The organism is Variovorax sp. W1I1 (assembly GCF_030815625.1).
Lineage (GTDB): Bacteria > Pseudomonadota > Gammaproteobacteria > Burkholderiales > Burkholderiaceae_C > Variovorax > Variovorax paradoxus_C.
Map to the genome: position 1 here is coordinate 2241811 of NZ_JAUSWZ010000001.1, position 56416 is coordinate 2298226.

The following is a 56416-nucleotide window of genomic DNA, read 5'->3' on the forward strand; positions in this document are numbered from 1 at the left end:
CAAGGAGTTTTACCCATGGCACAGACCCGGATCGCCGTCGTTGTCGGCAGCCTTCGCAAGGATTCGTTCAACCAGAAGCTCGCGCTCGCGCTGGCCCACCTCGCGCCCTCGGACTTCACCTTCGAACACCTGCGCATCGACGACCTGCCGCTCTACAACCAGGACGACGACGGCAACCAGGCGCCCGCCGTGAAGCGCCTGAAGAGCGAGATCGCGGCCGCGCAAGGCCTCTTGTTCGTGACGCCCGAATACAACCGCTCGATCCCCGGCGTGCTGAAGAACGCCATCGACCACGCCTCGCGCCCCTACGGCCAGAGCGTCTGGGGCGGCAAGCCGGCCGGCGTGGTCGGCATCTCGGTGGGCGCCATCGGCACCGCGCTGGCACAGCAACACCTGCGCAACATCCTGGCGTACCTCGACGTGCCGACGCTGGGCTCGCCCGAAGTGTTCCTGCAGACTAAGGACGACCTGTTCGACGACAAGGGCCACATCGGCAACGAAGGCTCGAAGAAGTTCCTGCAGGGGTGGATGGACAAGTATGTGGCGTGGGTCAAGAGCCATTCGGCTGTCTGATCGACGACGAACTCATTGAATCGGGCGCCGGCAGGCGCCCATGAAAAAAGCCGCCCGAGGGCGGCTTTCGTCTTTTGGAGCCGAGGCTTGGCTCAGGCCACCTGGGCCACATCCTTCTGGTTCGCGGCTTCCGCCGTCGCCACCAGGATGTCCGAACGCGCCGACGTCAGCGCGGCAGCCTTCGGCTCGTCGCCCATCGCCACGCCCTCGGCACGCACGATGCGCACGTCGGTGATGCCGAAGAAGCCGAAGACCACCTTGAGGTAGCTCTCCTGGTGTTCGGCGCCCTGGCCCCAGTCGCTGGTCGAGTAGATGCCGCCGCGGCTGGAAGCCACGATCACGGTCTTGCCGCCGGCGAGGCCCACGGGGCCGGTCTCGGTGTACTTGAAGGTGCGGCCGACCTGGCCGAGGCGGTCGATCCAGGCCTTGAGCTGGGTCGGAATCGAGAAGTTGTAGAGCGGGGCGCCGATGACGACCACGTCCGAGGCCAGGAACTGGCTCACCAGCTTTTCGGACAGCGCGTTCTCGCGCTGCTGAGCTTCGGTCGGCTCGGCCTGCGGGCCGGTCTTGATGGCCAGGGCGTCGGCGGTGAAGTGGCCCGGGGCGTCGACGGCGAGGTCGAGGTATTCGACGGTGGTGTCGGGGTGCGCGGCCTTCCAGGCGGCGACGGTTTCCGCCGTCAGCAGGCGGGAGGTCGAGTAGGCACCGAGGATGCTGGAGTCAACATGGAGCAGCTTCATATCAATCACTTTCGAGTGGATGGTGTCGGCGCTCAAAGTGGCCGGCGTTGGGAGAATTCTATTTTTGAGTCGATTGATTGATAAGTAGCCAAAATTTGTATAGATCGTCCTGATTGCAGGACAATTGCTGCCATGCAAGACCTCAATGACATGGTTTTCTTCGCCGAAGTGGCCGAGCGGGGCGGGTTTGCCGCGGCCAGCCGGGCGCTCGGCATTCCCAAGTCGCGCCTGTCGCGCCGCGTGGCGGAACTGGAGGAGCGCCTGGGCGTGCAGCTGATGCAACGCAGCACCCGGCGCCTGTCGCTCACGCCGGCCGGCGAGATCTACCTGCGGCATGCCGCCGCCATGCGCGATGCGGCGCAGGCCGCGGCCGAATCGGTGGCGCAGGTGCAGAACGAGCCGAGCGGGCTGGTGCGGCTGAGCGTGCCGATCACGATGGCGTACAGCGGGGTGGCCCAGCTGCTGCCGCTCTTCATGGAGCGCTACCCGGCGGTACGGGTCGATGTGCGGGTCATCAACCGCCCGGTGGACCTGATCGAGGAGGGCTTCGACATCGCGTTGCGCGTGCGGCCCGTGGTCGAGGAAAGCGCCACGCTGGTGGCCAAGATCCTGGGCACCGGCCGCGGGGTGCTGGTGGCCAGCCCGGCGCTGATGCGGCGGCAGGGGCCGGTGGACACGCCAGCCGATCTCGCGCGGCTGGACACCATGGCGATGTCGGTCAACGGCGAGGGCCGCGCCGAATGGCGGCTGGCAGGCCCCAAAGGCAAGACCTATGTCCACACCCACACGCCGCGCTACGTGGCGGACGACATCGCGACGCTGCAGATCGCCGCGATCGCTGGCATCGGCGCCACGATGCTGCCGGGCTACATGTGCGCGGCCGACGTCGAGGCGGGCCGGCTGGAAAAAGTGCTGTGCGACTGGGGGCCGGAGGAGGCCATCGCGCACATGGTGTTCCCGCCGCGGCGCGCGCTGGTGCCGGCGGTGCGGCGGCTGATCGATTTCCTGTTCGAGCACCTGCAGGGCATCGAGGGTGCGCCTTTGCTCAGGCCGGACGGGGAGCCCTGCAATTCCCACCCCGATATGCGGAAACCGACATAACCAAACAAGTAGATATTCGTTTGTCATCCTTGCCGGGCTTCGCACAATCCAGGGCTCCCATCCATCCAGGAGCGACCATGGCTACTCTGCGACTCGGCGACACCGCCCCTAATTTCATCCAGGACTCCAGCGAAGGCCCCCTCGATTTCTATCAGTGGGCCGGCGATTCTTGGGTTGTGTTCTTCTCGCATCCGGCCGATTTCACGCCCGTCTGCACCACCGAACTGGGCAAGACCGCGGCGCTGTCGGGCGAATTCGCCAAGCGCGGCGTCAAGCCTATCGCGCTGAGCGTCGATCCGGCCACCAAGCACAAGGAATGGATCGGCGACATCAACGAAACGCAGAACACCACGGTCAACTTCCCGATCATTGCGGACGCCGACCGCAAGGTGGCCGACCTGTACGACCTGATCCACCCGAACGCCTCGGCCACGGCCACCGTTCGCAGCGTGTTCATCATCGATCCGAAGAAGGTGATCCGCACCACCATCACCTACCCGGCATCGACCGGCCGCAACTTCGACGAGATCCTGCGCGTGATCGACTCGCTGCAGCTCACCGACAGCCACAAGGTGGCGACCCCGGTGAACTGGAAGGACGGCGACGATGTGGTCATCGTCCCCAGCATCCAGGACCCGGCCGAGCTGGCCGAGCGCTTTCCCAAGGGCTTCAAGGCCGTCAAGCCTTACCTGCGCATCACGCCGCAGCCCAACAAGTAAGCGGCACAGGCGGCATTCGCAGATGCAGACGCGCGTCGTCATCGTCCCCGGCTGGAGGGATTCCGGTCCCGGCCACTGGCAGAGCCTTTGGGAAGAGCGCATCCCGGGCGCCGCGCGGGTGGTGCAGGACGACTGGGCCTCGCCCAAGCGCGATGCCTGGGTGCCGGCGCTTGCCAAGCTGGTGCTCGAGACGCCCGGCCCGGTGGTGATCGCGGCGCACAGCCTGGGCTGCATCGCCACGGCGCACCTGCCGCCCGAGGCCGCCGCCCGCATCCAGGGCGCGCTGCTGGTGGCCCCCGCCGACCCCGAGCGCCGCGCGGTGCTCTCCGACTTCGCGCCCGTGCCCTACGCGACGCTGCCGTACCGCAGCATCGTGGTGGCCAGCAGCAACGACCCCTACTGCCCGATCCGGCTGGCAGGTGCATATTCGCGGGCCTGGGGCAGCGAATTCGTGCGCATGCAGAATGCGGGCCACATCAACATCGATTCGGGGCACGGAGACTGGCCGCTCGGCCTGGCCTTGCTCCAATCCTTGACCGACGAGCCCGCCGCCTGGTCGGCGGGCCGTGATTTTTCAGAAACCTTGGCAATCACATGACTTCCAGAATCAAGACCTTCGTCGCCGTGCTCGCGCTGGCGTCCTCCGCACTCGCCGGCAGCAGCGCCTTCGCCCAAGGCACGACGCTGCTGAACGCCTCGTATGACGTGGCCCGCGAGTTCTACAAGGACTACAACGCAGCGTTCGTGGCGCACTACAAGAAGGCCACCGGCAAGGACGTGAAGGTCGACCAGTCGCACGGCGGCTCCAGCGCGCAGGCGCGCTCTGTGGCCGACGGCCTCGATGCCGACGTGGTGACCATGAACACCTCGACCGACATCGACTTCCTCGCCAACGCCGGCGTGGTCGCCAAGGACTGGAACAAGAAATTCCCCGAGAACGCATCGCCGACCACATCGACCATGCTGTTCCTCGTGCGCAACGGCAACCCCAAGGGCATCAAGGACTGGGACGACCTAGTCAAGCCCGGCATCCAGGTTGTGATCGTCAACCCCAAGACCGGCGGCAACGGGCGCTACGCCTACCTCGCCGCATGGGGCTACATCAAGAAGAAGGGCGGCACCGATGCACAGGCCGCCGAGTTCGTGGGCAAGCTCTTCAAGAACACCCCGGTGCTGGCACGCGGCGGCCGCGATGCCACCACCGCCTTCCTGCAACGCAACATCGGCGACGCGCTGATCACCTTCGAATCGGAAGTGGTCTCCATCGATCGCGAATTCGGCACCGGCAAGGTCGACTCGGTGTACCCGTCGATCAGCATCGTGGCCGAGAACCCGGTTGCGGTGGTCGAGCGCACGGTCAACAAGAAGGGCACCGGCGAACTCGCCAAGGCCTACCTTGACTGGCTCTATTCCGAAGAAGCGCAGGAGATCGCCGCCAAGCACGCGCTGCGTCCGCGCTCGCAAGCTGTGCTCAAGAAGCACGCCGCGACCTTCAAGCCGCTGCAGCTCTTCACCGTGCAGGAACTGTTCGGCAGCCTGACCGAAGCGCAGAAGGTGCACTTCAACGACGGCGGCCAGTTCGACAAGCTCTACACGCCTGGCGCAAAGTAAATGAGCGGCGCAGTTTCTTCGGCGCTCCCGTCCACGGGAGCGCCGCTTTCGCGTGCCAACCGGGCAGGAGGCGCCAAGCGCGTGCTGCCCGGTTTCCACATCACGCTCGGCTTCTCGGTTCTGTACCTGAGCCTGATCGTGCTGATCCCGCTGTCGGCGCTGGTCTTCAAGACCTTCACGCTGACCTGGGAGCAGTTCTGGGTGGCCGTGACCGCACCGCGCGTGTTGGCGTCCTACCGCCTGACCTTCGGCGCCTCGCTGCTTGCGGCCATCGTGAATGCGGTGTTCGGCCTGCTGGTGGCCTGGGTGCTGGTGCGCTACAAGTTTCCGGGCAAGCGCATCGTCGATGCGCTGGTCGACCTGCCGTTCGCACTGCCCACGGCCGTGGCCGGCATTTCGCTCACCGCACTGCTCGCGGGCAATGGCTGGATCGGGCAACTGCTCGAGCCGCACGGCATCAAGCTGGCCTTCACGCCGGCGGGCATCGTGATCGCGCTGATCTTCATCGGGCTGCCGTTCGTGGTGCGCACGGTGCAGCCGGTGCTCGAAGACGCCGAGAAAGAACTCGAAGAAGCCGCCACCTCGCTGGGCGCGACGCGTCTGCAGACCTTCACCAAGGTGATCCTGCCTTCCATCGGCCCCGCATTGCTCACCGGCTTTGCCATGGCCTTCGCACGCGCCATCGGCGAATACGGCTCGGTGATCTTCATCGCCGGCAACATGCCGATGATCTCGGAGATCACGCCGCTCATCATCATCGGCAAGCTGGAGCAGTACGACTACGCGGGCGCCACCGCCGTCGCGCTGGTGATGCTGGTCATTTCCTTCCTGCTGCTGCTGGTCATCAATGGCCTGCAAGCTTGGCAACGTCGCAGGGCAGGGGGCTGACATGAGCGCACCTTCCAAAATCATCCGCCGCGCGCAGGCCGGCACCACCGAAGCCGCGTGGGTCCGCTGGACGCTGATCGGCATTGCGCTCGCGTTCATGTTCCTGTTCCTCGTGCTGCCGCTCGCAGCCGTGGCGACCGAGGCGCTGCGCAAGGGCGTTTCGGCCTACCTCGAAGCGCTGAAGGAACCCGACGCCTGGAGCGCCATCCGCCTCACGCTGATCACGGCCGCCATCACGGTGCCGTTGAACCTCGTGTTCGGCGTGGCCGCAGCCTGGGCCATCGCCAAGTTCGAGTTCCGCGGCAAGGCCTTTCTCACCACGCTGATCGACCTGCCGTTCGCGGTGTCTCCAGTGGTCGCTGGCCTGATCTACGTGCTGGTGTTCGGCGCGCAGGGCTGGTTCGGCCCGTGGCTTGCCGAGCACGACATCAAGATCATCTTCGCCGTGCCCGGCATCGTGCTGGCCACCGTGTTCGTGACCTTCCCGTTCATCGCGCGCGAGCTGATTCCGCTGATGCAGGCGCAGGGCACCGACGAGGAGCAGGCCGCCATCGTGCTCGGTGCGACCGGCTGGCAGACCTTCTGGCGCGTGACGCTGCCCAACATCAAGTGGGGCCTCCTGTACGGCGTGATCCTCTGCAACGCGCGCGCCATGGGCGAATTCGGCGCGGTGTCGGTGGTGTCCGGCCACATCCGCGGCCAGACCAACACCATGCCGCTGCATGTGGAAGTGCTCTACAACGAATACCAGTCGGTGGCCGCGTTCGCGGTGGCGTCGCTGCTGGCGATCCTGGCGCTGGTCACGCTGGTGATCAAGTCGGTGATCGAGTGGCGCCATGAGCGCGAGATGAAGGCTATTGCAGAACTGCCCCCCGAGCGCCCGCCCGAAACGACGGCGGCCTGAGAGAGAGAAGAAATCATGAGCATCGAAATCCGCAACATCAGCAAGCAGTTCGGCGACTTCCGCGCGCTGCGCAACGTGAACCTCGACGTGGAGTCGGGCGAGCTCGTCGCGCTGCTCGGCCCTTCGGGCTGCGGCAAGACCACGCTGCTGCGCATCATCGCGGGGCTGGAAACGGCCGACACCGGCAGCATCCATTTCTCGGGCGAAGACACGACCGATGTGCATGTGCGCGAGCGCCAGGTCGGCTTCGTGTTCCAGCACTACGCGCTGTTCCGCCATATGACCGTGTTCGAGAACGTCGCCTTCGGCCTGCGCGTGAAGCCACGCAAGGAGCGTCCGAGCGAGGCGCAGATCAAGGCCAAGGTGACCGACCTGCTCAAGCTGGTGCAGCTCGACTGGCTGGCCGACCGCTACCCGTCGCAGCTCTCGGGCGGCCAGCGCCAGCGCATCGCGCTCGCCCGTGCGCTCGCTGTGGAGCCCAAGGTGCTGCTGCTCGACGAACCCTTCGGCGCGCTCGACGCCAAGGTGCGCAAGGAACTGCGCCGGTGGCTGCGCCGCCTGCACGACGAACTGCACGTCACCTCGATCTTCGTCACGCACGACCAGGAAGAGGCGCTCGAGGTGGCCGACCGCGTGGTGGTCATCAACAAGGGGCAGATCGAGCAGGTCGGCTCGCCGCAGGACGTGTGGGACAAGCCCGCGAGTCCTTTCGTCTACGGGTTCCTCGGCGACGTGAACCTGTTCCATGGCCGTGCCGACAACGGCCAGGTGCAGCTCGACGGCATGCGCCTGGATTCGCCCGAGCACAGCGGCGCGCGCGATGCCAAGGCCATGGCCTACGTGCGGCCGCATGACCTAGATGTGACACGGTACGTGTCGGGCGCTACCGGCATCGTTGCCACGCTGTCGCGTGCGATCGTGGTCGGCCCGATCGCGCGGCTGGAACTTGAGCCCACCGAATCGAATCCAGATAATCCGGGCTCCGGAACCATCATCGAGGCGCAACTCCCTGCGCAACAGTTCCGCGACCTGGGCTTGAAGGAGGGCGACACCGTCGTCGCCAATCCGCGCAAGGCCAGGGTGTTCGTAGAAGAAGATTGGGTGTCTCCTTGATCGATTGGTACTTCGGCGCGCCGCGCCGCGCGCTCGGGCTGATCTGCCTGGCCTGTGTCCTCATGCTGGCTTTCGGGCTCTACCTGCAGCACGTGGTGGGGCTCGAACCTTGCCCGATGTGCATCGTGCAGCGGTATGCGCTGGTGCTGGTGGCCCTCTTCACCGGGCTGGCCGCCATCTTCCGCAGCCGCCCGCTGCAGGTGACCGGCGGGGTGTTGGCACTGGTGTCCGCGGTGGGCGGCGCCTACACGGCGGCTGCGCAGAGCTGGCTGCAGTGGTATCCGCCCGAAGTCGTGTCCTGCGGGCGCGACCTCTACGGAATGATCGAGACCTTCCCGCTCAAGCGCGCGCTGCCGTTGATCTTCCGCGGCGGCGGCGACTGCTCCAAGGTCGATTGGTCGCTCTTCGGCATGACGCTGGCGAACTGGTCGTTCGTCGCGTTCGTGGTGCTCTCGCTGCTGCTGATCACGCTGCTCCTGCGCCGCCGCACCGCGCGCTGAGTTCTTTCTTCGCATCCGAAAAGGCGTGGCTCGCTGCCCTGAAAGAGGCGGGGAGCCACGCCGTTTTTCATGGTGGTTCCAGCGGCAACAAGGGCACGAAGTGGCCTTTCGGGGAACTCCCCCTTTAACCGGCCTTCAGAAAGCGGGGCTAGGATCGATTCGCTCCTGTCCCGCAGCCTGTTCCACTCCCGCCTCATTGCATGCCCAACACTCCCCCGCGGCGATCGCGCAAAGTCCTTCTCGGCATTGCAGCGCTCGTCGTCCTGGCCGCCGTCGCCTTCTTCTGGCTGAGTCCGGCCAAGAAAACCGAATACCTCACCGCCACCGTGCAGCGCACCGACCTCGAGAACGCGGTGCTTGCCACCGGCGTGCTGCAGGCGCTCCGGCAGGTGGAGGTGGGCGCGCAGGTCAGCGGCCAGCTCAAGTCGCTCAAGGTGGTGCTGGGGCAGACGGTGAAGAAGGGCGACTGGCTCGCCGAGATCGATCCGGTCATCTCGCAGAACACGCTGGCGCAGGAGCAGGCCAAGCTGGAGAACCTGCAGGCCCAGAAGCTCGCGAAGGAAGTGCGCATCAAGCAGGCCGAGCTCACCTGGGCCCGCCAGCGCGAAATGCTGGCGCAAGACGCCGCGCCGCGCCAGGACATGGAAAGCGCCGACGCCGAGTTGCGCGCATTGCGTGCCGACGGCGTTTCGCTGGAAGCGCAGATCCGCCAGCAGAAGCTGGCCATGGCCTCGGCGCAGACCAATCTTTCGTACACGCGCATCGTTGCGCCCATCGATGGCGACGTGGTCTCCATCAGCACGCTCGAAGGCCAGACCGTGGTGGCCGCCTTCCAGGTGCCCACGCTGATGAAGCTGGCCGACCTCTCGACCATGACGGTGAAGGCGCAGGTGTCCGAAGCCGACGTGGTGCGGGTGAAGGCGGGGCTGCCGGTGTACTTCACCATCCTCGGCGATCCCGACAAGCGCTATCACGGCACGCTGCGCGCGGTGCAGCCGTCGCCCGAGAAGATCAACAACGCGGTGTTCTTCAATGCGCTGTTCGACGTGCCGAACCCCGACCGCACCTTGCGCGTCGACATGACGGCGCAAGTGACCATCCTGCTCGGCGAAGCGAAACAGGCGCTCACGGTGCCGCTCACCGCGCTCGGCGCGCGCGACAAGGACGGCCGCCAGGAAGTGCGCGTGCTCAAACCCGACCACACCGTGGAAAAGCGCCAGGTGCGCGTGGGCATCAGCAACAACTTCCAGGCGCAGGTGCTCGAAGGGCTGAAGGAGGGCGACGTCGTCATCACGGGCGATGCCTCCGCACTCGACCCGACGAGCAGCGGCAACGAAGGCGGCGGCAACAACAGAGGAAAGCGCCAGTGACCGAGCCGCTGCTGAAGCTGCGCGGCATCGGCCGCAGCTTTCCTTCGGGCGACGAGGAAGTGCAGGTGCTCAAAGACGTCGATCTGGACATCGGCAATGGCGAAATGCTGGCCATCGTCGGCGCCTCGGGTTCGGGCAAGTCGACGCTGATGAACATCCTCGGTTGCCTCGACCGGCCGAGCAGCGGCACCTACACCGTCTCGGGGCAGGACGTGGGCACGCTCGACAGTGATGCGCTCGCCCAGCTGCGGCGCGAGCACTTCGGCTTCATCTTCCAGCGCTACCACCTGATGCAGCACCTGACGGCCACTGGCAATGTCGAGGTGCCCGCCGTCTATGCCGGCACCGACGGGGTCGCGCGCGATGCGCGGGCGCGGCAACTGCTCGCGCGCCTGGGCCTCGAAGACCGCACCGAGCATCGGCCGAGCCAGCTCTCGGGTGGCCAGCAACAGCGGGTGAGCATTGCGCGCGCGCTGATGAACGGCGGGCAGGTCATCCTGGCCGACGAGCCGACCGGCGCGCTCGACAGCAAGAGCGGCCAGGAGGTCATCGGCATCCTGCGGGAGCTTCATGCGCAGGGGCACACGATCATCATCGTGACGCACGACATGCAGGTGGCGAGCTGCACCGAACGCATCATCGAGATCGCCGACGGCGTGATCGTGGGCGACCGGCCCAATGTGCCGACCGTCGCGGCGCCTGCGCAGACGGTCGGCGCCGATGCATCGACGCCGCCCGCGATGACGAGGCCCAACCTCGGCATCGCGCGCTTCAGCACCGGCTGGGCCCGCTTCGCCGAAGCCTTCCGCATGGCATGGCGGTCGATGATGGCGCACCGCATGCGCACGGCGCTCACCATGCTGGGCATCGTCATCGGCATTACCTCGGTGGTGTCGATCGTGGCCATCGGGGAGGGCGCCAAGCGCTTCGTGCTCTCGGACATCCGCGCCATCGGCACCAACACGCTCGATGTGTACCCGGGCCGCGACTTCGGCGACGACAAGGCCGCGAGCATCCGCACGCTGACGCCGCCCGATCTGCAGGCCATCGCCGCGCAGCCCTATGTGCACAGCGTGACGCCCACCACCATGCGCGGCCTGCGACTGCGCTACCGCAGCGCCGACGTCAACGGCAACGTGAACGGCGTGAGCGACGCGTTCTTCCGCGTGCGCGACATCCAGATGGCGAGCGGCACCGCCTTCACCGCCGAGGACGTGCGCCATCAGTCGCAGGTGGTGGTGATCGACCAGAACACGCGGCGCAAGCTCTTTCCCGATGGCACCGAGCCGGTCGGCAAGGTCATCCTGGTCGGCAACCTGCCGTGCACCGTGATCGGCGTCTCGCAGGAGAAGAAGAGCATGTTCGGCGAGAACAAGTCGCTCAACATCTGGCTGCCCTACAGCACCGGCGCGAGCCGCCTCTTCGGGCAGCAGCACTTCGACGGCATCACCGTGCGCATCCGCGACGACCAGCCGACCAAGGCGGCCGAGGACAGCATCGTGCGGCTGCTCACGATGCGTCATGGCAGCAAGGATTTCTTCACCTTCAACATGGACAGCATCGTGAAGACCGCCGAGCGCACGAGCCAGTCGCTCACGCTGCTGCTCTCGCTGATCGCGGTGATCTCGCTCGTGGTGGGCGGCATCGGGGTGATGAACATCATGTTGGTGTCGGTGACCGAGCGCACCCGCGAGATCGGCATCCGCATGGCCGTCGGCGCGCGGCAGAGCGATGTGCTGCAGCAGTTCCTGACCGAGGCGGTGCTCGTGTGCCTCGTGGGCGGTTTCATCGGCGTGGTGCTGTCGTACGGCATCAGCTTTCTGTTTTCGTTGTTCGTGACGCAATGGCAAATGATCTTTTCGATGGGCGCCGTGGTGGCGGCATTTCTTTGTGCGTCGCTGATCGGCGTGCTGTTCGGCTACCTGCCGGCGCGCAATGCGGCGCGGCTCGACCCGATCGAGGCGTTGGCCCGTGAGTAGCGCGCGGCTTGTCCTGGGTTCGCTCGCCGTGGCGATGGCGCTGGGCGGCTGCACGCTGTTCCAGCCGGAGCAGCGCGCGCAGCGGCCACTCGAAGTGCCGGGGGCGTGGCAGCAGCCGCAGCCCGGCACGCCGAGCGCGGCCGCGGCATTTCCGGCGCGCTGGTGGCGTGCGTTCAACGATCCGCAGCTCGATGCGTTGCTCGACGACGCATTGCGCACCAACAACAACCTCGCCGCCGCCGGCATTCGCGTGCAGCGCGCGCAGTTGCAGGCGGGGCTGGCGAATACCAATCTCACGCCCAGCGTGGTGGGGCAGGCCAGCACCGGCCGCAGCTACGACCTGAAGCGCGGCGGCGTGGCCGGGTCGAGTTCGACATCGCTGGTGACGCTGAGCTACGAGCTCGACCTGTGGGGCCGGCTGGCGGCGCAGCGCAGTGCGGCGGACTGGGAGCTGAAAGCCACCGAGTCGGACCGGCAGGCCACCGCGCTTTCGCTGGTGGGCACTACTGCAGGGCTCTATTGGCAAGTGGGTTATCTGAACCAGCGGATCGTGTTGAGCGAAGCGGGTATGGAAGACGCACGCCGCATCCTTGCGTTGGTGCGCGCCAAGTACGCCGCGGGGGCGGTGTCGGGGCTCGACGTCGCGCAGGCTGGCCAGAACTTGGCGAGCCAGGAAGCGGCGCACACGCAACTGCTTCAACAGCGCGTCGAGGCGCGCAATGCGCTCGCGATCCTGTTCGACCGCCCACCGGAAACCGCGGCGCAGGAGCCCTCGCAACGGCCGAACATCGCGTTGCCCACGATCGATGCCGGGCTGCCCGCAAGCCTGCTTAGTCGTCGGCCCGATCTCCGCGCTGCCGAACAGCGTCTGCGCGGATCGCTGGCGAATGTCGATGCGACGCGGACCAGTTTCTATCCGGCGCTGAGCCTGACCGGTTCGCTCGGCACATCGAGCACTGCGCTGGGCGAGCTGTTGAAGAATCCAGTCGCCACGCTCGGCGCCGGGCTGGCGCTGCCTTTTCTGCAATGGAATACCGCGCGGCTGGCAGTGGGCGTCTCGCAGACGCAGTACGAAGAAGCCGTGCTCGGCTTCCGCCAGTCGCTCTACACGGCGTTGTCCGAGGTGGAGAACACCTTGTCGTCGCGAACGCAGTTGCGCGACGAGAGCGAAAAGCTGGTCGTGGCGCTGCAGCAGGCGCAGCGCGCCGAGACGCTGTCCGAAGTCCGCTACCGCGCAGGTGCCACCGCGTTGCAACCCGTGCTCGACGCCAAGGACCGGCGCCGCTCGGCCGAGATCTCGCTGGCCCTCAACCGGTTGAACCAACTCAACGCGACGATGACGCTCTACAAGGCACTGGGCGGCGCGGCGCCGAATAGATAGCGGGAAGGGCACCGACCTTCACGCCACGACAGGCGCTCGGGATACGGGGCGGTGTGGCCGGCCCCTCTGTGCCGCCGAGGAGCGCAGCGTTTCGCGGATCAGGGCTCGCAGCTGTTTGAGCCGCAGGCGAGTTCTGCGAGACCCCGCGAAGCGCGAGCACCGCAGGGGAGCCCGAAGGGCCGGCACAGTGGGGCCGACCGCACCGCACCGCACCGTGTCCCGGGCGCGCTCCCACAAGAAGCGCTACTTCTGAAAGGGCGGCACGCCGCGCAGCTTGCGAAAAATCAGCCCGGGCAGCCGCAAAACAAACTCGACCATCAACCGCGTGTGCATCCACGTCAGCAGCACGTTGTCGCGCCCGTACCGGAAGTGCGAAACCCCGCCTTCCTCGGCCGTCAGGTACTTCACCGGCGCATCGATGTTGACGGGCTTGACCCCGCGCCAGGCGAGGCGCACGACAGCTTCGGTATCGAAGTCGAAGCGCCGCATCCACGGTTGACGCGCCATCACCGCGATCAGGTCGGCGACCGGGTACACGCGAAAACCGTAGAGCGAATCACCGATGCCAGCGAACAGCGTCTCCAGCTGCGTCCATCCGTTCGACACGCGACGCCCGCGCACCCGCAGCAATGGCGCGCTGGCATCGAACACGGGCCGGCCGAGCACCATCGTCTCGGGCCGGGCGAGCGAGGCCTGCATGAACGAGGGGATGAGGTCCGCCGGATGCTGCCCATCGGAATCCATCGTCAGCGCGTGCGTGAAGCCGGCGTCCTTCGCCATGCGCAACCCATGCAGCACGGCCGCGCCCTTGCCCTGGTTCTGCGGCAGCACCCATACGCGCAGGCCCGGATCACTGGCCGCCAGTTTCTGCAGGCGCTCGCCGGTGCCGTCGTCGCTGCCGTCGACGACCACCCACACCGGGTTCCACTGCGCCCGCGCGCCCTCGACCGTCGAGAACAGGCGTTCGCCCGCGTTGTAGCTGGGGATCAGGACAAGGTGGGTGCGCGAGGCGTCTGGCATTCGGGGGACGCGTCGGTGGCGCGCTGCTCCATGTTTTGGCGGAAGTATTGTTCGAGATCGGCCTGCAGGATGTCGCTGTCGGACGTCGGCGAAAAGCGCTGGCCCAGCCGCAGGGTGAAGACGATCGGCAGTGGCGGCACGCGCCACAGCGGCCAGCCCTTGCTCAGATAAGGCGAATCGGTGTCGATGAACACCGTCTGGATCGGCGCCTGCGCGAGCTTGGCGATGAGCGTCACGCCGGGGCGAAACGCGTTGAGCGGCGGCGTCACCGTGCGCGTGCCCTCGGGAAAGATCACCAACTGGCCGCCATTGCGCAGGTCGTCCACCGCCAGCCGCACCATCATGCGCGCCGATTCGTTGCTGATATAGCGCGCGAGCCGCGCACCCGCGCCGAGAAAGATATTGCGCAGCAGGTCCGCCTTCATGATGCAGGCGCTGCGCGGCAGGCGCGCCACCAGCAGGAGCGCATCGAGCATCGTCGGATGGTTGGCCACGAAGATCACGCCGGGCTCGTTGCGCATCGGGTCGAGGCAGGCCGCGTCGATGCGCATCATGCCGGTGACGGAAGCGAGCCACCAGAACATGCGGTAGGCAAAGGCGATCGTCATGCGCCCCAGCGTGCGCGCGGGCGCGACCGGCATCACCGGGTAGAGCAGCATCGCGACGAAGTTCCAGCCCAGCGAGATGAGGCCGAGGAACAGCAGCAGCGCGTAGAGCATCAACGCGAGCGGGATCGTCCAGAGAATGCGCAGCACGCGGGTCATCTTCGCGGAGTGAATGGTGCCCCGATCGGTCGAGCCGCGGCTCAAACCCGCAGCCCGCCGGCTGCAACCGTGTGGGCCTCGATCTCGACCAGCAGATCGCTGCGGCAGATGTCCGCTTCCAGGTACACCGCGTGACGCACCATCGGGGCGTCCGCGCCGAGCGCGCTTTCGATCACGTCGCGCACCGCGTCGGTGTCCGAAGGATGGCGCACGTACACCACGCAATCGAGTTCGGCCAGCGAGAAGGTCGCGGTGACGCGCTTGTTGGCGGCGGCGATCACGGCTGCGAGGTTGCGCAGCGTTTCGCGCGCCTGTTCCTGCACGTCGCCGTCGTGCTGCGTCTCGTGGCCGACGATGCTCGCGGTGCCGGAGATGAAGAGGGCGATGTTGCCGTCGCCGATGTCCGACAGCGCGGCGCGCGAGAAGGTCGGCGAACGGGGACCGTAGGTTTCGGGATAGCGGTAGGCCGAGACCTGCCGCGGGTTCTCGACCGGCAGCGGCGCCGCCTGGCCCGCGAGAAAGCGGATCGACAGCATGCCCTGATGAATGCCCAGCGCGCACGCCGCCGGAGCACCTTCGAACGCGGCGCGACCGGCTTCGAAGAAAGCTTCCTGCCGGCCGAGGTTGAACTGGCGGTAGCGCTCCAGGCCGCCGCCGTCGGCGTTGATCTGCGGCAGGTAGTTCCAGATGCGCTGCAGGTGCGGCGTGCCGGCCTGCTCGAGCGTCTTGAAGAGATCGCGGTAGGCGCGGTGCGCGAGTTCGGCGAGACCCTGCTTCTCCGCGGATTCATCGAGGTCGATGGCGCCAAGCAGCCAGTGGCCGTCGGTGCGCCAGCGCGCGATGCCGGTGGTGCCCGACTCGATGTGCTGCGTGCCCGTCACGTCCCACACATCGGCCATGGCGCCGTGCGACGACAGCACGCGCGCATTGACGGTCGGCATCCATGCCACGCTGTGAGGCGTGCCGTAGCCGAGGGCGGCGAAGGGCGCCTTGCCGTCCGTGGCCAGCGCGAGGCTGTCCGCCAGCGAAAGGCGCTCGACGCGCAGGTGGGAGGAAGAGATGTCGTCCTGAACTCGCACTGTCAAGCGGCCTTAGCGATCTGTTCTGGTTTGCGGGCGGTGTAGGAAGAAAAGACGCCCAGACTCGGATGGCGGCGCACCTCGGTGAAGCCCGCATCGCCCAGCGCCTGCATCACCCGCTCGGGCGGAATGCAGGCCTCGATGGTGTCCCAGTAGTAGCGCCACAGTTCGGAGGTGTTGCGCTGGCGGCCGACCACGCGGGCGATCAGCGGCACCACGGCGCGCATGTAGCCCTTGAGCAGAGCCGTTGCGATGCGGCCTTCGGGCTTGGTGATTTCGAGCACGATCACGCGCCCGCCCGGCCGCAGCACGCGATGGAATTCGCTGAAGGCGGCCGCCACGTCGCTGATGTGGCGCATCGCGTAACCCATGCTCACGAAATCGGCGCTGGCATCGGGGCGGGGAATTGCTTCGGCCACGCCCTCCAGCAGTTCGACGCCGGGCAGCTTGACCTGTTCCATCATGCCGGCGCTCGGGTCGACGCCAGTGAGTTTTCCGGTGGGGCCGATGATCTTGAGCGCCTCGCGCGCCACGAGGCCGGTACCGATGCCCACGTCCAGCACCTCTGCGCCGGCGGCAAGGCCGGCTTGCTGCAGTGCAGCGCGGCGGTACGAGGGGCCGGTCCCGAAGGCCAGCACGCTCTCGATGCGATCGTAGTCCGCCGCGGTGCTGTCGAAGATGCGGCGAAGAAATGCCTGGTGCTCTACCTCATTGTTGTAATACAGCGGAAGGGGCGCGTGAGGCGCGAGGGTGTCGGGATTCCCGGTTCCGACGGTAGGCGATGGCGTCATCGAAAGATTATCGCCAAAAGCTCCGGCCCGAATTCCGGGGTGCCGGCGGGCGTTGCGTGCGCCGGACAGTAAACTCGCACCTTGCTTTGAAAACACAAGACAGCGAGATAGAAAGCCATGGCCGGACACAGCAAATGGGCGAATATTCAGCACCGGAAGGGCCGCCAGGACGAGAAGCGCGGCAAGCTCTGGACCCGCGCCATCCGTGAAATCACCGTGGCCGCCCGCGCCGGCGGCGGCGACCTGAGCGCCAACCCGCGGCTGCGGCTGGCGGTCGAAAAAGCCAAGGCGGTCAACCTCCCGATCGACACGGTCAAGCGCAACATCGACAAGGCCACCGGCAACCTCGAAGGCGTCAACTACGAGGAAATTCGTTACGAGGGGTACGGCATCGGCGGCGCGGCGATCATCGTCGACACCATGACCGACAACCGCGTGCGCACCGTGGCCGAAGTGCGCCACGCCTTCTCCAAGCACGGCGGCAACATGGGCACCGAAGGCTCGGTGGCCTTCCAGTTCAAGCACTGCGGCCAGATCATCTTCGCGCCCGGCACCGATGAAGACAAGGTGATGGAAGTGGCGCTCGAAGCAGGCGCCGAAGACGTCGTGACCGACGACGACGGCGCGATCGAGGTGATCACCGCCGTCGGCGATTTCGAAGCCGTGAAACACGCGCTCGAAGCCGCCGGCCTTGCCCCCGACGCCGCCGAAGTCACCATGCGCGCCGAGAACCCGATCGAAGTCGCTGGCGAAGACGCCGCCAAGATGCAGAAATTGCTCGACGTGCTCGAGGACCTGGACGATGTGCAGGCGGTCTATCACAACGCCTCACTCACTGAATGAGCGAGCGAATGAACATTGATCCACAGCGAATGAAGAAGGCCCACGAATGAAGGTATTGGTTATTGGAGGAGGGGGCCGTGAACACGCCTTGGCATGGCGACTGGCACAGGCCGCTCGTGTGAGCCGCGTGTACGTGGCGCCGGGCAACGGCGGCACCGTGAGCGACGAGCGCTACGACTGCATCGACATCACCGAACCCGCCGCGCTGCGCGAGTGGGCCATCAAGGAAAAGATCTCGCTGACCGTGGTCGGCCCCGAGGCGCCGCTGGCTGCGGGCGTGGTCGACGAATTCCGCGCGCACGGCCTGCGCATCTTCGGCCCGACGCAGGCTGCCGCGCAGCTGGAAAGTTCCAAGGCGTTCTCCAAGGCGTTCATGAAGCGCCACAAGATCCCGACGGCCGAATACGAAGCTTTCACCGACGCGGCAGCAGCGCATGCCTACATCGACGCCAAGGGCGCGCCGATCGTCGTCAAGGCCGACGGCCTGGCCGCCGGCAAGGGCGTGGTCGTGGCCATGACCGCTGAAGAAGCGCACGAGGCTGTCGACTTCATGCTGGTCGACAACAAGTTCGGCGTGTCGCACAACGACGGCGGCGCGCGCGTGGTCATCGAGGAATTCCTTCAGGGCGAAGAGGCCAGCTTCATCGTGCTGTGCGACGGCAAGAACGTCACCGCGCTCGCCACCAGCCAGGACCACAAGCGCCTGCTCGACGGCGACGAAGGCCCCAACACCGGCGGCATGGGCGCATATTCGCCCGCACCGGTGGTCACGGCCGAGGTGCATGCGCGTGCGATGCGCGAAATCATCCTGCCGACCATCCGAGGCATGGAAAAGGACGGCATTCCGTACACCGGCTTCCTCTATGCCGGCCTGATGATCGACGCGTCCGGCCATCCGAAGACGCTCGAATTCAACTGCCGCATGGGCGACCCCGAGACGCAGCCGATCATGATGCGGCTCAAGTCGGACCTGTTCGAGGTGTTCTGGCACGCCACCGATGGCATGCTGGACCAGGTCGAGCTGCAGTGGGACCGTCGCGTCGCGCTCGGCGTGGTGATGGCGGCACATGGCTATCCGCTCTCGCCGCGCAAGGGCGACCGCATCACGGGCATTCCGCCTGAAGCGCCCGACGCTGTGGTGTTCCACGCCGGAACAACCATGCAGGACGGCGAACTCAAGACCAGCGGCGGCCGCGTGCTCTGCGTGACCGTGCTGGCCGACAGCGTGAAGCTCGCGCAGCAGCGGGTCTACGAGGTCGCTGCGCGCGTGCGTTTCGATGGCGCGCAATACCGCAAGGACATCGGATTCCGCGCATTGCATGCGCGCAATGCCCCTCAAGCCTGATGCAGCAGACGAACCCCGCGGCAGTCGGCAGCTACCTGCGCGGACTGCAGCAGTCGATCATCGCGGCGGTCGAGAAGGCCGATGGCGGCACCTGCCTGCACGATGCCTGGCACAAGGCGCCGGGCGAGCCGCTGCAGGGCAATGGCCTCACCTGCATCCTCGAAGGCGGGGCGCTGTTCGAGCGCGCGGGTTGCGGGTTCTCTCAGGTGCGCGGGCCCAAGCTGCCGCCTTCGGCCACGCAGAATCGGCCTGAATTGGCCGGCGCGCCATTCGAGGCGATGGGCGTGTCGCTGGTGTTCCATCCGCGCAATCCGTATGTGCCGATCGTCCACATGAACGTGCGCATGCTGGCCGCGCTGCCCGAGGGCGGAGAGCCGGTCTGCTGGTTCGGTGGCGGCATGGACCTGACGCCTTGCTACGGCTTCGAGGAAGACGCGGTGCACTTTCACACCGTGTGCCGCGATGCGCTCGCGCCCTTCGGCGACGACAAGTACCCGCGCTTCAAGACCTGGTGCGACGAGTATTTTTTCCTGAAGCACCGCAATGAGCAGCGCGGCATCGGTGGCATCTTCTTCGACGATTTCGCCGAAGGCGGTTTCGAGAATGGCTTTGCGTTGATCCGCTCGGTCGGCGATGCGCTCCTGCCGGCGTACCTGCCGCTGGTCGAGCGCCGTCGCCACACGCACTACGACGAACGCGAGCGCGAATTCCAGCTTTACCGGCGCGGGCGCTACGTCGAGTTCAACCTCGTGTGGGACCGCGGCACGCACTTCGGGCTTCAGTCGGGTGGGCGCACTGAATCGATCCTGCTCTCGATGCCGCCGCTCGCAAGCTGGGCTTACCGTCAGCAGCCGGAACCCGGCAGCCCCGAAGCCGCGCTGTACAGCGACTTTCTTCCGCGGCGCGACTGGCTGTGAACTCTTCCGGCAAGGCTCCGCGCATTGGCGTTTTTGGCGGCGCTTTCGATCCGCCGCACAACGCCCACGTCGCCTTGGCCAAAGCCGCATTGACGCAGCTCGACCTGGCCGAGTTGCACGTCATCCCGACAGGGCAGGCGTGGCACAAGAGCCGCACGCTCACGCCGAAGGAAGACCGCCTAGCGATGACGCGGCTGGCCTTCGCCGATTTGAAGGGCGGCAAGGTCGTCATCGACAGCCGCGAAGTGTTGCGCGACGGCCCCACCTACACGCTGGACACCCTGCACGAGTTGCAGAAAGAGCAGCCCGGCGCTCAACTGGTTTTGATCATGGGCGCCGATCAGGCGAGCGCGTTGCCGAGCTGGCACGGCTGGCAGGCTATACTCGGCATTGCTATCGTTTCTGTAGCGTATCGCGCACTATCGACGGGCGGCATTGCCCGTTTTGATCCGAACATGCTGCTCAACCTCCCGGCTGGCGCGCGTTTCGAGGCGCTAGAACTGCCTGCCATGGACACCAGCGCCACCGAGATTCGGCGGCGCGCTGCACTGGGCGTGGACATTTCCTCGCTGGTTCCGCCCACGGTTGCACGCTATATTGACCAACACCACCTCTACCGCTCTGCCTGATGACCACTGAAGCCGCCGCCAAGAAAGACACCCAGAAACTCCAGCGAGCCATCATCGATGGACTCGAAGACGTCAAGGCGCAGGACATCCAGGTATTCGACACAGAGCACTTGTCGCCGCTGTTCGAGCGCGTGATCGTCGCGTCGGGCACTTCGAATCGCCAGACCAAGGCGCTCGCCGCCAGCGTGCGTGACGCGGTCCGCGAGGCCGGCTTCGGCAAGCCGCGCATCGAGGGCGAGGACAACGGCGAGTGGATCATCGTGGACTGCGGCGCGGCCGTCGCGCACATCATGCAGCCTGCCATCCGCCAGTACTACCACCTCGAAGAGATCTGGGGCGACAAGCCGGTGCGCGCCAAGCTGGGCGGCGCCAAGCCTGCCGCCAGCACCTCGTCGAGCACGGAAGAAGTGAGCGACAAGAAGAAAAAGCCCGCCGCCAAGGAGCCTTCGCTGCGCCGCTCGAGCGCCGCCAAGACCGCAGTCAAGGCCGCCGAACAGGAAGCCCGGGAAGAGAAAGCCCGCCGCTCGCCCGCAAGAAAAACGGCTGCGAAGAAGGCACCCGCCAAGAAGACCTCGACCACCGCGCGCACGCCGGTCAAGGTGATTGGCAAGCCCGCCGCGAAGAAGACTGCGGCCAAGCCCGCGGCAAAGAAGGCGCCTGCCAAGAAGGCGCCAGCCCGCCGCGCATGAAGCTGCTGGTGGTCGCCGTCGGGCAGCGCATGCCCGACTGGGCGCAGACTGCCTGGGACGACTACGCCAAGCGCTTCCCGCCCGAGCTCAAGCTCGAGCTGCGCGCTGTCAAGACCGAACCCCGTGGCTCCAAGTCACTGGAGACGCTCTACGCCGCCGAACGCGAACGCATCGAGGGCGCCATTGCTCGCGGCATGCGCATCGTGGCGCTCGACGAGCGCGGCACCGCACTCACCACCAAGGCACTCGCCACGCGCCTGCAGGCTTGGCAGATCGAGGGCGACGACGTGGCCCTGGTCATCGGCGGGCCCGATGGCCTCGACCCCGCGTTCAAGGCCGCTGCGCACGAACGCATCCGTCTCTCGGACCTGACCCTGCCGCATGCGATGGCGCGGGTGCTGCTGGTCGAACAGTTGTACCGGGCGTGGTCGGTCAACGCGGGCCATCCGTATCACCGGGAATGACCAGGCCGGTCGCCTTGCTCGATGAGGCGAACTGCGAACCTGTGCCCGCGCTGCTGCCGCATGAACTGGTCTGGAACCTCACGGAGCCTTGAACTTGCCCGACTTCATCTATCTTGCGTCGCAAAGCCCGCGCCGTGCTCAATTACTCGGCCAACTTGGCGTTCGCCATGAACTGCTGCTGGCCACGCCCGAGGAAGACGCCGAATCGCTCGAAGTCGTGCTGCCCAACGAGTCGCCGACGGCATATGTGCAACGCGTCACCGCCCTCAAGCTCGATGCAGCAGTCGCGCGACGCAAGCGCCTCGGCCTTGTCGACGCACCCGTGCTTTGCGCCGACACCACGGTAGCGCTCGGACGCACCATCCTCGGCAAGCCCGAGGACGCGCGCGATGCCGAGCGCATGCTGGCGCTGCTGTCCGGCAGTACCCACCGCGTGCTGACCGCCGTCGCGCTGCAGCACGGCGGCCGACGCCATGCGGCGCTCAGCGTGTCGCGCGTGCGCTTCGCCGCGATCACGAAGAAACAGATCGCCGGCTATGCAGCCAGCGGCGAGCCGCTCGGCAAGGCCGGCGCCTATGCGATCCAGGGCGCCGCGGCTGCTTTCATCGAGCACATCAGCGGGTCCTATTCGGGCATCATGGGACTCCCGATGTTCGAGACCGCGCAGCTGCTTCGCAGTGCCGGTTTCAAAACTTAAGAATTCCATGCAAGACATCCTGATCAACTGGTCCCCTCAAGAGACCCGTGTGGCACTGGTCGAGCACGGCGCGGTGCAAGAACTGCACGTCGAACGCACGCTGGAGCGTGGGCTGGTCGGCAACATCTACCTGGGCAAGGTCTCGCGCGTGCTGCCGGGCATGCAGTCGGCGTTCATCGACATCGGCCTGGAGCGCACGGCCTTCCTGCACGTGGCCGACATCGTCGCGCCGTTCACGCCGGGCTCGCGTCCGAGCGCGCCGACTCCTGAGCGCGACCATCGCAACGGCGGCCCGATGGTGCCGATCGAGAAGCAGGTGTTCGAAGGGCAGTCGCTGCTGGTGCAGGTGATCAAGGACCCGATCGGCACCAAGGGCGCACGGCTGTCGACGCAGATCAGCATTGCCGGACGGCTGCTGGTGTTCCTGCCGCAGGACAACCACATCGGCGTCTCGCAGAAGATTCCTTCGGAGCAGCGCGAATCGCTGCGCACGCGCATGCTGACGCTGATCGAGGCGGCTGCTGCGGCCGACAGCGGCGGCGTGGTGCCGGCCAATACCGGTGGCTTCATCCTGCGTACCAACGGCGAGGATTCGTCCGATGCCGAGCTGGCCGAAGACATCGGCTACCTGCGCAAGACCTGGTCGCGCATCCGCGATGCGTCGAGCAAGCTGCCCGCGATGTCGCTGCTGCACCAGGACCTGAGCCTCTTGCAGCGCGTGCTGCGCGACATGACCATCGAAGAGACGCAGACCATCCGCATCGACTCGCGCGAGCAGTTCGAGGTGCTGCTGAAGTTCGGTCTCGAATTCATGCCGCAGGCCGCGGGCAAGCTGCAGCACTACAAGGGCGAGCGGCCGATCTTCGACCTGTATTCGGTGGACGAGGAAATCGCCAAGGCGCTGGGCAGGCGCGTGGAGCTCAAGTCGGGCGGCTACCTTGTGGTCGACCAGACCGAGGCGTTGACGACGGTCGACGTGAACACCGGCGGCTTCGTTGGCGCGCGCAATTTCGACGACACGATCTTCAAGACGAATCTCGAAGCGGCACAGGCGATTGCGCGGCAGCTGCGGCTGCGCAACCTGGGCGGAATCATCATCGTCGACTTCATCGACATGGGGCGCGACGACCACCGCGAGCAGGTGCTGGCGGAATTTCGCAAGCAACTGGCGCGCGACCGGGTCAAGACCACGGCGGGCGGCTTCTCGCAGCTCGGGCTGGTCGAGATGACACGCAAGCGCACGCGCGAATCGCTGGCCCACATGCTGTGCGAACCGTGCGCGGCCTGCGGCGGGCAAGGCATCGTGAAAACTGCGCGCAGCGTGGCTTATGACGTGATGCGCGAGATCCTGCGGGAAGCCCGGCAGTTCACGCCGCGCGAATTCCGCATCGTGTCGTCGCCGCAGGTGATCGAGCTTTTCCTTGATGAAGAAAGCCAGCATCTCGCGGGGTTGAGCGACTTCATCGGCAAGCCGATTTCGCTGCAGTCCGAGCCTGCCATCGGGCAGGGGCAGTACGACATCGTGCTGCTCTGAGCGAGCGGCTCAGAGCGTCGGGTCTTGCCCCGGCGTCGCACTGCGCACGGCCAACGTCTGCAGGCGTGCATAGAGCCCGTCGAGCGCCATCAACTGAGCGTGGCTGCCTTGCTCGGCAATGCGGCCTTGCTCCATCACGATGATGCGGTCGGCGTGCTGGATGGTCGAGAGCCGGTGGGCCACGATCAGCGTGGTGCGGTTCTGCATCAGGCGATGCAGGGCGTCCTGCACCAGACGTTCCGATTCGGTGTCGAGTGCCGAGGTGGCTTCGTCGAGCAGCAGCACGGGCGCGTTCTTGTAGAGCGCGCGCGCAATGGCGAGACGCTGGCGCTGCCCACCTGAGAGCTGAGTGGCGTTGTGGCCCAGCACCGTGTCCATGCCCTGCGCCAGATTCTCGACGTGGGCGCTCAGGTTGGCGGCGACCAGGCACTCGTTGACGCGCCCGCGGTCGATCTCGGAGCCCAGCGCCACGTTGGCAGCGAGCGTGTCGTTGAGCATGACCACGTCCTGGCTCACCATCGCGAACTGCGCGCGCAGGCTCTTGAGCTTCCACTCGCTGGTGTCGTGACCATCGAGCAGCACCTGCCCGCCGCTGGGCTGCACGAAGCGCGGCAGCAGGTTGACCAGCGTGGTCTTGCCAGAGCCTGAGGGGCCGACGAAAGCCACCACCTGGCCAGGCTGGATGGTCAGGCTCACGCCGTCGAGCGCGCGCTGTTCATCGTCGCCGCGGTAGCTGACCTGCACGTTGCGCAGTTCGATGTGGCCATCGGCGTGCGCCATCTCGAAGCTGCCTTGCGATTCGGGCGCGACCTCGTCGACCAGGATCAGGCCGCGTTCGAGTGCCGCGAGCCCGCGCGTGATCGGCCCGGCCACTTCGGCGAGGCGCCGGATCGGCGCGATCAACATCAGCATGGCGGTGATGTATGCGACGAATCCGCCGACGGTGAAGCCCTGCTTACCGCTTTGCCAAAGGGCAATCATCACGACGATCGACAGCGCGAGCGAAGCCATCATCTGCGTGAGCGGCGTGGTGGCGGCCTGGGCGATGGTGGACTTCACGGCCAGGCGGTTGAGCCGCTGGCTCAGTTGTTCGAAGCGGCGCTCCTGGGCCTGCTCGGCGCCATGCAACCGCACGACGCGATGGGCGAGCACGTTCTCCTCCACCACGTAGGCCAACTCGTCGGTCGCCTGCTGGCCCTGCTGGGTGAGCTTGTAGAGGCGCTTGGAGAACACCTTCATGATCCAGGAGATGCTGGGCACGAGAAACGCGACGATCAGCGTCAGCTTCCAGTTCAGATAGACCAGGTAGCCCAGCAGCGCGATGAGCGTGAAGCCATCGCGCGAAAGCCCGAGCAGCGCCTGCACCAGCAGCATCGCGCCCGTCTGTACCTCGTATACCACTGTGTTCGACAGCGCACTCGCCGACTGGCGCGTGAAGAGGGCGAGCTCGGCGCCGAGCAAGCGTTCGAACAGCACCCGGCGCAGCTTCTGCATGCCTTCATTGGCAATACGCGACAAGGCATATTGAGAGATGAATTGCGCGATGCCGCGCACGGCGAACAGCAGTAGCACGGCGGCGGGCACGAACCACAGCGGCATCTCGCCGCGGGTGAAGCCGCGGTCGAGCAGCGGCTTCAGAAGCGCGGCCATCAGCGGCTCGGTGATGGCCGCCAGCATGGCCCCGCAGAGGCCCACGGCCCACCATTTGCGCGAGCTGCCGAACCAGGTCATGAGACGCGCCAGACGGCGCATCAGGGGAGGGCGCGGGGTCTCGCTGCCAGGGGATGCTTGCATGGCGGCGGATTCTACGGGTCGTCCCGAGGCTCGCTTTTTGCCGGAGTCGTGTAGGACCGAACCGATGGATAAACGTTTTGTGACGGGAGCACCGGGCCAGTGTGTAACATGTGGCCCCTTGCGTCGGGCCGAAACTTTTTGTCCGAAAACCTCTCCGAACCGCATGAACAAGCCGTTGTCAGCTCCTACCCCAACTCCTTCTTCATCGCTATTTGCACGCCGCAGTCTCATTGCGGCCCTTGCTGCCACCCCCATGCTTCCAGCGCTCGCCCAGTTCCGGGTCGAAGTGTCGGGCGTCGGGTTGACGCAATTGCCGATCGCGTTGGTCCCCTTCAAGGGCCAGGATTCATCGCCGCAGAAGATCTCCGACATCGTCCAGGCCGACCTGGAACGCAGCGGCCAGTTTCGCGGCGTCGATGCCTCGGGCCAGGCGCTGGACGAGGCCTCGCGTCCCGACCTGTCGCTGTGGCGCCAACGCACAGCCGACTCGCTGGTGGTGGGCAGCGTCACCCGCCTCGCGGATGGCCGCTTCGATGTGAAGTTCCGCCTGTGGGACGTGGTCAAGGGCCAGGACCTCGGTGGCCAGAGCTACACCGTGCCGCAAGGCGACCTGCGCCTCGCCTCGCACCGCATCGCCGACTTCGTCTATGAAAAGCTGACCGGCGAAAAGGGCATCTTCTCGACCCGCATCGCGTACGTCACGAAGGGCGGCAGCCGCTACTCGCTGTGGGTGGCCGACGCCGACGGCGAGAACGCGCAGGCCGCACTCGCGAGCCCCGAGCCGATCATCTCGCCGTGCTGGTCGTCCAACGGCCAGCAACTGGCGTACGTGTCCTTCGAGTCGCGCAAGCCCGTGGTCTACGTGCACAACGTGGCCAGCGGCCAGCGCCGACTGCTGGCGAACTTCAAGGGTTCCAACAGCGCTCCTGCATGGGCACCGGACGGCAACTCGCTCGCCGTCACCCTCAGCCGCGACGGCGGCTCGCAGCTCTACACAATCCCGGCCGGCGGCGGCGAACCTCGCCGGCTTACCCAGAGCGCGAGCATCGACACCGAGCCGGTGTACTCGGCCGACGGCAGCACGATCTACTTCGTGAGCGACCGCGGCGGTGCTCCCCAGATCTACAAGATGAGTGCCAGCGGCGGCAACCCGACTCGCGTCACCTTCAGTGGCACCTACAACATTTCTCCGTCCGTCAGCGGCGATGGCCGGTGGTTGGCCTACATCTCGCGCATTGGCGGTGCCTTCAAACTCCAGGTGATGGAGTTGGCGACCGGCAATGTGGCGTCCATCACCGACACCAACGCCGACGAGAGCCCGAGTTTTGCCCCCAATAGCAAGCTGATCGTCTACGCAACGCACCTGCAGGGCCGCGAAGCGCTGATGACGACCACGCTCGACGGAAAAATAAAGGCACGACTGGCGGGACAGGCGGGAGACATCAGGGAACCGGACTGGGGTCCGTTTCAAAAGCAATGATTAGGTTTATTTGAGGAGTTCGTAATGTTGAAACGCACAATTTATTCGCTGGCCATCGTGGCTCTCATCGCCGGTTGCTCGTCGGGCACGAAGCTCAACGAAACGCCCGTCACCGACGGCCGCGGCACAGCTGGCCAGCAAGGCGGCGCCAGCACGGTGACCCCGGTCAACGCTGACCAGAGCGCGGCCACGGCACAAGGCCCGGTCGGCGTGGCTCGCATCGTGTACTTCGACTACGACAGCTACACGGTCAAGCCCGAGTTCCAGTCGATCATCGACGGCCACGCCCGCTTCCTGAAGAGCGCACCGCAGCGTCGCATTTCGATCGAAGGCCATACCGATGAGCGCGGTGGCCGTGAGTACAACCTGGCCCTCGGCCAGAAGCGCGCCGAGGCCGTTCGCCGTGCACTGACCCTGCTGGGCGTGAACGACAGCCAGATCGAAGCCGTGAGCTTCGGCAAGGAAAAGCCGGCCGTTCAAGGTGGCGGCGAAGAGGCGTGGGCACAGAACCGCCGCGCTGAAATCCGCTACACCCGGTGATGCCACGCGCTCTGTTGCGGGGCGCGGCGCTGGCTGCCGCCCTGCTATGCGTCTCGATGGGCTCGCAGGCCGCGTTGTTCGAGGATGACGAGGCCCGCAAGGCCATCCTCGACCTGCGCCAGCGCGTCGAGGCCATGCGCCAGCAAACCGACCAGCGGCTGACCGACGAAAACGGCCAGTTGCGCCGCAGCCTGCTCGACCTGCAAAACCAGATCGAGCAGATGCGTGGCGATCTGGCGCGCATGACCGGCCAGAACGAGCAGCTCACGCGCACGCTGAGCGAAATGCAGTCGCGCCAGACCACCATCGACGACAAGCTCAGGCAGAACGAGCCGTCCAAGGTGACGGTCGACGGCCGCGAGTTCAACGCCGATCCCAAGGAAAAGGCCGACTTCGAAGCTGCGCTCGGCATCTTCCGTGCCGGCCAGTTCGCGCAGTCGCAAACGGCCTTCGCCGAATTCGTCAAGCGCTACCCGCAAAGCGGCTACAACGCCTCGGCGCTGTTCTGGCTTGGCAATGCGCAGTACGCCACGCGCAACTACAACGAGGCCATCGCGAATTTCCGCTCGATGCTCTCGCTCGCGCCCGATCACGCCAAGGCCCCCGAGGCCGTGCTGTCGATCGCGAACTGCCAGATCGAGTTGAAGGACACGCGCTCGGCACGCCGCACGCTGGAAGACCTGGCCAAGGCCTATCCCCAGTCCGAAGCCGCACAGGCGGGCCGCGAGCGTCTCTCGCGCCTGCGCTGATGCCAGCGGGGCACTCCGCTTGAGCGCAACCCTTCCTGCAGCGTTCACACCGGTCGCCGCGGATGTCGTCACCGACACCGCGGCGTCTGACTTTGCGCGCCGCTTCGGCGGCCTCGAGCGGCTCTACGGCGTGGCCGGTGCCGCGCGCATCCGCAACGCCCATGTGCTCGTCGCCGGCATCGGCGGCGTGGGCTCATGGGCGGTGGAGGCGTTGGCGCGCAGCGGGGTGGGGCGGTTGACGCTGGTCGATCTCGATCATGTGTCGGAGTCGAACATCAACCGGCAGATCCACGCACTCGAGGCGACCGTGGGGCAGGCCAAGGTCGAGGCCATGCGCGACCGCATCGCGCAGATCAATCCCGACTGCAAGGTGCTCGCGCTCGACGAGTTTGTCGAACCCGGCAACTGGACGGCTTTGCTCGATGCCGCACAGGCCTCGAATGGCCCGGCCACGGCCGTCATCGACGCGTGCGACCAGGTGAAGGCCAAGCTGACCATGGCCGCGTGGGCACGCGCATCGCGTGATGCCGCATTCATCACAGCGGGTGCTGCAGGAGGCAAGCGGCAGGCGCACAAGGTCGACATCGACGATCTTTCGCTCGTCACGCATGACCCGCTGCTCGCCCAGCTTCGCCAGCGCCTGCGCAAAGAACATGGCGCGCCGCGCGAAGGCAAGAAGATCGGTGTGACCTGCGTCTTCAGCCGCGAGAGCGTTGCGCCGCCCGATGCGTCCTGCGCGATCGAAGAAGGCGACGGTTCGCTCAATTGCCATGGCTATGGTTCAGTGGTGAGCGTCACGGCCACCTTCGGACAATGTGCGGCAGGCTGGGTTCTCGACAAAATAGCGAGCAACGCCACGCTATAATCTTTGGCTTTGCCGGATTCAACATCGGCAAGAAGCAAAAAATGGTTCCGGGACGTTAGCTCAGTTGGTAGAGCAGCGGACTTTTAATCCGTTGGTCACTGGTTCGAATCCAGTACGTCCTACCAACCGCAAGCCACATGGCTACTAGATAGGCCGCTATTTAATCAATAGCGGCTTTTCTTTTGGCTTCGTGCTTTCGGCGCTCATGTAGCCGCCATGTAGCCACCGGTACAGCGTCTCCGTGGTGCTTTCGTTTGCCACGGCATGAGTCGCACCGGACAATCCGAGCCTCAACACCGAGTGGCATCCTGATCCTCGGCAGTCCATACGCCGTCCCACCACATAGGCTTCTGAGCGCTCCATGTACTACGACATAGCTGGAACGAACACACGAATCCTTGGAGCCATCCACGTTTTTCCAGCGGGCACAAGCGCTGTTCCTTCGTGGGTTTGGGACGCTTTCCATTGGTCGGAATTGATTGAGAAGGAACACGATTCGGCGGAACTGATTGCGTGTTTCCATGACGCTCACACCAAGGCGCTGAAACCTTGGGGAGCTCTATTCATGAAACTCGGCCAAGGGTTCCGAAGCATTGCGGTGCTCCCAGGCGTTGAAGTCCTGTTTGCGAACGCCCTTGCTGCCACCTCCAGGCCCGCGATGACGTACTTAGAGACTGGAAAGTCGGTAGGCGATCTCTTTGATGCGGTGCCCGCTTCCTCCATTGCCGCGGCCCACACCGTGATGGACGCCGCGATGGCCCAAATGGAAGCTAACCTCTGCGCTCTGCATTCAGCATGGAATAAGGGCGACGCTGGAGCCCTTGAAGCGATTCAACGTGAAAGCCCGCTCGGATCCATGCCGTCAATGCGGCACGCCTTCTTTTCAGCTCGAAACGAGAACTGGGCTCACACCATAGCGGCCAGAGGTCCATCGGATAAGCGACGGCTTCTTGTTGTCGGCGCTCTGCATCTAGTTGGTCCCGACAGCCTGCTGCAAACGTTGACGCGATGCGGCTTAGACACGCACCCTGTGCCGGGCTGAAAACTCGCGAATTGCCGTAGAAAAACCAGAATCTCCCGCGGCTTTCGCCCAAGTGGCTAATAGCTGCTAAGAATTCTGGTAACAACTCTCAAAAATCATGGGTCTTGGTCCGTGCGCCTGATTGCTAGTAGCCATGGCTACTAGCAATAGCTCGGCAAAACTCGTCACTTCGGCCCTGCATTCAGGGTCAACCACCCTCCATTGGTCCCTGGACGTATGAGGAGGTCGCCCGCGGCTGTGTCGTGACGACTGACTGCGAGTGATGTGCGCTCTACAGTAGCCGTCAAACGGCTGGATTATTGAGCGGCCAAGCGCTCCGCAATGTCACGCGCGCCGAGGCCTCGCACTGAAGCCAGACTTTCAAGCTGCGCCGCGCGTGGACGCGCCTTGCCTTGCTCCCAGTGATAGATCGTCTGGCCCGAAACGCCGACAAGCGTTCCATAGCTCGCGGCGGAAAGTCCCAGTTTTGCCCGATGTGCTGCCAGCCGAGTAGCGCTGAATCGGCGCTTTGTGTCTGAGCCCTTTGCATCGTCCGGTGTTTCGACCGCGGCTTGGCGGGCAGCGCCCTTGTTGACGCGTCGTAATTCCTTCTCCAGCGCGCTAACCTGCCGGCGCAGATCCGCAATTGCCGAGCGATGGCTTGTCGAGGCCTTCTTGAGCGTTTCAATCTCTACGCGAACCTCTTTTCGAGCTACGCGAGAGATTTCTGCTTTGAGGATTGATGTGATGTCGGGCATGGCGGCATTGTGACTTCCTCGGGCTGGGCGTTGTCCATCCGAAGCATATGCAGTAGGCGCAGCCTCACTTTGATTGGGTTTGATTGTTTTCAGACAAGGCCGAGGAACATTGCCGAAGCCATGGCAGACATCGATTGGTGCATCGACTCCGGCCCTGAATCCACCCGCGCCCGCTTGACGAACTCAACGGTCCAGTTCATGTCCACAGGGCCACCGTTTGCGCCTGTAATCTCTGTCTTCTCGACGTACAGCCCGCTTGCCTTGCCGCGAGCGATCTCAGCAGCAACTGCTGCGGCGTACTTCTCGGCCTTCTCCGCCTTGTCGCTCAGGTCTGCCAGCCGCTGCAGGTGGCTTTCAAGCGTCATCTGCGAGGCTTCAACGACCGGCGCACGAAGCTCCGCAAGCCTTGCGGCGATCTTGGGGTTGTCTGTGAGCGCTTTCGCTTCCCGGTTCACGGACTCGGGCTTCATGCGGCCAGCGCTGTAGCAGCGTCGGTAGGCCTCGCTGGCGTTCCCTGTCTCCATGTACGCGAGACAGAACGCTTCTTAAGCTGGGAGATTTTCTAAGTTCACCGGAGAATCCAGCCCATGGAGAACGCTATGAATGTGAACTACGCAAAACTCGATCAAGACAATGAAGCTCAGTTCGTCAAGCAGATGGAAGAGGGGATGAAGGCCGGTGCTGCCGAGCGAACCTTCTTCTCGGCTGGGCTGGCTGCGCATCAGTCGGCTATCACTGATGGGCTCATGCCGAGTCGGAACGAAGAGGGCGATCTCGTCTACTCCCCGCAGCAAGGGATGAAAGCTGCATGCCACGCCAGAGAAGATGCCGCTGCGATCCTGAACATCCAGCTACCAGCTTTGAAGTTGCTGCATCAGGTGAGGCTGCTGCTCTGTGGCTGTCTGGCTGTGTTGGCATACATCGCATACCGAGTGAGTTGATGGGCTCATCGCGGCACCTTTGTAAAGATTATTTACCTCGAGGCTAACTTTCACTAACAAGGGCCTCGCGCGCATGCGACTCCGCGAAGGACTCGACGAGCGGCCTGTACTGGCCTTTAGGGCCTGACAAAATTCAAAAGGCCCCCACCAGAGCCCTGTCAAAACTGACAAAAGCCCCCTTGACTGCGCTCGCAGGACGTCGATTTCGCTGTTTTCTTGCTGTTCTCAGCGAACACAATCGCTCCGGTCACAACGGGTAGGGGAAGGCCACCAGCGACGAGCAAGTTGTCCGTATCTGTTCGGAAAGAGCCTTTACGGTGGGCTGCGTTCGGCCAAAGGCTTCCTGGCGCATGGCGCATGGCGCATGGCGCATGGCGCATGGCGCATGGCGCATGGCGCATGGGAGAATGCTCGATTGGCTGCATGACTTGATGTACGCGAAATCGAGGCAGGATCAGAAATGGCTAGCGAGAAACCCACCGTCCAGCATGACCAGGAGCAAGATGGACCCGAAGCCCTCTTTAAATGGATGGCAGTACGTAGCGGGGCATTTGATCTCTTCGACCCAGACGGACGGCTCCCCCCCACCATCATTGCGCTGTGCTACTGCGTAGTCGAAGCCTGTGCCCTCATCGGTGACGACTTCACCGACACACAAGGCGGCTCCAATGCAGGCGAGCAGATACGCGGGATGCTGGGCGAGCCGAAGGCATGAGCAGCATTCAGTGGTACGGGGGCAAGGCCTCCATGCGTCCAGCCCGTAAAGCAGGGGAGACTGCTACGCGATGTCATCGAGGCCTCGCGCGCGCGGAACGTTGCACCACACAGCACTTCGCACTATTAAATGCGTCGAACGGGGCTAGGTTCAACTCCCGCAACCATAACTTTTAATAACAGGGGCAGCCCGTGTGTAGGGCTCGACGTCGGTCGCTACCGGTCTTCCTATGTTCAAGGAACTTCCCCGGACGACCGCTAGAAATTCAAAAAGGTGCCCCCGGGGCACTGACAAAACCAGCAAAAGCTCTCGCGCGCGCGTATTGGTCTCGATTCGCCGCAGTTATTTCGCTGTTACCAGCAAACGCTGTCTGCTTGCGGTCTGTTCTCAGACATGCCCGTACTCCGTTTGCCCGAGAGACCGGCCCTGAGACTGAATCACTGGGCGACCGCGGGCGTGACGCGGCCGCCGGGAGGGAACGGCCCCACTGACTGCCGCAGGGCGGGTGGCCCGGACGCTCGCTCGAGCCGCTCTTGTCGTCGAGCAACAACGCAAGGCGCAATCGCTGAGTACTTTCATGTTCAGCTCGCAATCAGGAATTCAGGTTCCGCTGATCTGTCGTTGTTCGCACGTGGCCTTTCAGCTAGTCTGAAACAACTTGTATAGAGCGCGTTGCGTGACATCACTTCGGGGGGATCGACCGCTGATCGTCATGGCTCACGAAAGCCAGGCGGCTACTGGCGCTCAGATACGCTAACGAGAAAGCATGAGGGGGAGTGCGATGAGGGTACTGAAAACATTGCGATGCCGTTTGTCGCGGTTGGCATCCCCCGGCTTAGCGAGCTGTATGAAAGTGACTCTAGGTCACCATTTTCGAATCAACTCAGGCAGAAGAACTCCACCGGATCTTGATCGCTCTCTCGATACTGGGGATGGCACGCTTCATCTCTTCCGGTTGATCATCTCAACGTCCTTGGCTATCGTTACTGCTCTGTTTGTGTTCCCCGCATCGGCCGGAATACAACGAGGAGCCGAATATGCATTCGATGTTTCAGGATTGCCGCTCATCTGGTATCCGTCTGACGTTGAAGCCTGTGCTGCAATGCCGGATCGGCTCACCGCATATGATCATTTGTGGACGCGCATATCCGTCTTGACGGGGCCTTTGCATTGCCGCGTGACGATCGTCAGCGGCCCTTGGAACGTGGGACAAGTGAATGATCTTGGCGGATCAAGACGTTGGCGTCAGTGCCCAGCAAATAGCACTGCCTCCCCGACCGATCCAAGTATCTGCGCTTGCGATAAGAAAGCCCAAGAAGACGGCACTCGTACGTACTGCGTTATTGCGGCGCCCGCGCCGAGTATGTGCTCCCGCCAATCGGACGGTGCTTTTGAAGGCAGCCCTATTTTCCCCGCCACGGGAGAAAAGTACCGTTCCGAGACAGACTGGTCAGAGGCTGGTCCCAACGCCTTGTCTTTCACGCGCACTTACCGCAGCAACTGGGCAGGCGACCCAACTCGCATTGGCAATCCATTGGGCCAAGTCTGGTCGCACAACCACAGCACCAAGCTGGTTGCGACGCCTACCACTTCTCCTCTTGGCGTTGCAATCATCACTAGCGAAGGCTATGTCCGAACTTTCGGAAGGCCGACAGGAGCCACCACGTGGAGTGCCAACGACAGCGCTGACACGCTGGTGCAGAACTCATCCGGGATATGGATATATCGTCGCGCTGATGATGACGCTACGCTCAGTTTTGATGAAGCAGGGAAATTACAGACTGTCATAGACCGCAACGGCTGGGTTACTACATACAGCTACAACGATTTCGCCCAACTCGCCAACGTTGCGAATGGCTTTGGCCGCTCCATAACTTTCGTTTACAGCCCTGCTGGGCAACTGGTCAGCTTTACAACTCCAGATGCTCGCGTCGTCGCGTATACCTACGACAGCACCGCTCGACTGAGTTCGGTCGTTTATCCCGATGGCAAGGCGCGCAGCTTTGTCTACGAGAATGCGTCGTTTCCCCAGGGACTGACCGGCATCGTCGACGAGAGCGGTGTTCGTTGGGGCACCTTTGCATATGACGGCACAGGTCGCGCGATCCGAACCCAACTTGCCGGAGCCGTCAATAATTATCAAGTCAGCTATCTGGCGGCGGACACGGCCCGGGTTGTCGATCCTCTGGGCACTAGTCGAAACTACAGCTACGGAATTACGCAGGGCAAGCTTGCGGTGACTGGAAGCTGGTTGCCCTCGGGCGTAGGCAAAAGCGATGCGGCCAGCCGCGTACAAGATACCAATGGCCTGATTGTCAGTGAGACCGATTTCAAGGGCGTTATCACCAGCAATACTTGGGACATTGCTCGCCGTCTGCCCACCACTGTGGTCCACGCCTCCGGCACCCCCGATGCCCGGACAGTAACAACTCAATGGCATGCGACGTTCTCGTTGCCCGTAATGGTCGCAGAGCCCGGCCGCACCACCGCCTACGCCTACGACGCCTTCGGCAACCCCTTGTCGAAGACCATCACAGACACGGCCACCAACAAGGCCCAACTCTGGCAGTGGGCCTACAACGCCCAGCAACTCGTCGCCACAGCCACCGAACCCAACGGCGCGGTCACGAGCTACACCTACGACACCCGAGGCAACGTTCTCACATCGACCAACGCGCTGGGCCACGTCACCAGCTACGCCTACGACAGCGCCAACCGGGTCGTCAGCACCACAGCCCCCAACGGCCTGGTCACCACCTACACCTACGACGCCCGCGACCGCCTGCTGACCCAGACCGTCGGCGGCCAAACCACCACGCTCACCTACAAGCCCTTCGGCACCGTCGAGACCATCACGCTGCCCGCCGGCCTCGTGCTCACTTACACCTACGACGCCGCCCACCGCCTCACGGGCTGGAGCAACAACCGCGGCGAGTCCGGCACCTACACCCTCGACGGCATGGGCAACCGCACCGCCGAGCAGATCAAGGACAGCGCCGGCAACATCGCGTGGAGCACGGCGCGCACGATCAACAACATCAACCGCCTCAGCACCAAGACCGAAGGCCCGAATCAGACCAATTCATTCGGCTACGACGCCAACGGCGAATTGATTCAAACAACCAACGGCCTGAACCAGAGCACCAACTACGGCCTCGACGGCCTGCGCCGCGTCAAGGCCGTGACCGATGCGGCCAACGCAACCGCCACGCTGAAGTACAACGCCCTCGACGCCATCACCGAAGCCAAGGACTTCAAGGGCGTGGCCACCACCTACGCCCGCGACGCCCAAGGCAATGCGACCTCTGAAGCCAGCACCGACATCGGCACCGCCAGCACCCAGTACGACAACCTCGGCCTCCCCAGCCAGATCACCGACGCGCTCGGCCAGGCGACGACGATCACGCGCGATGCATTGGGCCGCCCCACCAGCCTCGTCTTCGCCGACGGCAAGACCACCACGCTGCGCTACGACCTCACAGCCAACAGCAAGGGTTATCTCTCGGAGATCATCGACCGCAGCGGCACCACCGAGTACACGCGCGATGCCTTCGGCCGCGTGACCTTGAAGAAGCAGACGCTGGCGACAGGCGCGAGTACGGGCAGCGTGCAGCAGGTCAAGTACGAGTACAACGCCAACGGCACGCTGGCGGCGATCATCTATCCCGCCGGCCCGACGCTCACGCACCTGTACGACAGCACCGGCCGCCTCACGGGCCTGAGCCTGAACGGCACGCCGCTCGTCACCAACGTCGCATGGAACCCGCTGGGCCAACCCACCGCGTGGACATGGGCCTTCGCGAGCCCGGCGACTGCCGCGAGCCGCAGCTATGACACCGCGGGCCGCATGACGGCGACGGATTTCAGCAGCTACGTCTACGACGCCGCCGGCCGCATCACCAGCCTGACGCAGAACCTGTACCAGCCTGGCGACACCGACCCCACGCACAGCACCATTGGCAGCGGCAACGTCACCTGGACCGTCGGCTACAACCCGGTGGGCCGAATCACCGGCTTCAACGCCACCGGCAACACCGCAGGCTTCGGCTACGACGCCAACGGCAACCGCTCGAGCAGCACGCGCGTGCTCGGCAGCCTGAGCACCAGCCGCACCTACACGGTGGGCGCCACGAGCAATCGCCTCTCGGGATTCACCCAGAGCATCAACGGCGCGAGCAACACCAGCGTCACCTACGGCTACAACGCCAATGGCGACCTGCTCGGCGATGGCCTGCGCAGCTACACCTATGACACGGAAGGCCGCCTGGCCGCTTCCACCACGGGCGCCACCGACACCAGCCCGACCACGCGCTACGCGCACAACGCTCTGGGCCAGCGCGTCTTCAAGACCGAGCCGCTGTACCCGCCCAGCCAGGGCGACGAGGCCGACCCGGGCTTCATGCAGAGCCTGATCGCGTTCTTCACCAAGTTGTGGAGCCCAAGCACCACGCAAGGGGAGCAATTGGGCTATGCGTATGTCTACGACGAACAGGGCACGCTCATCGCAGAGGTGGGCAGCGGCGGCACGAACAGCGCGGGCCAGGCGCAGTACATCTACCTGCCCACGGCCAACGGGCCGATGCCGATTGCGGCGGTAATCGACGGCGCCACGTATGCGGTGCACAGCGATCACCTGAACACGCCGCGCAGGCTCACGAACGCAGACGGGCAAGCGGTCTGGCAGTGGGGCTACAGCGCGTTCGGGGAAGACAAGCCGACGGTGGCGAAGAACCGGTTTGCGAATCTGGAAGTGACGCCGAATCCGGGCACGACGGGGATCTCGGTGGTGAAGTTCAACCTGCGGTATCCGGGGCAGTATGCGGATGAGGAGTCGGGGTTGTTCTACAACTACTTCAGGAGCTATGACGCGAGGATGGGGCGATACAGCCAGCCTGATCCCATTGGCCTAGACGGAGGGTGGAATCGATTTGGCTATGCTGAGCTCAACCCGTTGTTGTTCACGGACCCCGAGGGATTGGAAACCATCTACAACGTTGGCCCCGTGTCCATCGTCGCCTATCCCGGCCCTCCGGCGACTGACTTCCGCGCAGAGCACGGCTCAAAAACGGGTGCAGGTCATCATGTGCACACGTTCATTGGGAAGAGCGAAGGGCCGCGATTGTTGACGGGTTCTTTTGCTGTTTATCCTGGAGATGAGAAGTTGTGTGCTGGCCCGTTTAAAGACGCACTGGACAAACTCACTGCGGGTGAAAAGCAGTACATCAAGCGTGCGCAGATCCAAGTCTTCAATGACGGAAAACTCAGTAATCGCTTGCAAAACCGCAGACTCCGACTGACGCTGCCTCGGATAATGAGCGGCATGCCAAAGGGACGTGAATGAACTCAAGTACAACGGTCGAACACGCCTACTGGCTTGCTTGTAATGAAGAGGCCGATGTGGCCGCATTGGGTCGCACCGTGCTCGAAGCTCTGGCTGAGCGTGGTTCCTACGGCGCCATGCTTCACTTCATATCGGTTTACGACATCGGGAATGGCGGCGTCGCGCCGGATGCGGAAATCGTGGTCAACTGGATTCGGCGAGCGAGAGATATGCATCCGACGCTGACTAGCGCGGACGACCTGTACACCGCTGGCGCGCGCTGTTGTTGGGACGCGCGATTTGGCGTGACTAAAACCGAAGCATTGCAGATGCTCCACCGTGCTGGCGAGTCCGGGCATGCGGATGCACTCTGGGAGATGTACGAACAGACCCGCTATGAAAATCCGCTTGGCTTTGACCGGCTGCAAATCCTCGAATTGGCTGCACAAGGACTGAGTGCGCAAGCACTGGTGGAGCTCGCGACGCTGGAACAGCGAAATAATCGCGAACGCTCGATGACGCTGCTACGGGCTGCGGAAGTTCTGGGAAGTTTGCGGGCAAGAGAGATGCTTGCGCCGAAGGGGAATTTAGCTTAAACACTCTGCCGGATCGCATCTTCCAAACAATCGACGGTCCAAGTAGCCCCGTCAGGAACGGATGACGCTCGACCAGCTTCTTGCTTTGTGCGAACGCACTGGAGTCCTCGACTATCTGCGCAACGTTGTCGATGCTGACGGTGCCACAGCGTGTGCCAATGATGTCGCCGTTGCGGATGCTCACTACTAAGCACGCGCCGGCATAGGCTTGGGCGGCGAGCGGCAGCGAAGCAACGTGGGGCTCGCCGGAAAAACTGTCGGCGGCGGCCGGCAGGAGGCGCGCGAATCGGCAGATCTGAAGAGGTCCTTAGCGTTGAGGCCGCCATTGCCATGTTGGTTAATCTGGCACTGCAGCGGCTTCGCTCGATGGAATGATCCTGAGTGTGCGGCTCTCGCAGAAGAGCGGACGCTCTCTATTCCTCTTTCGACTCATGTTCATCTCGCCATTCGGCGACTGTGGGCCGACGCACTACCGCGGGTTGATAGCGCTGCTGCTGAAACGCGGTCCGGTACTTCTTTGCGCGCGATCTGATCGTCATGAAGGTCAACTCCAACTTGGTCCGCACGCCTCCAATCTGAACCGCAATGAGACCGGATTTTTCGCCGTCCTGAATCGCTGCCGCATCAACGTCGGGCACAGCCGCGCGAAACTTCCCAAATAGTCGGTGAAGTCGTTCGACATCGAGCGATCGGTTGTGGAAATAGACGTTTTCCTCTGCAGAAGCTATCTGTAGCCCATTCAGCTGGTCGACATCCCGCGGAGAGGTCAGTTGAATGAGCCCCTTATTTGGGCTGTTCGGCGCAACTGAGTAAACGTGCGGATCGAACAGCATGAGAGTCAGCCGAGGTGCTATGGGAAAGAAAAGTTGAAAACCAAGCCAACCTGGCGCAGCTGCATCAGCTCGAGGTCGGTACGCGAATAGCTGGTTGTAGAAGACCACGGGCATGTCTGAGGTGACGAACTCGCAGGCTGGAGGCGCCATCAACAAGCGAGCTTCGAGATCAGCCAACGTTCTGTACGCTTTGATTGACAAATGAACAGACAACAGGAGCGGATCGACATCCCGAAAGCTTGGTATTTCTCCGGCTAGATCCGCGCCTGCAGTCAACTCTCCAAGAGCTGCATCCATTTTGTCGCCGATCATTGCCACCAAGGCTGCGGCTGCCGGTGTCCGGCCATGCTGAGCCATGAGGAATACAGCTAACTGCTCGGCCTGAGCGCCCGTGGGCAAAGTTTCGCTATCGATGATCGAACCAAGGGTGGTCGCAGATTCGCCCTCCATCTCGGCAAGGATCTTTTCGAGTACCTGATCTTTGCCGTAAAAGTAGTCTCGATAGCACTGTGCTTTGTACGAAGCGACCGGGATGGTTCGCGCAAGCTTGCAATTGAAAAGACTGACTGACTTACCGTCGGGCGAAAAATGCTTGAGATAGAAACGCGGCACATAGTGGTGCCGCTTGTTCTCAGGCATGTTGTGTCCCTTAGATTGCGCGTAGCGCGGGCTTGGAGTCGGCTACGTAGTTGATGACCACGGGGCGGTATTTCAGGAGGAGGGCGGCGTGTTCTTCCGCCAGGTAGCGGATTAGTGCGGCCATGCTGTCGATCGCGTACACATGGTCCCAGCTTTGGTAAGGCAGAACGGACGTGCTGGCGTAGTGCCATCCCCACCGAGTACCGGGGTCTCGCCAGCAAGAGTACGCCCATTCTCTGAGAGGTTCGACGCACATTGAGCGTGGCCACCTATCAGGCGTGTGCTTTCGGCTGCTTTCAAAGCGAGAGAACAGTGAGCCTGAGATCAGGACGGCCGCTACCTTGTCCGGATCATCTTTAACACCCCACAGATGATCCAGCGTATCGACTTCTCCCCGACGCATGCTCAACTCTGGGTGAACTGGTCCGACGGTTCCTGGCCAGCGTTCGAAGTGCTGGTGGATGTTGGCGCGCAACACGTCGAAGTCCTTGCTTGGCCACCAGGAGAGCGCAGGGTCGCGGCGGCCCGCCGGATCACGGACTGAGACCTCGCGAAAGATTGGGTCGACATCGACCCCGAAGTCATCGAGACGATCACGCCAATTGCGTAGGACGCGCTCCCAAGTCCATCCCTTCGAGAACTCGCGTGCTTCCCGGCGCGTTTGCTCGAGCAACGATTCGGATTTTGACGTTCGCATGATTGGGCAACAAGGATGAGTCTGTCGATCCTATCTGACCGCACGCCGAACGGGCGCTCGGCAGCGCGGCAGACGGCGCTCACCCGAGTTAGCTGCGCGCCCGTTCGGCGAATGCCACGTGAAGCTGCACAGCCGAGAGTTCTAGAATCGGCTCATGGACTACAGCGACTGGCTCGTCATCAAAGTTCTGGGGGTTCTGGCAGTCGTCGCTGCCTGGAACTTCTGGAAGGGCATCACCGGGCGGAAATAGCCGGTACGGCCCTGTACGGAAGGCTGCTGTTCTGGAACGCTCGTAGCAGCGAATTCCCTTGAGGCTCGGTCATCAGTCGGGCTGCTTCCTTTGGATCGAGCAGGGCGGCTCCCAAACGCTCCTGAATCTGCTTGTTTGCCGTCCCATAGGGAACCTGAAGCAAGCGGCCGAGGGTTGCAGTTGCGCCTGTCGATCCGCCGAGACGCCTTCCGAGAATGCTTTCCAGAAGCTGGCCTTGCCCAAGGTTCTGAACGGTGTTGGACCCGACTGCCCGGCCTGTGTTGTTGGCGATTTGAGCGGCGTTCAGGTCAGCTTGGATGCCCCGAAGGACGCTCATCTGCTTCGGGCTCAACTCCCTCACCAGATCGCTCCCTTGATTCTTCAGAATGCCGTTCAGCTTTGGCGCCGAGAGAATCATCGCGCCTTGCGAATCGACGGTTCCGGTTTGAAGCGCCTTCATGATCTCCTCCAGGGTTTCCATCTGCTTGATCGGGATGCTTTCCTGCGAGTACGACTGCAAGTAACCGCGCCAGTTCGGCGCCCCGGCCTCAGCGGTTTGTGAGGCAGCACTCCTGCCCCCTTGCAAGGCCATCTGCGAACCGGGTACGGCGAGTTCTCGAGAAGTACTGGCGACTGGCGCAGCCCCACGGCGGGCCGCATTGTCGATGGCCTCATCGATGATCTCTTGCACGGCGTTCAACTGCCCCTTTGCATAGCGCAGATTTCCGGCTTCGCCTTGAAGCTTGCCTTGCATCAGCTGTCCGATGTCTTTGCGAACTTCGTACAGCGCCCGCGCATTGATCGCCCCGTCGCTCGTGAGACCTTCGATCTGCTTCTTGAACTGCCGCAGGGCCTGCTGAGCCAGGTTTCCGGCGTTGTTCGGGTTGGCGATCAACTCGTCCAACGAGCCGATGATTCCCGCTGTAGGTACATTTCCCGCAGCCTGCAGCGCGCGCTCTCGCATTGGCGCCGTCAAGGCGTCCCGCGCGTCCTCGGCGATTCGCAGCTTTCCTGTGTTGCCAGCCACGTCTTCAAGCGCTGCAGTCCGCGCCTGGTTCTGAGCGACTTGCCGAGCAGACAGGTTCGCAGCGTAGGTTGGGCTCGTGTTCTGCATGGTGCGACTGAGGGCAGCGATGCCATCGTCTCCGGCTGCGGTTGCTGCGATTGGAGCGGAGCCAGGAACGACTTCCGTTGCGTTCGCCAGAGCGTTCCTAGCCGCAGTCGGATTGGTAGAAAACTCACGCAAGGCGTTGCCAACGATGCGTTCTTGGCCCGACGCAGTGAAGGGCCTGAAAAGCGATCCCAAACTGTTGGATCCGGCGCCGACCAATCGAGTAGCGGGGGGCAGGAACGCCCCAATGCCGGCACCCAGGCTGGTAGCGGACGGGTCGATCAGTCCTGCGGTCGCAGCACCCGTTGCAGCGCCACCAGCCATTCGAATTCCCATGTTGCCCGCAGCGGACAGCAAGCCCGGCGCCACAACTGCGCCGGTCGTCCCGCCGCCAGAGGCGAGAGCAGTGCCGAACCTGCTGAGGCCCAATCCCTTTGCCGCGGTGCCAAGAGCAGGGCCAACTGGAAGAGTTGCGGCTACGTTTCCAACCACTCGACCGGCGCTCGCCAGACCGCTATCTCCGTACTGGTCTTTGAAGTCAGCTTTACCTTGCTCGTTCATGGCACGGACACGCGCACCTTCGCCTTGTTGGCCAGTTACCAGACCCGACACGCTGGGGCCTCCGCCCGTGAGCTTGTCATAGCCTGTGGCGAGTAGTTGAGCTCCCGTATCGATGGGGTCTTTGACGCCTCGGGCAAGGCCCATGACGATGGCATCGGATGCATTTGGCGTGTTGTTGCCTGGCTGGCGGCGGCTGTTCGGATACACCCCAAAGGCAGCACCACCGCCTTCGGTTCCCGACTCCCACAAGACCGACCTCGGATCGATCGTCGCCTGTTTCGGCGCCGCGGCTGGAATGTCTTCCCACTGCACTTGCCGTGCGTCGATTTGTGGCCCCGTGGGTGCTGCCTGAGCGCTGGGGATGACGCCTTCGACCATCTTGCCGAGTCGCGCCATGACGGGGCCGGGTTGACGGTCCATCATGCTTGAGGCCTGCGCAACCTTGGTCACGTACCCGGGATCTTCGGCGTAGCCGCCGTCTTTCAGCGCCGATGCGAAGGCACTCGCGTTCTTGGCTCCCACAGCGCCTGGAAACTTGCGCTGTACGAGGCTAACGTAGTCGTCTGCGAAGGCTTCAGGCGTGGCGTAGGAACGGTACTTATCACGGCTCCCCGTCATGTTGTCGGTCGCAGCTACGCCACCGCCTGCGAAGTCTTTGATGTTGCCGAGGTTGTTTGTGCCAGGGATGACGCTCTTGCCCCATCCCGTCTCAAGGCCCCATTGCCCCAGGATGACGTTCGCAGGGACGCCAAGCGCCTTCGAGACCCGCTCGGCAGCCGGGCCGTAGACCTGTTTGAATTCGGCAGGAGCGCCGGTGCGCTTCGGCTCCGACTCCCACAGCACCGCATCGCGATCAATCGGCATAGTCAATGCTCCCGTCTGAGTATTCGACAACCTTCCGACCGTTCAGCGTGCCGCGACGTTTGACCGTCCGAGCAGGCGCCGGCGCGGGTGTGGCGGCTGGGGTATTCACGTTGGAGGCAGTCTGGTCCGTTCGACGGGGAGCAGCCTTCAGTGCTGGAGATTCCTTGTAGCCTTGATCGGCGCTGTAGGTTTGGGCAAGCAGGCCCGCTTCTTCTTCGTAAATTGCCTTGAAGCGGGCGAGCTTCTTTTTGGCGACGTCCGGTGAATCCGACGCACTGGGGATGAACGGGCGTAGGCGAGGCGTTTCAGAGGCTGTCACCGCAGCGCCGGAGCGGTCGTGCAGGATCAGAGAACCGATGTCAGCAACGCCGGCTCGGGCCTCCACACCTTCTGGGTCCAGATACTGCCCCAGCGTCTCAGCACCAGGCACCATGTACTGAGCACCCAAGGAGCTTGGTTTGGCGCTGATTGCTGCTATGGCTTTGTCGATCTTGCTGATGTTCTGCTGGTTCTCGATGATCGACTTGTTGACGTTCGGTGGGATGTCCTTGCCAGGGCGGCGTGCAGGGTTGCCCGCTGCATCCATCACGGGGCGAGACGTACCGGCCCGCGTATCTACGATCACTGGACCATCGGCGGTCTGTACAACTTGCCCCTTCGGCGCGTTCTGATCGGCTGTAAAGCGCTGCTGATTCACCGAAAGGTTGCCGCGACCAACCTCAAGGTTCCCCTGTGCGACGTTGAGACTGCCGGCTGCATTGCTCTCCGTCGCCAAGTTGTGGCGCTGCGTTTCGCCAGCGGTCAGGGCCTTCAGCCGTTGCTCCATCTGGTCCTTGACGCTCATTGCCTGTTGCTGATTGCGAGCAATTGCCGCAGGGTCATAGACCGCAGGGATGTTTGCCATCGCCTCTGGACCTAGCCTCTGCCCAATTCTTTGGCGGGCGATGTCGAAGGTGGTTTGGTCGTTCACGCCACTCATGACCTGGCCGACGAACTCAAAGTGTTTGATGCCGGTATCGAGCTTTGCCTTCTCTGCATCAGCTTGAGCTTTCTGCTGCTCGGTCTGGAATTTCTGGTACTCCATCGCCGGCTTGTAGAGGCCCTTTTGCCGGAGCGTCTGGCCGATGTTCCCGCCCGCGGAATACGCTTGCCGGAGTGAGTTGTCGTCGGACATGGCCTGGCGTGCTTGGCTCATCTTCATCGCGCGCATCTCGCGCTCGGCCTGCTGCTCTTCGATCTCGGCGTTCGACATCAGAGGCGTCACACCTCGGCCGGCCTGCAGAATGATTGAAGGATCGAGTGCCATTAGTTCAAACTCCCGTTCGTGCCGGCGAAGAAATTGGTAGGCGACGTCCATCCGGTCGGCCCGCTTACGCTGGTCGAGCTCTGACCGTAGGGAGTGGGGCCAGCCGAGATGAGGCTGTTCCAGCCCGCCGCGCTGCTTGGGTTGTTGTTGCTGCGCATCGTGTTCGCCAGCGAGTTGAGCCCTGAGGTGAGCGCATTGCCGCCCACGATGCTTGCTGCCGAGCTCGCATTTCCAGCAGCAGCAATGTTCTGTCCTGCTGCGTTGGCAGCCTGTTGAGAACCCGCACCGACGCGCGCCGCTGAGTTCTGACCAAGGGTGCTTTGCCCGGTCAGAAAGTTGTAGATGGTGTTCCGGTTGCTGTCGTAGGCATTGAGGTTCGTGTTCCAGGTGCTTTGCGCGCGCCCGAAGCCTTCGTTGAACTTCGTGCCGGCGTAGTCCTCGTTGTACCGGGCGAGTTCCTTCATCGCCGCGCCAGAGAGGAAGTTGCCGCGAGCAGCTTGCCCGCGCTCGATACCCATCGTCCCCTGGTCGAGTCCGAACTTGTAGCCCGGATCGGTTAGTAGATCCTTGCCGGTAAAACTGAATTCTTCGCCGTTGCGGTACGGGCGAAGCAACGAGCCGTAAGTTGGGTCGGCCTTGATGGCGTCTTCCTGCGCCTTCTGCTCGTCGTAGTACTTGGCAATGGCAGCGTCGAGACCTTCGTAATCGACCTCGCCGGCAGGCCCGCTGGGTGGCGTGCCCGCACCGTCATAGATGGTTTGCCCATCCTGTCCCGGGTTGGTTCTATTGGGGGTCGTCCACAAGGATGAGCGATCTGCGTTCGCGCCTTGAGCATTTTGCTGCTGGAAGTAGTCGTGCGCGCCTTGTGCGCCAAGGGCATCAATTGCGTCCTGTCCCGTCCGATAGAGCGGCGCCGAAGAGCCAGCACCGGCAGCAGGTTGTTTGGTGAACCGGCTAAGGAGTTGAGCGCGCACCTGGTCGGGCGTGAGGCCGGTGGCAAGGCCCATCGACGTCACGCCGGACGAACCGACGCTGCCCGTCCCGAGGTAGCGACTGAGCAGGTTTTGCGCGCCGCTTCCGGCTTTTACCCAAGGGTCGAGGTCCTGCCGCTGTTGCGCGGCCATCATCATCTGCAGTTGCGTGGATTGCTGCGAGGCGCCGGATTGCGCGTCCGCTGCATCTCCGGCTGCGTTCGCGGTGATGAGTGCGCCCCCAATAGCGCCTGCTGCTGCCCATGGCATATCTAGACTCCCTTATCCGTCTTGATGCAGACGATCATGGTGATTCGGTCGCTCTCACTGTCATTGGTCACCCAATGCGTGAAGGCGTTGTCGAACCAGAAAACGTCACCGGGTTTGGTGACAAGAGACTCGCCCTCGAAGTGGAAGGCTTGCCCCGGTGCGCTTTGAATTTGGATCGCGAACTTCTGGTAGTAGCGCGCGTGCCATCCCGGATCGGTGTGTGGCTTGCAAATCTGGCCGGGCTTGATGCGAGTAATGAGCACGCCGCCTAGGCGATCACCTTGCGCAGCCTGCATAAGCGGATACACAAGGTCTTTGACCGGCAGGAAATCCGAAGTCGGATACCAGACGGAATCGTGTGAGCCGTCCTCCCGCATTGTCTTGGGATCTGCGTAGCGCGCCCAGATGTCAGACAGCTCGTGGCACGGAGAATCTGGCGACTCCGTGCGGGCAGTTTGCTGGTCCCACAGTTGCGGATTCGATTGCAGCGCCCACAGCATGGGTGCAACGTTGATGCCCTGCGCAAGCAACTTGATGTGGCTCATTGCGCGCCTCCCAGCATCGCGGCGATCACTGACGGGTCTGCGGCGACCATCAGCACTTCATCAACTTGATCGGCATCCGTGCAGTCGGTCGAGTGGATGCACAGCCAAACGCAGTCCGTTAGGGCGGTCACACCGTGGTGCTTGCCGGCCTCAATGGTCATCGCGGCCGGTCCCTGAATGATTCGCTTGCTGCCATCAACCTCCAGTGAAGCTCGGCCGCTCACAAGGTACGAGAGATGGTCATAGGCGTGTTTGTGTTGCACCAGGATCTGGCCAGCATTAATGTTGGTTTCCTTGATGTAGACGTGTCCACCGAAGTGATGGGCAATGCTCTCCCCAGCGGGGAGGCTTGGAGTCGAGAGCATGGAAGCCCCGCTCATGCGCCGACCCTTTCGCGGCCTTGGCGTGCTCTGTTGATCCAGTCATTGATCTCCTGCTCAACGTAGCCCATCGCGTGAGGGCCGATCTTCACAGCGCGCGGAAAGATTCCGGCGCGTTGATAGCTGTAGATCGATGAGCGCGAAAGCCCGACGCGACGAATCACGGCGGGCAGTCGAAGGATGCTCAGCGGCTCGCCTAGCGGGTGTCGTTGGGGGTCGTTGCTGGCCGCCTCTGCACTGGTTTGGACGTCTTTGAACATAGAGTTTGATGCTCCTCTTTCGGGGCAGCAGACTCCATGCTCCTAAGGGTCGTTATCTGTCGTTACTGGTCTCGCGGGCCATCTCGATCCAAGAGGCCAAGTCATCAAGCTGGTAGCTGTATCGGCCACCGTCGAGCCCAAGTGCATAGAACATCGGTCCGTCCCCCTGCTGACGGAGAGCTTTGAAGTACCCGGGCGAGAACCCAAGGAGAAACGCGGCACCCTTTTCGTTTACCCGGAAATCGCCCGAAACGGTCAGCTTGTGGAACACAGCGGAGGCATGCAGCCGCGCGCTGGTTGAATCGCCCCGGGTTTTCTAGACACCTCTGAGCCTCAAACCTGAGGCCCAATAGGAGGTGCCATGAGTAAGCAGAGATATCCCGAAGAATTCAAGGCCGAAGCGGTCAAGCAGATCACCGAGCGCGGCCACAAGGTGGCCGATGTGTCGGCCCGGCTGGGCGTGAGTCAGCACAGTCTTTATCAATGGATCAAGGCCCAGCGCATGCCCACCGGTGATCGGCAGGCGCAGGTGTCGCAGACAGACGAACTGCGGCGGCTGAAGGCCGAGCTCAAGCGTGTGACCGAGGAGCGCGACATCCTAAAAAAGGCCGCAGCGTACTTTGCCAAGCAGTCCGGGTGAAGTACGCATTCATCGAGCGCCATGAAGGCGAGCACAGCGTTCGCAGGCTGTGCAAGGTCATGGCCGTTCACCCCAGCGGCTACTACGCCTGGAAGATCGAGCCGATGAGTTTTCGTGGCAAGGACGATCAACGTCTGCTGGGCCTTCTCAAGCACGCCTGGCTGGAGAGTGGAGGCGTCTATGGCTACCGCAAGCTGACCATGGACATGCGCGATCTGGGCGAGACATGCGGCAAGCATCGCGTGGCTCGCCTGCTCAAGCTCGAGGGGCTGCGCTCCCAGACGGGCTACCGCCGACGGCCTGGAAGTCGTGGTGGCAAGCCTGCCGTGGTCGCCCCCAATCATCTGCAGCGACGCTTCATAGTCAGCGAGCCCAACCAGTCCTGGGTCACGGACATCACCTACATCCGTACCCACGAGGGCTGGCTGTATCTGAGCGTGGTGATCGACTTGTTCTCGCGCCATGTCATCGGCTGGTCCATGGGGCACCGCATCGATACTGAATTGGCCCTCAATGCTTTGTTGATGGCTTTGTGGCGGCGCCAACCCAAAGCGACGGTCACCGTGCATTCCGACCAAGGCAGCCAGTTCACCAGCCATGACTGGCAAAGCTTCCTGCGCGATCACAACCTGGTGAGCAGCATGAGCCGGCGCGGCAACTGCCATGACAACGCAGTCGCAGAGAGCTTCTTCCAGTTACTCAAGCGAGAGCGCATTCGCCGACAAATCTATTCGACGCGCGATGAGGCCAGGGCAGATGTCTTCAACTACATCGAAATGTTCTATAACCCCAGGCGTCGCCACAACACCGCTGGCGACCTGTCGCCCGTAGAGTTCGAGCGACGCCATTTCCAACGGCTCAAAGTGTCTAGGGAATCCGGGGCGATTCAGGTCTTGGTGATCGATGCCTTCAACTGCTCATCCATAGAACCTCCGCGGGCTTGAAGGCTGGACACCGCTGCGGCAACAGAACGAGCGCGACAACGTTCTGGCCAGCCCCTGCAATCGCCGACGCGCTGCACCGACGACCACTGAGATGCGCGCATTCCATGCAGAGGCGCCGGTCATCCATCTCACGATCACGATTCACGAGGACATCTGCCAGGCGCTCGGCGTCGTCGGTTCTCATCCCTCGGTCAGAGAACAGGTTTGAGCGAGCGATCATGAGATCTATCTCGCGACCGTTCATGGCCTCGGTCTTCGGCCAGCACCAGCGATCCGGATCCTCCGAATGAAACTCCGGGTCGTTCACGACAGGGCCGAAATCCGCTGCAGGTGCCTCCCAGGCACTGACAAAACCCGCAGAAGTGGCTTTTGTCGGTTCTGCTGGGGCAGTGGAGGGGCCTGTTGTCTTTTCCTTGAGCCTCGCGAGCCAGTTCATGCGGCACCTCCATCTGACGCGGGCCGACGCTTTGGAAGCGGCGCCCAACCCACATAGAAGGGGTTCCTGCCATCCCAACGCCCGTATTGGGGAAGACCTCCAGCAGTCAACAGTTGGACCTTGCTTCCGATGGGGCAGTCCTCCATTCCCCGCCAGTAGTAGGCTGTGTCCACCGCAACGTTTTCGGCAGTGATCGTGACCTTGGCATCCTTCGCCACTGTGTTGTCGTTCATGCTGCACCTCGCACGCGTGGGTTGACGGTGTATTGCTCGCTCGGACGGCCGCCCGTCTGAACGATCTCCCGCTGCAGATAGTCGTAGTCGGTCAGGATGTCGGCTGCCTTGCGCGCTGCTTCGCTGGTGCCCAAACCCGCCCAGCATTTGCGTGCGACTTCACGCGGGGTGAAGGAAGCTCCTAGGACGCCGCTGCGGAGCTTGGTGAGCAGGGACCGAGCAGCACCGGTCTCCGGCGTAACTGCGGCGCTGTACAGCCGTTCTGCATGGGTTCGAAGATAGTCACCCCATGCGAGTGAGCGCATTAGGTGCCGATCCTCGATCACGCCGGCTTCGGGCGCATCGATCATGGCGAAGATCAACGCGAGGGCGGGGATCAGCTTCCGGTACTTCGAAAGGTGTGCGACCAGGGCAGGGTGGAGGTCGCCGCCGCGAATCTCGGTTTCGAATTCTTCGCGCCATTCGTTGAAGATGGATTGCGAGGCATCGTCAAACCGCCATACCGCGGCTTCACCATCGACCGAGATCCCCGCCAGGCGTTCGAACACGTCCCTTGCGCGCTGCTTCGCATGCGTGTCGGGCCAGACATCTACGTTCTTGAAGCTGCCGCTGACGTCGGGCCAGACTGTGAGGGCGAAGCGCTGGAGCAGTCCATCATCACCAGACCCGCCAGTCACGGCGTCGCGTACATAGCTCTGGATGCGGCCGGGCTGGATGCCGCCGAGCATTGCAAGGCACACCCGCTCGATTCGGACGGTCCCACGTCCGATCCGATCAAAGGTGTAAGACTGATTTCCATCGTATCCCTGGAGGTAGAACGCACGAGCTCCTTCTTGGCCTTCGCGGTCCATACTCTTGAGCAGTCCGTAGATTTCATCGCGGTACGCCAGGAAGCCCCATGGATTCGCACCCATCAGCTCACCGAGTTTTTCCACCGTGGCATCGTTGACGATGAATCTACGTTCGGGTGGCGAAGCTGGTAGCTCGATAGGACGGAGGAGGTCACGAGCCTTTGCCGGATCCTTGACTGCACATCCCTTGGCCTCCCTGGCGTTGGCGTCGGTCTGCATCTCCGCGACCTTCGCGTCCAGTTGCCAGGCCTCGTGCTCTGCTTCCCATACTTCTCGCGCGTCTGCTTCGAGCTTGTTCAGCGGGCGAAGCGACTCAGCGAGCGCTGGTGACTTCATTACACCGGGGCTACCGATGATCAAGCCCCAGAGATTCGGCACCACTCGCCAATCGTCCTTGGCCTTTGGTTGAACCACAGCACGGGCGCCGATCAGGCTGGAGAGGGCTGTGATCGCACCTACCGCGGCGAAATCTGCGGGAGCCTGCATCCGATGCGCGATGTCCATTACCCATTCGCGAATCTCTTCTGGGAGAAGGTCAGGATCAAACGCCGCAACAGGGGGCAGCGCTTCAGGCAGTGGAGCTGGGACGGGCCAGCCGTCCAGCGAGGGCAGGGCGCTGTTGATGGCGTCACGCACTGCTTCCAGGCGCTCGGTCGAAGCGTAGGCGTTCATGCGTGGCCGCCGATCTTGATAGCACCCGCAAGCCGGGCGAGGTCGTTGAAATCGGTGTCTTGGTCTCCGCGTTGAAGGCCGGTAAAGTCGGGAACGGCAAGCAGACCCCCAACCGCAGCAGCCGCCTGCTTGGCAGCCGCAAGACCTGGATTGCATAGATCGCCGGTCCTCGGATCCTTCGTGCGCCAATCGTCGTCAGCGGCAATCACGATGGAGAGACACGGGTACTTCGCCCTCAGTGCGCGGGCGACAGGTTCCAGATTGCCGGCGTTGAACGCCACGGCTACGGCGTCGCCTGTAGCCTCTTGCACAGTTGCCCCGGTCGCATAGCCTTCGACGACGATCAGCCGCCCGCTCGGCCGACCAATCGAGTGATAGCACCCTTTCACCCTTCCGCCCGGCAGGAAGTGCTTGTCGCCGCTCTCAGTTACGCCCTGTAGGCTGTGCAGTTTGCCGGTTGAGTCGCGCATAGGTACGTACAGCACGTTCTCGAGCCTGACCAACTCTCCGGTGTCGTGATCCAGCTTGGTCCACTGGCCGATGCGCAACCCGCACGCCTTTACTTGCTTGCGCAGTAGGTAGGGGTGGCCAGCAGCGGGGACGGCAGCAGTCCACATGGCATCGGCGCGCGCGGCAGCCTCGATCCTGCGCCGTTCGGTCTCCCGATCACGTTCAACTTGAGCCTGTTTGATGCGCGTTCGAATGCATTGCCTCTCGGCGTCGGTCATTTCGAAATCTGCCTTTGCGCACCAGCTCTGCTGGAACCCCGCGCGCCAGTCACCGAAGACGCCGGCCGGGATGCCGTCAAGGTGCAGCACGTACCAACCAGCATCGTCCTTGTTCTTACCTGTCGGGCTGAAGCGATGAAGCTTGCCGTCGTCCTGAATTTCTTCGGGTGCATGCAGGCCTGCATCAGTCATGGCTTTCCGAAATTGTTCAATCCAGTTGTTCATTTCTTCCCCGCGATCTGTTCTAGGAGCTGTTCGGCGTTGTCGAGGCTCTGCACGGGGCGCAGGTATCCCCAGCGCGTGCAGTAGTAGGGGGATTTCCCCTCGCCTGGCTGCGAACGGATCAACGAATGGCCCGCGAGGGCGTACTGCGCCGCAAGGGTTGCGAAGCGTTTTTCCTCCGCCGCTGCGTAGCAAGAGGAGGCAACAAAAGGTGGGTTGGCTACGATAGAATCCGGCACCCCTGCAAGATTCTGAATAGCCCCCTGTGCCGTCAATGGCGCCTGGGGCTTTTTCATTGCGTCCACTTCGCCACCTCCATGACCTTTTCAATCAGGCGGGCGAGCTCGAAGTAGTCGATGATCGTTTCGAGGGTCGGCACGCCATCCACGGTGCGGACCACTCTCATCGTGAGTCGGAAACCTGTCGCGATGAGCTCGGCTTCCGTGGCGCGATCCAGCGCGTCTGCGTAGGGGATCGTGAAGTCGCCCCACTGCACATGGCTGACAGGGTATTGGGACGCGCTCACGAAGGCACTCCCATAAGGCGACGAATCTCAGCGGTCGGCCAAGCCAAGCGGCCATGCATGCGGATCGGGCGAAGCGGCCCGTTTTCCAGGCACGCCCAAAGGCGAAGCGTTTGTGGCGCGCGATTCAGATGAAAGGCGGCCTCGGGCGTCGGCAGTGTCGAGCGGGTTTCATGCTCGAGTGCGACGGGTTGAATAGTCTTTGTTGCCATGTAGAAACCTCTCGGTTTGTTGAACATGGCTCATCTTTTTTTATCGACTATCCACCTCCGCAAGCGTCCCCTGTACCCCAACTTGGGGGATACCGGTTTTGGCGCTTCTAGTTGGCGCCCGCGACTTCTCCTGCTCCTCGGAGGCTCTCCCAAGCTTTCTCAAACGAACTGGCCGAAAACAGCGTCGTTTCAGTCAATGCGATTTTTTTTACTGCCGCTTTTGCTCCAGCCCCGCCCTTGGGCCTTTCCGGCAAGTTCAGCGGATCGAAGCCTTGCTCTTTGATCAACTGAAGAATCCGATTCCGTTGCGCGATTTGCTTTTGAAGCGGCTGGGTGGGCGTACTGGTCACGGGAATGGTGGCGACAGGAGGATCAGTTCGCGACCGCTCTTCAGCTGCTTCGCCGAGTGCCATCAGATATTGGTCCACCCACGAGTGATGTTTGAGCTTGCGTTGATTCGCCACTTCCAGCCATTGCCTGAGGCTGCGCGGTACACCGTCCAGGGCTACATCTTCAAATACGCGCCGCATCAACTTGAAGTCGTCCGCCTTGGGCTCGCCTTCAGTCCTGAGCATCACCGTCAGTATTTCGCTATGTTTCGGATTCAGGTTGCACAGCAGCAGGGCGGCTTCGAGTGCAGTGAGGCGCGACAACCCGAACCATTGAGTTGCTTGGAGGTCGGCGTCCCACCAAGCAACGATGTACTCCCTATTCTGCGCCTCAGTTGGATAGCCGGGCCACGGCAGATCGTCGCGTCGGCCACTTGCTTCTTCAGGTGGTGTACTGGACTTACCCGGCACCTCGCCCGAGATCTGGTGATTTTTCTTGTCGAGATTCATTGCACCCCCAAAGTGCAGCCCTGAAGGAAAAGGCCGGCGCAGTCCGTCAGGGAAACGGATGTTCGGGAGCAACCCCTAGCGCCTTCCGAAATCAACATATCACAACGGGCGAGCTGGGCGCTCCACCGCGAGTTTTTCTGCCTCTACTCCCATCGCTTCTGCGTACCTCGCAGCAAGCGCCAAATCAGTGCCGAAGATCCCGGACAGGCTATAAGACAACCCGTTAGGGCCTGAGCCGTTCTTCGGTACTCCTCTCGAGCCAATGATCATCAGCCCCGAAAACTCACCCTTGACGGCGCGCTCGTACATCAGCGCCATTTGCTCCAACAAGCCTTCTTGCCAATCTGAGCGCCGCGCATTGCAATCGTAGTTGTCGATCTTCTTGCCGGTGAACTTGAGCACATTGGTGCACTTCGGCTTGCGGCCTCTGCGGATGGCTTTGATCGGAGCCGCGGCTGCACGCACAGGGAACGGTACGACGTTGTTGGCCGCGATGACGTGGGCTGCTTTACGCATGGCTTTCTCCCGCGCTAGGGATGCACTGCATGCGCAGGAAAGACTGGAAGGCTTTGTCCTTTTGAGCCTTCAGCAGGTTTTCACGTTCTTTGGTGACGGACTGCAGCGGCGCGGAACTGATAATGCTCATGACCTGCCGCAGCGCGGTTAGCAACTTGTCAGCACCATCCTCCGACAGTTCGAACGGGTACACATCAGCACGCGGGCGATCATCCGCGGACCCAACTAACCAGAGGCTCATCACCAGATTCGATGCCGTTTCGCGGAATTCGGCTTCACTCATCGCAGCGTAGTTCGATTGCCGGGCCCGCCTGGCGTCAAGTTGCCCAGCAAGCTCTGCATTGCTGGCATCGCGGCGCTTCTTGGCTTCGCCTGCAGAAATACCGACTTGGACCGTTACTTTTTTCCCCGTCGCAGGGCGCGAGACATTCAAGTAGCCGAGATCGCGCGGCACCCGGCGCCGCCTGTCATCGCAGCGAATACCGTTGTAGAACGTTGCCGAAACCTTCGGCATGTTCGGCTGCCCGGGAAGTTGATCAGCGGCGATGAGGCCGGAAGCAATCAATGCTTCCGCCGTCCCATGAAACGTGTCGCACCATGTCGACGCCTTGCTGATGGTCACGCCCGCGAGGGTCGCGCTTTGGGTAGCCGCGACCTGCAGCTGCTTGATAATGTTAGTAGCCATGATGTGCGGTCCTTTCAGAGTTGCACGTTTTGGTTAGACGGTCCTCGGTGTGTCCAGCACCTTGGGCCGTCGCCTTTTCTGCCTCAGTATCAAACTCGTTTCGTCTAGCTTGATCGCCCTGAGGCGCAGCGTTCATTCCTTAGGCAATTTCGCCTTTTCGATCTTCTCGCGCACCCAGGGGGCGCCGCCGAGAATCTGCAGCTTTTCCTTTTGCGCCTCTGACAGCTTGATCGTCACTGGAGATGTTGCGGGAGCACCAGCTACGCGCGGCTTCCTGCCACCGCCTGGTCTTGCTCCGCCGTGCTTGGTTTCCGTGTTCATTTTTGGAATGGTACACCTAATTTGAAGTTAGGTGTACTTTTCCAAGAGGCACGAAAGTAAAGGGGTGTCAGTCAAGCTTTGGCATAGTGATGAAACCTCCAATCACTGCTGCTTCTTGCGCGCCTTGGCGTTCACCGAGAGAAGCTGGAGCCACCTCGAGCAACTAAGAAGATGAAACCCAAAAGCCTTGAATTCAACCAAGCTGCCAGCTTGGAAACCTTTGCCAAGAAGTGCGCAAAGACCTTGCTGTCTAACCCGCCCATGGAGATCGTCAAGTTCCCGCTCGACTGCTCGGCCACGAACTGGTGTCAGATAACGATCAAAGAGCTCAACGAAGGGTTCTTAGGAAAGCTTCGCAACAACGGCAATGTCTATGCGTTATTCCTTGAGGCCGAAGACCTTACGAAATGGGAACCAAGGTACGTGGGAAAGAGTGCCCGGTCCAACCTTCGCACGCGCATTTCGAACCACTTGATTGGGAAGCACGAGAAGACAGGCTCTAAGCTGGACGAGGTTCGTCAGGCAGTCCTAGCCGGGCGGAAGATCGGCATCTCGTACATCTTGGTTGAGCCCGAGGAACTACGCGGCTATGTCGAGGAAAAGCTGATTCCTCTTGTGGAGGGGTGGAACTACCACGCGGCCAAGAAGCGCTGACATCGTCATACACGGCCGCCAAGCTGGCCGTGGTTCTAGTTATCGCCGGATTCGGATGGTCCTGGGTTTCTCGAAACTGCACGCCCCCGCGACCAGCAAAACCGACGAAAGGGACTTTTGCAGGTTTTGCAGGGTTGCTGGTGAGGGTGTTTCAGATCTACGGCGTCTCCGGCCGGGTCTCTGGGGTGGCCTTCAGCAGTGCGAACTGGACGCCGGCCTGCTCCAGGATCCATGCCTCGATGCGTTCATGATGGATACGCAGCAAGTCGAGCGGTCGCACCGTGTAGTGCTTTTCTGCGGTCGCTGACGGCTTGTGGCCCATGATCTGGGCGACCACGCCGGCAGGGATTTCCAGCCACTCTGTAAGGCTCTTGAACGAGCGACGCAAGCCGTGCAGCGTGAGTCCTTCCAGGTTCGCGGCAGCGCATGCGTCGGCCATCCCACCATTCGGGTCGGAGAGGTGGGCTTTCTCCTTCACCGGACTGGCGAACACGTACTGATTGACCCGGGGGAGGGCAGATAGCAACTGCCAAACATACGGCGTCAGAGGGATCTGCCTTTCCCCCTCCACCTTGTCTCGGATGGTGATCCCCCTCCAGCGTTCATCGATGTCGGTCCATCTCAGCGCCAGTAATTCGCCGCGGCGCGACCCAATCAAGAGAAGTGTTTGCAGGTAGGCCGCGAGGGTGGGGCTTGGTAGCGCATGAACTGCTGCAAACCACGCAGGAAGCTGTTCCTTCAGGAGAACGTCCTTTTTCTTCCCCGCTTTGCCAAACGCATCGCGGGTCTTTCGGGTCTTGGCCGCGTCCATCATCACGATGGC

54 protein-coding genes, 1 tRNA gene and 3 pseudogenes (1 of these 58 cut by a window edge) are annotated in these 56416 nt (G+C 63.1%); 33 read left to right on the top strand and 25 right to left on the bottom strand.

The annotated features are described in order from the left end of the window. The first annotated feature begins 15 nt into the window (after positions 1-15). Positions 16-573 carry an NADPH-dependent FMN reductase gene (locus tag QFZ83_RS10650; RefSeq protein ID WP_013541117.1) on the top strand — a complete coding sequence of 186 codons (558 nt, stop codon included), beginning with the start codon at positions 16-18 and terminating at the stop codon, positions 571-573. A 92-nt stretch (positions 574-665) separates the two neighbouring features. Here the strand turns inward: QFZ83_RS10650 and QFZ83_RS10655 are convergent, their stop codons facing one another. Next, complete coding sequence (locus QFZ83_RS10655; RefSeq protein WP_307505899.1) at positions 666-1313, bottom strand: FMN-dependent NADH-azoreductase; 648 nt, start codon at positions 1311-1313, stop codon at positions 666-668. A gap of 132 nt (positions 1314-1445) precedes the next feature. On the opposite strand from QFZ83_RS10655, the gene QFZ83_RS10660 reads away from it, so the two are divergent. The 11 genes from QFZ83_RS10660 to QFZ83_RS10710 all read left to right on the top strand — a co-directional run bounded on the left by QFZ83_RS10660 (position 1446) and on the right by QFZ83_RS10710 (position 12879). Beyond that, positions 1446-2414, top strand: coding sequence for a LysR family transcriptional regulator (locus QFZ83_RS10660; protein ID WP_307505901.1), 969 nt, complete (start codon positions 1446-1448; stop codon positions 2412-2414). Positions 2415-2491: 77 nt separating this feature from the next. Next, the gene (locus tag QFZ83_RS10665; RefSeq protein WP_307505904.1) at positions 2492-3133 is read left to right on the top strand and encodes a peroxiredoxin; all 642 of its coding nucleotides are present in this window, start codon (positions 2492-2494) and stop codon (positions 3131-3133) included. Between the two features lie 22 nt (positions 3134-3155). Continuing rightward, positions 3156-3731, top strand: a complete 576-nt coding sequence (locus QFZ83_RS10670) for an alpha/beta hydrolase (protein ID WP_013541121.1) — start codon at positions 3156-3158, stop codon at positions 3729-3731. Beyond that, positions 3728-4744, top strand: coding sequence for a sulfate ABC transporter substrate-binding protein (locus QFZ83_RS10675; RefSeq protein WP_307505909.1), 1017 nt, complete (start codon positions 3728-3730; stop codon positions 4742-4744). Before QFZ83_RS10670 ends, QFZ83_RS10675 begins: the two co-directional genes overlap by 4 nt. Continuing rightward, positions 4745-5632 (top strand): sulfate ABC transporter permease subunit CysT, encoded by an 888-nt coding sequence (gene cysT, locus QFZ83_RS10680; RefSeq protein WP_307505912.1) that lies wholly within the window; start codon positions 4745-4747, stop codon positions 5630-5632. It begins immediately after the preceding gene. 1 nt (position 5633) lies between these two features. Then, complete coding sequence (gene cysW, locus QFZ83_RS10685) at positions 5634-6536, top strand: sulfate ABC transporter permease subunit CysW (RefSeq protein WP_307505915.1); 903 nt, start codon at positions 5634-5636, stop codon at positions 6534-6536. Between the two features lie 15 nt (positions 6537-6551). Then, on the top strand, positions 6552-7649 hold the full coding sequence (locus tag QFZ83_RS10690) for a sulfate/molybdate ABC transporter ATP-binding protein (protein ID WP_307505918.1): 1098 nt from the start codon (positions 6552-6554) through the stop codon (positions 7647-7649). Further along, positions 7646-8149 carry a disulfide bond formation protein B gene (locus QFZ83_RS10695; protein WP_307505921.1) on the top strand — a complete coding sequence of 168 codons (504 nt, stop codon included), beginning with the start codon at positions 7646-7648 and terminating at the stop codon, positions 8147-8149. The genes QFZ83_RS10690 and QFZ83_RS10695 overlap by 4 nt, the downstream gene beginning before the upstream one ends. A gap of 200 nt (positions 8150-8349) precedes the next feature. Continuing rightward, positions 8350-9519: a macrolide transporter subunit MacA gene (gene macA, locus QFZ83_RS10700; RefSeq protein ID WP_307505924.1), complete on the top strand. Its 1170-nt coding sequence runs from the start codon at positions 8350-8352 to the stop codon at positions 9517-9519. Next, on the top strand, positions 9516-11498 hold the full coding sequence (gene macB / locus QFZ83_RS10705) for a macrolide ABC transporter ATP-binding protein/permease MacB (protein ID WP_307505927.1): 1983 nt from the start codon (positions 9516-9518) through the stop codon (positions 11496-11498). Before macA ends, macB begins: the two co-directional genes overlap by 4 nt. Positions 11499-11532: 34 nt before the next feature. Next, positions 11533-12879 (top strand): efflux transporter outer membrane subunit, encoded by a 1347-nt coding sequence (locus QFZ83_RS10710; RefSeq protein WP_307512684.1) that lies wholly within the window; start codon positions 11533-11535, stop codon positions 12877-12879. Positions 12880-13122: 243 nt separating this feature from the next. Here QFZ83_RS10710 and QFZ83_RS10715 read toward each other — a convergent pair whose 3' ends face one another. Genes QFZ83_RS10715 through QFZ83_RS10730 form a run of 4 tightly spaced genes read right to left on the bottom strand, consistent with a single transcriptional unit; the run spans position 13123 to position 16533 of the window. After that, the gene (locus QFZ83_RS10715; RefSeq protein WP_307505930.1) at positions 13123-13899 is read right to left on the bottom strand and encodes a glycosyltransferase family 2 protein; all 777 of its coding nucleotides are present in this window, start codon (positions 13897-13899) and stop codon (positions 13123-13125) included. Beyond that, a complete protein-coding gene (locus QFZ83_RS10720; protein WP_307505933.1) occupies positions 13866-14663 on the bottom strand; it encodes a 1-acyl-sn-glycerol-3-phosphate acyltransferase in 798 nt (265 codons plus the stop codon). Before QFZ83_RS10720 ends, QFZ83_RS10715 begins: the two co-directional genes overlap by 34 nt. A 41-nt stretch (positions 14664-14704) precedes the next feature. Further along, the gene (locus QFZ83_RS10725) at positions 14705-15742 is read right to left on the bottom strand and encodes a Rid family hydrolase (RefSeq protein ID WP_307512686.1); all 1038 of its coding nucleotides are present in this window, start codon (positions 15740-15742) and stop codon (positions 14705-14707) included. Between the two features lie 2 nt (positions 15743-15744). Then, positions 15745-16533, bottom strand: a complete 789-nt coding sequence (locus tag QFZ83_RS10730; RefSeq protein ID WP_013541133.1) for a class I SAM-dependent methyltransferase — start codon at positions 16531-16533, stop codon at positions 15745-15747. 117 nt (positions 16534-16650) lie between these two features. On the opposite strand from QFZ83_RS10730, the gene QFZ83_RS10735 reads away from it, so the two are divergent. The 8 genes from QFZ83_RS10735 to rng all read left to right on the top strand — a co-directional run bounded on the left by QFZ83_RS10735 (position 16651) and on the right by rng (position 23651). Then, positions 16651-17376, top strand: a complete 726-nt coding sequence (locus QFZ83_RS10735; RefSeq protein WP_307505936.1) for a YebC/PmpR family DNA-binding transcriptional regulator — start codon at positions 16651-16653, stop codon at positions 17374-17376. Between the two features lie 46 nt (positions 17377-17422). Beyond that, the gene (purD, locus tag QFZ83_RS10740) at positions 17423-18721 is read left to right on the top strand and encodes a phosphoribosylamine--glycine ligase (protein WP_307505939.1); all 1299 of its coding nucleotides are present in this window, start codon (positions 17423-17425) and stop codon (positions 18719-18721) included. Continuing rightward, positions 18721-19638, top strand: a complete 918-nt coding sequence (hemF, locus tag QFZ83_RS10745; RefSeq protein WP_307505943.1) for an oxygen-dependent coproporphyrinogen oxidase — start codon at positions 18721-18723, stop codon at positions 19636-19638. The genes purD and hemF overlap by 1 nt, the downstream gene beginning before the upstream one ends. Further along, positions 19635-20267: a nicotinate (nicotinamide) nucleotide adenylyltransferase gene (nadD, locus tag QFZ83_RS10750; RefSeq protein WP_307505946.1), complete on the top strand. Its 633-nt coding sequence runs from the start codon at positions 19635-19637 to the stop codon at positions 20265-20267. The genes hemF and nadD overlap by 4 nt, the downstream gene beginning before the upstream one ends. Next, positions 20267-20956 (top strand): ribosome silencing factor, encoded by a 690-nt coding sequence (rsfS, locus tag QFZ83_RS10755; RefSeq protein ID WP_307505949.1) that lies wholly within the window; start codon positions 20267-20269, stop codon positions 20954-20956. Before nadD ends, rsfS begins: the two co-directional genes overlap by 1 nt. After that, positions 20953-21420, top strand: coding sequence for a 23S rRNA (pseudouridine(1915)-N(3))-methyltransferase RlmH (gene rlmH, locus QFZ83_RS10760; RefSeq protein ID WP_306879175.1), 468 nt, complete (start codon positions 20953-20955; stop codon positions 21418-21420). Before rsfS ends, rlmH begins: the two co-directional genes overlap by 4 nt. Positions 21421-21514: 94 nt before the next feature. Further along, positions 21515-22117 carry a nucleoside triphosphate pyrophosphatase gene (locus QFZ83_RS10765; protein WP_307505952.1) on the top strand — a complete coding sequence of 201 codons (603 nt, stop codon included), beginning with the start codon at positions 21515-21517 and terminating at the stop codon, positions 22115-22117. 7 nt (positions 22118-22124) lie between these two features. Further along, the gene (gene rng, locus QFZ83_RS10770) at positions 22125-23651 is read left to right on the top strand and encodes a ribonuclease G (RefSeq protein ID WP_307505957.1); all 1527 of its coding nucleotides are present in this window, start codon (positions 22125-22127) and stop codon (positions 23649-23651) included. Between the two features lie 9 nt (positions 23652-23660). On the opposite strand, the gene msbA is transcribed toward rng, so the two are convergent. After that, the gene (gene msbA / locus QFZ83_RS10775; RefSeq protein ID WP_307505960.1) at positions 23661-25445 is read right to left on the bottom strand and encodes a lipid A export permease/ATP-binding protein MsbA; all 1785 of its coding nucleotides are present in this window, start codon (positions 25443-25445) and stop codon (positions 23661-23663) included. A 253-nt stretch (positions 25446-25698) separates the two neighbouring features. On the opposite strand from msbA, the gene tolB reads away from it, so the two are divergent. From tolB to QFZ83_RS10805, 6 genes are all read left to right on the top strand, one after another. After that, entirely contained in the window at positions 25699-26925 is a 1227-nt protein-coding gene (gene tolB / locus QFZ83_RS10780) for a Tol-Pal system beta propeller repeat protein TolB (protein WP_307505962.1), read from the top strand. Positions 26926-26949: 24 nt separating this feature from the next. Continuing rightward, entirely contained in the window at positions 26950-27465 is a 516-nt protein-coding gene (pal, locus tag QFZ83_RS10785; protein WP_306879180.1) for a peptidoglycan-associated lipoprotein Pal, read from the top strand. Then, positions 27465-28214, top strand: a complete 750-nt coding sequence (gene ybgF / locus QFZ83_RS10790; protein ID WP_013541146.1) for a tol-pal system protein YbgF — start codon at positions 27465-27467, stop codon at positions 28212-28214. The genes pal and ybgF overlap by 1 nt, the downstream gene beginning before the upstream one ends. Before the next feature lie 19 nt (positions 28215-28233). Continuing rightward, a complete protein-coding gene (locus tag QFZ83_RS10795; protein ID WP_307505967.1) occupies positions 28234-29079 on the top strand; it encodes a tRNA threonylcarbamoyladenosine dehydratase in 846 nt (281 codons plus the stop codon). A 49-nt stretch (positions 29080-29128) separates the two neighbouring features. Beyond that, a tRNA-Lys gene (locus QFZ83_RS10800) sits at positions 29129-29204 on the top strand. Between the two features lie 236 nt (positions 29205-29440). Continuing rightward, complete coding sequence (locus QFZ83_RS10805; protein WP_307505970.1) at positions 29441-30121, top strand: TraB/GumN family protein; 681 nt, start codon at positions 29441-29443, stop codon at positions 30119-30121. 296 nt (positions 30122-30417) lie between these two features. Here QFZ83_RS10805 and QFZ83_RS10810 read toward each other — a convergent pair whose 3' ends face one another. Beyond that, the gene (locus tag QFZ83_RS10810) at positions 30418-30858 is read right to left on the bottom strand and encodes a DNA-binding transcriptional regulator (protein WP_307505973.1); all 441 of its coding nucleotides are present in this window, start codon (positions 30856-30858) and stop codon (positions 30418-30420) included. Between the two features lie 89 nt (positions 30859-30947). After that, positions 30948-31388 (bottom strand): annotated as a pseudogene (locus tag QFZ83_RS10815) (hypothetical protein); the annotation flags it as partial. A gap of 69 nt (positions 31389-31457) precedes the next feature. Between QFZ83_RS10815 and QFZ83_RS10820 the strand changes: the two are divergent. The 5 genes and pseudogenes from QFZ83_RS10820 to QFZ83_RS10835 all read left to right on the top strand — a co-directional run bounded on the left by QFZ83_RS10820 (position 31458) and on the right by QFZ83_RS10835 (position 38430). Next, positions 31458-31799 (top strand): hypothetical protein, encoded by a 342-nt coding sequence (locus tag QFZ83_RS10820; protein ID WP_307505976.1) that lies wholly within the window; start codon positions 31458-31460, stop codon positions 31797-31799. A gap of 460 nt (positions 31800-32259) precedes the next feature. Further along, the gene (locus tag QFZ83_RS10825) at positions 32260-32514 is read left to right on the top strand and encodes a hypothetical protein (protein WP_307505979.1); all 255 of its coding nucleotides are present in this window, start codon (positions 32260-32262) and stop codon (positions 32512-32514) included. Between the two features lie 1363 nt (positions 32515-33877). Next, positions 33878-34507: pseudogene (locus tag QFZ83_RS32735) on the top strand (DUF6531 domain-containing protein); the annotation flags it as partial. 468 nt (positions 34508-34975) lie between these two features. Further along, positions 34976-37855 (top strand): RHS repeat-associated core domain-containing protein, encoded by a 2880-nt coding sequence (locus QFZ83_RS10830; RefSeq protein ID WP_307505982.1) that lies wholly within the window; start codon positions 34976-34978, stop codon positions 37853-37855. Then, positions 37852-38430 carry a hypothetical protein gene (locus QFZ83_RS10835; protein ID WP_307505985.1) on the top strand — a complete coding sequence of 193 codons (579 nt, stop codon included), beginning with the start codon at positions 37852-37854 and terminating at the stop codon, positions 38428-38430. The genes QFZ83_RS10830 and QFZ83_RS10835 overlap by 4 nt, the downstream gene beginning before the upstream one ends. A gap of 413 nt (positions 38431-38843) precedes the next feature. Here the strand turns inward: QFZ83_RS10835 and QFZ83_RS10840 are convergent, their stop codons facing one another. The 7 genes from QFZ83_RS10840 to QFZ83_RS10870 all read right to left on the bottom strand — a co-directional run bounded on the left by QFZ83_RS10840 (position 38844) and on the right by QFZ83_RS10870 (position 47117). Further along, positions 38844-39902 carry a DUF4238 domain-containing protein gene (locus tag QFZ83_RS10840; protein ID WP_307505988.1) on the bottom strand — a complete coding sequence of 353 codons (1059 nt, stop codon included), beginning with the start codon at positions 39900-39902 and terminating at the stop codon, positions 38844-38846. Between the two features lie 930 nt (positions 39903-40832). Then, positions 40833-43385, bottom strand: a complete 2553-nt coding sequence (locus tag QFZ83_RS10845) for a glucosaminidase domain-containing protein (protein WP_307505991.1) — start codon at positions 43383-43385, stop codon at positions 40833-40835. Continuing rightward, positions 43375-44742 carry a hypothetical protein gene (locus QFZ83_RS10850; protein WP_307505993.1) on the bottom strand — a complete coding sequence of 456 codons (1368 nt, stop codon included), beginning with the start codon at positions 44740-44742 and terminating at the stop codon, positions 43375-43377. Before QFZ83_RS10850 ends, QFZ83_RS10845 begins: the two co-directional genes overlap by 11 nt. Next, on the bottom strand, positions 44691-45932 hold the full coding sequence (locus tag QFZ83_RS10855; RefSeq protein WP_307505996.1) for a hypothetical protein: 1242 nt from the start codon (positions 45930-45932) through the stop codon (positions 44691-44693). The genes QFZ83_RS10850 and QFZ83_RS10855 overlap by 52 nt, the downstream gene beginning before the upstream one ends. Before the next feature lie 2 nt (positions 45933-45934). Then, positions 45935-46477, bottom strand: a complete 543-nt coding sequence (locus tag QFZ83_RS10860) for an aspartyl/asparaginyl beta-hydroxylase domain-containing protein (RefSeq protein ID WP_307505998.1) — start codon at positions 46475-46477, stop codon at positions 45935-45937. Then, positions 46474-46857 carry a cupin domain-containing protein gene (locus QFZ83_RS10865; protein ID WP_307506001.1) on the bottom strand — a complete coding sequence of 128 codons (384 nt, stop codon included), beginning with the start codon at positions 46855-46857 and terminating at the stop codon, positions 46474-46476. The genes QFZ83_RS10860 and QFZ83_RS10865 overlap by 4 nt, the downstream gene beginning before the upstream one ends. After that, complete coding sequence (locus QFZ83_RS10870) at positions 46854-47117, bottom strand: AlpA family transcriptional regulator (RefSeq protein ID WP_307506004.1); 264 nt, start codon at positions 47115-47117, stop codon at positions 46854-46856. The genes QFZ83_RS10865 and QFZ83_RS10870 overlap by 4 nt, the downstream gene beginning before the upstream one ends. Positions 47118-47478: 361 nt before the next feature. Here QFZ83_RS10870 and QFZ83_RS10875 point away from each other — a divergent pair. Next, positions 47479-48620: pseudogene (locus QFZ83_RS10875) on the top strand (IS3 family transposase); the annotation flags it as partial. A 46-nt stretch (positions 48621-48666) separates the two neighbouring features. On the opposite strand, the gene QFZ83_RS10880 reads toward QFZ83_RS10875, so the two are convergent. The 9 genes from QFZ83_RS10880 to QFZ83_RS10920 form a co-directional block, all read right to left on the bottom strand. Then, positions 48667-49137 carry a hypothetical protein gene (locus QFZ83_RS10880; protein ID WP_307506007.1) on the bottom strand — a complete coding sequence of 157 codons (471 nt, stop codon included), beginning with the start codon at positions 49135-49137 and terminating at the stop codon, positions 48667-48669. Positions 49138-49366: 229 nt separating this feature from the next. Further along, positions 49367-50893, bottom strand: a complete 1527-nt coding sequence (locus QFZ83_RS10885) for a YfjI family protein (RefSeq protein WP_307506010.1) — start codon at positions 50891-50893, stop codon at positions 49367-49369. Further along, positions 50890-51846, bottom strand: a complete 957-nt coding sequence (locus QFZ83_RS10890) for a toprim domain-containing protein (protein ID WP_307506013.1) — start codon at positions 51844-51846, stop codon at positions 50890-50892. The genes QFZ83_RS10885 and QFZ83_RS10890 overlap by 4 nt, the downstream gene beginning before the upstream one ends. Further along, positions 51843-52139, bottom strand: a complete 297-nt coding sequence (locus tag QFZ83_RS10895; RefSeq protein ID WP_307506017.1) for a hypothetical protein — start codon at positions 52137-52139, stop codon at positions 51843-51845. Before QFZ83_RS10895 ends, QFZ83_RS10890 begins: the two co-directional genes overlap by 4 nt. Beyond that, complete coding sequence (locus QFZ83_RS10900) at positions 52136-52369, bottom strand: hypothetical protein (protein ID WP_307506020.1); 234 nt, start codon at positions 52367-52369, stop codon at positions 52136-52138. The genes QFZ83_RS10895 and QFZ83_RS10900 overlap by 4 nt, the downstream gene beginning before the upstream one ends. Continuing rightward, positions 52366-52605, bottom strand: coding sequence for a hypothetical protein (locus tag QFZ83_RS10905; protein ID WP_307506023.1), 240 nt, complete (start codon positions 52603-52605; stop codon positions 52366-52368). The genes QFZ83_RS10900 and QFZ83_RS10905 overlap by 4 nt, the downstream gene beginning before the upstream one ends. 80 nt (positions 52606-52685) lie before the next feature. Beyond that, positions 52686-53417, bottom strand: a complete 732-nt coding sequence (locus QFZ83_RS10910; RefSeq protein WP_307506026.1) for a hypothetical protein — start codon at positions 53415-53417, stop codon at positions 52686-52688. Positions 53418-53516: 99 nt separating this feature from the next. Then, on the bottom strand, positions 53517-53933 hold the full coding sequence (locus QFZ83_RS10915; RefSeq protein WP_307506028.1) for a hypothetical protein: 417 nt from the start codon (positions 53931-53933) through the stop codon (positions 53517-53519). Further along, a complete protein-coding gene (locus QFZ83_RS10920) occupies positions 53926-54618 on the bottom strand; it encodes a hypothetical protein (protein WP_307506030.1) in 693 nt (230 codons plus the stop codon). Before QFZ83_RS10920 ends, QFZ83_RS10915 begins: the two co-directional genes overlap by 8 nt. A gap of 492 nt (positions 54619-55110) precedes the next feature. On the opposite strand from QFZ83_RS10920, the gene QFZ83_RS10925 reads away from it, so the two are divergent. Further along, on the top strand, positions 55111-55593 hold the full coding sequence (locus QFZ83_RS10925; protein WP_307506031.1) for a GIY-YIG nuclease family protein: 483 nt from the start codon (positions 55111-55113) through the stop codon (positions 55591-55593). A 157-nt stretch (positions 55594-55750) separates the two neighbouring features. Here the strand turns inward: QFZ83_RS10925 and QFZ83_RS10930 are convergent, their stop codons facing one another. Next, positions 55751-56416 carry the 3' portion of an integrase family protein gene (locus tag QFZ83_RS10930; RefSeq protein ID WP_307506034.1) on the bottom strand. The gene runs 678 nt beyond the window's last position, so 666 of the gene's 1344 nt are visible here — the last part of the coding sequence; its start codon lies beyond the right edge, outside the window; it ends in the stop codon at positions 55751-55753.

Coding starts and splice junctions, on each gene's coding strand:
- cysT (WP_307505912.1), top strand. CDS start 4,745: ATGAGCGGCGCAGTTTCTTCGGCGCTCCCGTCCACGGGAGCGCCGCTT.
- tolB (WP_307505962.1), top strand. CDS start 25,699: ATGCTTCCAGCGCTCGCCCAGTTCCGGGTCGAAGTGTCGGGCGTCGGG.
- QFZ83_RS10850 (WP_307505993.1), bottom strand. CDS start 44,742: ATGGACGTCGCCTACCAATTTCTTCGCCGGCACGAACGGGAGTTTGAA.
- QFZ83_RS10825 (WP_307505979.1), top strand. CDS start 32,260: ATGGCTAGCGAGAAACCCACCGTCCAGCATGACCAGGAGCAAGATGGA.
- QFZ83_RS10845 (WP_307505991.1), bottom strand. CDS start 43,385: ATGCCGATTGATCGCGATGCGGTGCTGTGGGAGTCGGAGCCGAAGCGC.
- rsfS (WP_307505949.1), top strand. CDS start 20,267: ATGACCACTGAAGCCGCCGCCAAGAAAGACACCCAGAAACTCCAGCGA.
- ybgF (WP_013541146.1), top strand. CDS start 27,465: ATGCCACGCGCTCTGTTGCGGGGCGCGGCGCTGGCTGCCGCCCTGCTA.
- QFZ83_RS10830 (WP_307505982.1), top strand. CDS start 34,976: ATGGTCGCAGAGCCCGGCCGCACCACCGCCTACGCCTACGACGCCTTC.
- QFZ83_RS10865 (WP_307506001.1), bottom strand. CDS start 46,857: ATGAGCGGGGCTTCCATGCTCTCGACTCCAAGCCTCCCCGCTGGGGAG.
- QFZ83_RS10735 (WP_307505936.1), top strand. CDS start 16,651: ATGGCCGGACACAGCAAATGGGCGAATATTCAGCACCGGAAGGGCCGC.
- QFZ83_RS10905 (WP_307506023.1), bottom strand. CDS start 52,605: ATGTTCAACAAACCGAGAGGTTTCTACATGGCAACAAAGACTATTCAA.
- QFZ83_RS10655 (WP_307505899.1), bottom strand. CDS start 1,313: ATGAAGCTGCTCCATGTTGACTCCAGCATCCTCGGTGCCTACTCGACC.
- QFZ83_RS10690 (WP_307505918.1), top strand. CDS start 6,552: ATGAGCATCGAAATCCGCAACATCAGCAAGCAGTTCGGCGACTTCCGC.
- QFZ83_RS10730 (WP_013541133.1), bottom strand. CDS start 16,533: ATGACGCCATCGCCTACCGTCGGAACCGGGAATCCCGACACCCTCGCG.
- QFZ83_RS10670 (WP_013541121.1), top strand. CDS start 3,156: ATGCAGACGCGCGTCGTCATCGTCCCCGGCTGGAGGGATTCCGGTCCC.
- rlmH (WP_306879175.1), top strand. CDS start 20,953: ATGAAGCTGCTGGTGGTCGCCGTCGGGCAGCGCATGCCCGACTGGGCG.
- QFZ83_RS10665 (WP_307505904.1), top strand. CDS start 2,492: ATGGCTACTCTGCGACTCGGCGACACCGCCCCTAATTTCATCCAGGAC.
- rng (WP_307505957.1), top strand. CDS start 22,125: ATGCAAGACATCCTGATCAACTGGTCCCCTCAAGAGACCCGTGTGGCA.
- QFZ83_RS10895 (WP_307506017.1), bottom strand. CDS start 52,139: ATGAAAAAGCCCCAGGCGCCATTGACGGCACAGGGGGCTATTCAGAAT.
- QFZ83_RS10660 (WP_307505901.1), top strand. CDS start 1,446: ATGCAAGACCTCAATGACATGGTTTTCTTCGCCGAAGTGGCCGAGCGG.
- QFZ83_RS10675 (WP_307505909.1), top strand. CDS start 3,728: ATGACTTCCAGAATCAAGACCTTCGTCGCCGTGCTCGCGCTGGCGTCC.
- QFZ83_RS10650 (WP_013541117.1), top strand. CDS start 16: ATGGCACAGACCCGGATCGCCGTCGTTGTCGGCAGCCTTCGCAAGGAT.
- QFZ83_RS10925 (WP_307506031.1), top strand. CDS start 55,111: ATGAAACCCAAAAGCCTTGAATTCAACCAAGCTGCCAGCTTGGAAACC.
- QFZ83_RS10855 (WP_307505996.1), bottom strand. CDS start 45,932: ATGCCATGGGCAGCAGCAGGCGCTATTGGGGGCGCACTCATCACCGCG.
- purD (WP_307505939.1), top strand. CDS start 17,423: ATGAAGGTATTGGTTATTGGAGGAGGGGGCCGTGAACACGCCTTGGCA.
- QFZ83_RS10715 (WP_307505930.1), bottom strand. CDS start 13,899: ATGCCAGACGCCTCGCGCACCCACCTTGTCCTGATCCCCAGCTACAAC.
- QFZ83_RS10885 (WP_307506010.1), bottom strand. CDS start 50,893: ATGAACGCCTACGCTTCGACCGAGCGCCTGGAAGCAGTGCGTGACGCC.
- hemF (WP_307505943.1), top strand. CDS start 18,721: ATGCAGCAGACGAACCCCGCGGCAGTCGGCAGCTACCTGCGCGGACTG.
- macA (WP_307505924.1), top strand. CDS start 8,350: ATGCCCAACACTCCCCCGCGGCGATCGCGCAAAGTCCTTCTCGGCATT.
- QFZ83_RS10720 (WP_307505933.1), bottom strand. CDS start 14,663: ATGACCCGCGTGCTGCGCATTCTCTGGACGATCCCGCTCGCGTTGATG.
- msbA (WP_307505960.1), bottom strand. CDS start 25,445: ATGCAAGCATCCCCTGGCAGCGAGACCCCGCGCCCTCCCCTGATGCGC.
- QFZ83_RS10910 (WP_307506026.1), bottom strand. CDS start 53,417: ATGAATCTCGACAAGAAAAATCACCAGATCTCGGGCGAGGTGCCGGGT.
- QFZ83_RS10890 (WP_307506013.1), bottom strand. CDS start 51,846: ATGAACAACTGGATTGAACAATTTCGGAAAGCCATGACTGATGCAGGC.
- QFZ83_RS10820 (WP_307505976.1), top strand. CDS start 31,458: ATGAATGTGAACTACGCAAAACTCGATCAAGACAATGAAGCTCAGTTC.
- QFZ83_RS10860 (WP_307505998.1), bottom strand. CDS start 46,477: ATGAGCCACATCAAGTTGCTTGCGCAGGGCATCAACGTTGCACCCATG.
- QFZ83_RS10915 (WP_307506028.1), bottom strand. CDS start 53,933: ATGCGTAAAGCAGCCCACGTCATCGCGGCCAACAACGTCGTACCGTTC.
- QFZ83_RS10810 (WP_307505973.1), bottom strand. CDS start 30,858: ATGCCCGACATCACATCAATCCTCAAAGCAGAAATCTCTCGCGTAGCT.
- QFZ83_RS10870 (WP_307506004.1), bottom strand. CDS start 47,117: ATGTTCAAAGACGTCCAAACCAGTGCAGAGGCGGCCAGCAACGACCCC.
- QFZ83_RS10805 (WP_307505970.1), top strand. CDS start 29,441: ATGTACTACGACATAGCTGGAACGAACACACGAATCCTTGGAGCCATC.
- QFZ83_RS10880 (WP_307506007.1), bottom strand. CDS start 49,137: ATGAACTGGCTCGCGAGGCTCAAGGAAAAGACAACAGGCCCCTCCACT.
- QFZ83_RS10840 (WP_307505988.1), bottom strand. CDS start 39,902: ATGCCTGAGAACAAGCGGCACCACTATGTGCCGCGTTTCTATCTCAAG.
- QFZ83_RS10710 (WP_307512684.1), top strand. CDS start 11,533: ATGGCGCTGGGCGGCTGCACGCTGTTCCAGCCGGAGCAGCGCGCGCAG.
- pal (WP_306879180.1), top strand. CDS start 26,950: ATGTTGAAACGCACAATTTATTCGCTGGCCATCGTGGCTCTCATCGCC.
- QFZ83_RS10920 (WP_307506030.1), bottom strand. CDS start 54,618: ATGGCTACTAACATTATCAAGCAGCTGCAGGTCGCGGCTACCCAAAGC.
- cysW (WP_307505915.1), top strand. CDS start 5,634: ATGAGCGCACCTTCCAAAATCATCCGCCGCGCGCAGGCCGGCACCACC.
- QFZ83_RS10835 (WP_307505985.1), top strand. CDS start 37,852: ATGAACTCAAGTACAACGGTCGAACACGCCTACTGGCTTGCTTGTAAT.